We start from the raw sequence: 41,269 nt of genomic DNA, 5'->3' as shown, positions 1-41,269 counted from the left end.
ATGCGCATCTGGTTGATGTAGTCACCCGAACCTTCGCCGTACAGCGATTGGAACAGCATGCCTTGCTGCATGGGTGACAATGGGTACAGGTCTTCGACCTCAGCCACGTTCAGTGCCAAGCCATCCAACTGGTCCTGGGACAACCGCGCCAAGGGGAAGTCCGACGGCGTCACGCCCTGATGCGCCGACTCGCAACAATGATCAATCAGAGCCTTGAGTTCCAAGGCATAGTCGTCGGCCAAGCACTTGACGGTTGCTTCACCGAACATCGCCTGGCTGAAACTCCAGTTCAACTTCAGCTCACCACCATAGACCTGACCATTGATTTCCAGCCAGTTGCCCAAAGGTGCCTGCGGGCTTTGCTCGGCACCGCTGGCATCAGCGGTCGGCGTGAACAGTCCTGGCTGTTCGCCGCTGTCGAAGCTGGCATCGAACTGCCCCAGATAGTTGAAGGTGATACGTGGCTGCGGCAAGGCCGCCAACGCCTGTTGCGTTGCGGCATTACTCAGGTAACGCAGGGCACCGAACCCCAGGCCCTTGTCGGGCACGGCTCGCAACTGCTCCTTGATGCGCTTCAGGGAGGCAGCCAGGGAATCGGCCGGGGCCAGTTGCACGGGGTAAAGGCTGGTGAACCAACCGACAGTGCGAGTCAGATCGATGTCATCGAACAGATCTTCGCGGCCATGACCTTCAAGCCGGATCAACATAGAAGCCTCGCCGCTCCAGCGCGTAATAACTCGCGCCAGAGCAGTCAACAGCAGGTCATTGATTTGGGTGCGATAGGCACTCGGCGCATCGTGCAGCAAGCGCCGAGTATAGGTGGCATCCAGGTGTGTGCTCACACTCAGCGCCAGTTGGTTGCTCAGACTCGCCTGTGGATCGGCGCCCGGCAAACCGACCGGGCTGCCCTGCAATTGCGTCTGCCACCAAACCAGTTCCTGTTGCAACGCCGGGCTGTGGGCGTAAGTCTGCAGGCGAGCAGCCCAGGCGCGGGTGGCGCTGGTCTTGGCTGGCAGTGTCACAGGTGCGCCTTGGGCCAGTTGCTGATACGTGCTTTGCAAGTCTTCAAGCAGAATGCGCCACGACACACCGTCCACCACCAAGTGATGGATCACCAGCAACAAGCGCTGTGAACCGTCGGCCAACTGCGCCAACACCGCACGCAATAACGGGCCTGCGCCCAGATCGAGACTGCGCTGGGCCTCTTCGCCCAAGGCCTCAAGTTCTTCGACGCTGTTCAATGTGGTTTGCCATAGCACCTGTTCAGCCTGGTGCTGATCCGGCCCACGGTAGGCCGCGCTCCAGCCCTGTGCGCCCTCGATAAAGGTGCTGCGCAAGGCATCATGATGCACGATCAATGCCTGCAGTGCGGCCAACAAAAGCGGTACCTGCAACGGCTGGTGCGGTTGCAGCACCGCAGATTGGTTCCAGTGATGACGCTGGGGAATGTCATCGGCAAAAAAACTGTGTTGCACCGGCAACAACAGCAAATCGCCAGTCAGCGGCGACTGGTCCATCTGCACCACACCGTCGCCTTCCCTCGCGACCGTCGCCAGGCTCTGCACGGTCTGATGCTGGAACAACTCTTTGGGCGTGAAACGCACACCGGCCTGGCGGGCGCGGCTGACCAGCTGAATCGAAATGATCGAATCGCCGCCCAGTTCGAAGAAATTATCATGCAAGCCCACCTGCGGCAGGCGTAGCACATCGGACCAGATCGCGGCGATCTTCTGCTCCAACTCGCTCTGAGGTGCCACATAAGCCTGCTGCATCTGACTTACATCCGGCAGCGGCAAGCCCTTGCGGTCGAGCTTGCCGTTAGGGGTCAGTGGCATACGCTCAAGGAACATCAAGTGCGTCGGCACCATGTAGTCCGGCAAGCGGGTTTTCAAGGCACGGCGCAAGGTTTCGCGACCGGTGGATTGAGCGACAACATCATCCAGGAGCGTCGGGTCCAGTGGTACGACATAGGCCACCAGTTGTTTGCCTGTCGGCCCCTCCTGGGCGACCACCACGGTTTCACCGACACTGGCTTGCTCACGCAAGCGCGCTTCGATTTCCCCCAGTTCGATACGAAAACCGCGGATCTTCACTTGATGGTCCACACGCCCCAGGTAATCCACCACGCCATCCGGACGCCCGCGGGTCAGGTCGCCGCTTCGGTACACGCGACTGCCGGGCTTGCCGAACGGGTCCGGCACGAAGCGTTCTGCGGTTAACGCCGGACGCTCTAGATAACCACGGGCCACGCCCTCGCCGCCCAGGTACAACTCGCCGGCCACGCCGATGGGTTGCAGATTCAGTTGCGCATCCAGCACGTAGCCACTGCGGTTGCCCAGCAAGGTGCCGATGGGCGCATAGACAGCGCCGCAGGGATCGCCTTTGCGGGCCTTCCACAACAACGGTGTAACCACGGTTTCCGTCGGGCCATAGCCGTTGAACAGGTACTTGGGTTTCAGCGCGCGCCAGGCCAGGTCATAGCTGGCTTGAGCAACGGCATCACCGCCGAAGCAATACACCCGCACCGCCGGCGGGTTGCCGTCGCGCTCGGCATGTTCGGCCAACTGTTGCAAGTACACCGGTGGGAACACCGCCATGGTCACGTTGTGGCGGTGCATCTGCTCGTAGGTGTATTCCGGCAGCCACAGGCTGTCGTCACGGATCAACACGCTGGCGCCGTTGATCAGCGGGTGCATCCAGCCTTCGTGGGAACCGTCGAAGGCGAAGGACATGAAGTGCAGTTCGCAATCGGCCGGTGAGGTTTCATAGCGCTCGCCGGTAGCGATGATATGCGCCACCAGCGGCCCGTGTGACACCGCCACGCCCTTGGGCAAACCGGTGGAGCCGGAGGTATAGATCACGTAGGCAAGGTTGTCGCCGTCCAGCGCCACATCCGGTGCCGTATCGCTGTAACCGGCCCACTCTTCGGTGCGATCAATCGCCAGGGTCTCCAGGCCCTCGGGGACTGGCAGTTGCTGCAGCGCCCGGCTGTGAGTCAGCAGCAGTTGCGCACGGCTGTCTTGCATCATGTACAGCAGGCGATCACGTGGGTATTCGATATCCAGCGGCACATACACACCGCCGGCTTTCATCACCGCCAGAAATGCCACCATGCTCTCGGCACTGCGCGGCATGGCGATGGCCACCCGCACTTCCCTGCCGACGCCACGGGCGACCAAGGCATGGGCCAGGCGGTTGGCCTGACGATCCAGCTCGCCGTAACTCAGGGTTTGAGCATCGAATTTCACCGCCACCGCGTCCGGGGTTTCCCGGGCGCGATCACCGACCAATTCGTGCACCAGGCGCTCGGCTGAAAAACCGGCGTCGGTCTGGTTCCACAATTCAAGAATCTGCGGTTGCTCATCCTCGCCCAGCAGGCTCAATTGGCTAATGGGCTGCTGTGGGTCGACCACCATTGCCCGCAACAGGTTCTGCCAATGCCCGGCCATGCGCTCGATGGTCGCCACGGCGAACAGGTCGGTGGCATAACTCAGGGAGGCACGCAGGGCCGTCGGGCTTTCTTCCACATCCAGCGCCAGGTCGAACTGGGCCACGCCCTCGTCCAAATCCAGGACTTCGACGTGCAGGTCGGCCAGGCGATGCAGGTGGCTGTCGGCAGCGCTCACACGGTGGTTGAACAACACTTGGAACAACGGGCTCAGGCTCAGGCTGCGCTCCGGTTGCAATGCCTGCACAAGCTGTTCGAACGGCAGGTCCTGGTGAGCCTGGGCCTCGAGGGAACGCTGACGCACCTGGTGCAGCAATTGCTCGGTGCTCATTTGCCCGTGGATATCGGCCTTGAGCACTTGGGTGTTGACGAAGAAGCCGATCAACCCCTCGGTTTCCAGGCGATTACGGTTGGCAATCGGCACGCCCACGCGCACATCTTCCTGGCCGCTGTAGCGATGCAGCAATGCCTGGTAAGACGCCAGCAGCAGCATCGGCAGCGTGACGCCAGCGTGCTGCGCCAGCGCGCGCAAACTGCCCAACAACTCCGGATGCAACTCGATACCCAAGCGTGCGCCGCGATGGCTTGGCTGTGCCGGGCGCGGGTGGTCGAACGGCAACTCCAGCACCGGTTGCTCGCCGCTCAATTGCTCACGCCAGTAGGCCAATTGACGCGCCTGCTCTCCGGCCTCCATCCAATCGCGCTGCCACACGGCATAATCGGCGTACTGGATCGGCAGCGCCGGCAATTGCACGTCTTGGCCTTGGCTGTTAGCGGCATACGCCTGCACCAACTCCTCGACCATCAACTGCATCGACCAGCCGTCAGAGACGATGTGATGCTGCACCAGCACCAGCACGTGGTCGTCCTCGGCCAGGCGCAGCAAGGTGACCCGCAGCAGCGGCCCACGCAGCAGATCGAAAGGCTGGGCGACCACCTGCGCAACCCGCGCCTTGAGGCCGGCATAGTCGCTGTCGACCTGCTCGATATCGACCCGGCTCTGGGCGTCAATGACTTGAACCGCGCCGGTGGCGTCCTGACGGAAATACGTGCGCAGGCTTTCATGGCGAGCCATCAAGCTATCGAAGCTCTCTTGCAGCGCGGTCAGGTCCAACGGACCCTGCAAACGCAAGGCGCTGGGGATGTGATACGCGGCGCCGGCCGGGTCCAGTTGCCAAAGGAACCATTGGCGCTCCTGGGCATAAGACAGCGGCAGAGGTTGCGTGCGGTCGGCCTTGATCAGCGCAGGCGCGGTGACGCCCTCCTCGCCCAAGGCCCGCACGAAATCACCCAGCAGCGGCTGTTCGAACAAGGCCTTGAGTGGGACTTCCAGCCCCAGGGCTTGACGCACCCGTGACACCACCCGCGTGGCCAGCAATGAATGCCCACCCAACTCGAAGAAATGATCGTCGAGGCCCACCTGGGGTAATTCCAGTACCTCGGCCCAGATCGCCGCCACCTGCTGCTCGCGCGGGGTGACGGGCGCCACATGGCCTTTGAGCGACAGGCTGGCATCCGGTTTGGGCAGTGCCTTGCGGTCGAGCTTACCGTTGGGGGTCAGCGGCAGGCTGTCGAGGAACAGCCACTGCGCTGGCACCATGTAGTCCGGCAGACGCGCGCGCAGCGCGGCTTTATACTCCTGCGGCGCCTGCGGCGCGGTGCTGACCAGGTAAGCGATCAGTCGGTCGTTATCGGCCAGCACCACGGCTTCGCGTACGCCGTCGAACTCACGCAGGCAGGCTTCGATTTCACCCAGCTCGATACGGAAACCCCGCACCTTGACCTGATGGTCGACACGGCCGATGTATTCCACCACGCCGTCGGCCCGATAGCGTGCCAGGTCGCCGGTACGGTACAGGCGTTCGCCCGGAGCCCCAAACGGGTTGGGCACGAAGCGTTCGGCGGTCAGCGCCGGCTGCCCGTGGTAACCGCGCGCCAGGCCGACACCACCGATCAGCAGCTCACCGGACACACCTTGGGGGCATGGCGTGAGACCGGCATTAAGGATGAACAAGCCGGTATTGGCGATGGGCCGTCCAACGAACGGCAATGCCTGGTGCAAACGATGAGCCGCCGACCAGATGGTGGTTTCCGTCGGACCATAGAGGTTCCACAACGGGCCTTGCAGATCGAGCATGCGCTGGGCCAAATCGACGGGCAGCGCTTCGCCACCGCACAGGCAGACGATGCCACGCAGTGAATGAGCCCGTGGGCTGTCGAGCAACATGCGCCAGGTCGAGGGCGTGGCTTGCAGCACATTCGCCGCCTGGCGCTGGGCCAGATCGAGGATCGCCTCCGGGTCGAGGGCCAATGCCTGGTCGCTCAGCAACACGGTACCGCCGACACTCAGCGGCACATACAGCTCCAGAGCGAAGATGTCGAACGAGAAGGTGGTCAGCGACAACAGCCGCGCATCTTGGCCGATACTCAACGTGCCAGCCATGCCGCTGGTGAAGCTGCACAGCGCCTTGTGGCGCACCATCACCCCTTTGGGCTTGCCGGTGGAGCCAGAGGTGTAGATCACGTAGGCCAGATGCTCCGGTGTCACAGCAACCTGGGGGTCGTGCTGCGCTGTGCCGGCATCCTCCACCATCAGCACCTGCACGCCGTGCGGCTGAGCCAGGTGCCCCAGCAGGTGCGGTTGCGTCAGCAATACCCGGGCGCCGCTGTCTTCAAGCATGTAGGCCAGGCGCTCTGCCGGGAATTGCGGGTCGAGCGGCACATAGGCGCCACCGGCCTTGAGGGTCGCGAGCAAGCCAACCACCATGTCCAGGGAACGCTCCACGTGCACCGCCACCAGCACGTCCGGGCCGACGCCCATGTCGATCAGACGATGGGCCAGCCGATTGGCGCGGCGGTTGAGTTCGCCGTAGCTCAGGCGCTCGTCATTGAAGTGCAGCGCAATGGCGTCGGGTTGCGCCGCGGCCTGGGCCTCAAACAACTGGTGTACGCAGCGTTCGCGCGGGTAGTCAGTGTCGCTGCGGTTCCAGTCGTGCACCATTTGCTGCGATTGCGACGGGCTGAGCATCGCCAGGTCGTCCAAGGCCACCGAGGCATCCTGCAGGACCGCGCGCAGCAGGTTTTGCCAATGCTCGGCCAGGCGTTCCGCGGTCGCCGCGTCAAACAGATCCGTGGCGTAAGTCAGCGAGGCCCAGAGACCGTCCACCGATTCCTCGGTTTCCAGGTTCAGGTCGAACTGCGTGCTGTGACCGGCCCAATCCACTGGCTGCAAAGCCAGGCCGGGCAATTGCACCGGGGCTGAACGCAGGCTGTCCTGATGGTTGAACATCACTTGGAACAGCGGGTTATGGCTCAGGCTGCGCTCGGGCTGCAACACTTGCACAAGCTGCTCGAACGGCAGGTCCTGATGGGCCTGCGCCTCCAGAGCACGCAGCTTGACCTGGGCCAGCAACTGGTCGAACGGCATCTGTCCGTGCACGTCAGCTTGCAGCACCTGGGTGTTGACGAAAAAGCCCAGCAGTCGTTCGGTTTCGAAGCGATTACGGTTGGCGACCGGCACGCCGACACGCACCTGCGACTGGCCGCTGTAGCGGTGCAGCAAGGTCTGGAACGAGGCCAGCAACAGCATGAACAGCGTCACGTCCTGACGCTGGGCCAGGGCCTTGAGTTCAGTCAGCAGCGCACGCTCCAGATGAATCTTACGGCGCGCACCACGATGGCTCTGCACTGCGGGGCGCGGATGGTCGAGGGGCAGGTCCAGCAGCGAATGTTCGTGACCCAGACGAGCGCACCAGTAATCGAGCTGGCGTTGTTGTTCCCCTGCCGCCATCCAGTCGCGCTGCCACTGGGCATAGTCGGCGTACTGGATCGGCAAGGCCGGCAAGCCAGCGTCGCCTTGGTACAGCGCCACCCACTCGTCGATCATCACTTGCATCGACCAGCCGTCAGAGATGATGTGGTGCTGGGTGATGACCAGCACATGGTGATCAGGCGCGACGATCAGCAACTTGACGCGCATCAGCGGGCCGTTGCGCAGGTCGAACGGGCGCTGGATCTCTTCGGTGACTGCCTGCTCAATAACGCCGGCGTCGACCTTTTGTTGTTCAACCGGCACTGCCAGGCTTGGGTGGATGACTTGCACAGTGTGCTCGCCCGACTCCACAAAGGTGGTGCGCAGCGGTTCATGGCGCTGCACCAGGGCCTCGACGGCGCGCTCCAGCGCCGCGATGTCGAATTCACCGCGCAGGTGCAAAGCGGTGGGCACATGATAGGCCGCGCTGGTGGGATCCAATTGCCAGAGAAACCACTGCCGTTCCTGAGCAAATGACAACGCCAGTGGCTGGTCACGGCCAACTGCCTGGATCACGGGCGCCGTATCGACCTGCACGCCTGCGCACGCCGCAGCAAAGGCTGCCAGCGTCGGCTGTTCGAACAGCGCCCGCAACGGCACTTCCAGCTTGAGGTCGTGGCGCACCCGGGAGATCACTTGGGTAGCCAACAAAGAGTGGCCGCCGCGTTCGAAGAAGTGATCTTCCAGGCCAACCTGCTCGACCTGCAACACTGCTTGCCAGATCGCCGCCAACTGGATTTGCAATGGACTCTGCGGCGCCACGTAGGTGGTGCTAGCCTGGTTCAGGTCGGGTGTGGGCAGTGCACGGCGGTCGAGCTTGCCGTTGTGGTTCAACGGCAAGGCATCAAGGGCCACCCAATGGCCCGGCACCATGTAGTCCGGCAATGTCTGGCGCAAGCGCGCTGCCAGTGCCTGGGTCGCCAGCGCTTGGCCTTCGGCTGGCACCACGTACGCCACCAACTGCACGCCGGTCGCGCTCGGCTGCGCAAGCACGGCGGCTTCGCGCACATTGGGCAAGGCTTGCAGGCTGGCTTCGATTTCGCCCATTTCGATACGCAGGCCACGAATCTTCACTTGATGGTCGATACGCCCGACGTACTCCAGCGCACCCGCCGGGTTGTACCGGGCCAGGTCGCCACTGCGATAAAGCCGCGCACCGGGCGTGGCGGAAAACGGGTCCGGCAAGAAGCGCTCGGCGGTCAGCGCCGGGCGGTCGAAGTAGCGTTGCGCCAAGCCAACCTCGGCGCCAATGCACAGCTCGCCCACGCCATCGGTGGCCAACAGTTCGAAACCGTTGTCGAGTACATACAGCGCGCGCCCGGCAATCGCCTGCCCGATTGGCACGCCGTAGGCGTCGTTGGCATCGGCCAATTGGCACTCATGCACACTGGACACAACCGTGGCTTCGGTGGGCCCGTAGGTGTTGACCAGGCGCACATTGCCCAAGCCCGCGGCGTACCACGCACGCACGCCTTCCACTGACATGGCTTCACCACCCACATGCACCTGGCGCAGCTTGCCCAGGGAGCGACGGTGCTCGGCGCATTCCTGCGCCAACAGGTACCAGTAGGCGGCGGGCAAATCGGCCAGAGTCACGCCCTGCTCAACGATTTCTCGCGCCAGTTGCCCGGCGTCCCAGAGTTCATCGCCACGCATGATCAACGCCGCACCCGCACACAGGGGCGGGAAGCACTGTTCGACAAAACCATCGAAACTGAAGGTCGCAAACTGCAACACGCGGTCCTCGGCGCTCAGTCGGCTGTACAGCGTGGCGCTGTCGCAGAACTGGCCGAGGGCGGCATGGTCGATGGCCACACCCTTGGGCTGGCCGGTGGAGCCAGAGGTGTAGATCACGTAGGCCAGGTCAGCCGCCGCTGCGTGATTAGGCGGATTGGTCGTCGGGTAGCCGGTGAGCTCCTCGCCAAAGGCGCTGAAATCCACGCGGGTCAGGCCGCGGGGCAAAGGCAAGTCGGCGAGCAAGCCGGTTTCGCTGAGCAGCAGGTCCAGGCGGCTGTCGGCGAGCATGTAGGCCAAACGCTCCGCCGGGTATTTAGGGTCCAGCGGTACGTAGGCCGCCCCGCTTTTGAGCACTGCCAGCAGGCTGACGATCAACTGCGGGCCACGCCGCGAAGCCAGGCCCACCCGTTGGCCGGGGCCGACACCCAGCGCCAACAGGCGATGGGCCAGGCGGTTGGCGCGCTGGTTCAACTGGGCGTAGCTCACGCTGGCGTCACCGGCCTGCACAGCCAGGGCGTCCGGCGTCGCCTCGGCCTGGGCGGCTATACGCTGATGCACGCGCTCGTTGGCCTGTGGCGCTGCGGCTGAGCGGCTCAGCGCGAGCATCTGCTGTTGCGCAGGGGCGTCGAGAAGGCGCAGGTTGCCCAGCGGCATGTGAGCGTCTGCGAGCAATTGCGCCAGCACGTGTTGCAGGTTGGCGCTCAACTGCGCCACTTGCGCCTCGCTGAACTGGGCACGGTCATAGCTGAACTCCAGGCGCAGGCTGGCGCCCAGTTCGATGCCCAGGGTTAATGGATAGTGCGTGCGCTCATGGTTGTGCAGGCGACCGAAGGTCAGGCCGGCCGGCGCGCCTTGCTTGAGCGCCTCGGCGACCGGGAAGTTCTCGAACACCAGCAAGGTGTCGAACAGCGCGCCTTGCTGGCCGGCCCAGCCCTGGATGTCGTAGAGCGGCACATGTTCATGGTCGCGCAGGCTGAGGTTGAGCACTTGCAGTTCGCTGAGCCAAGTCGCAGCCGACTGGGCTGGCGAGGCTGCGCTGATGATCGGCAACGTGTTGATGAACAGGCCCAGTTGCTGCTCGATCCCCGGCAGCGGCGCGGAACGCCCGGCCACCGTGGCACCGAAGGCGACGCAGTCCTGGCCGGTGTAGCGTTGCAGCAACAGGCTCCAAGCCCCTTGCAACAGGGTATTGAGGGTGACTTTGTGCTGGCGTGCGAACTCGCCGAGGCGGCGGGTAAAGTTGCTCTCCAGTGCCACGTGATGGTCAGCCATGCCCACCCCGTCGACCGGCGTGCGCAGCGCTTGCGCCAGCAGAGTCGGCGCCGGCAATGCCGCCAGGGCGGTTTTCCAGAACGCCTCGCCCGAGGACTGTTGTTGCAGCCAGGCGAGGTAATCGCGGAACTGCCCGAGCGGCGCCGGTACTGCCTGCCCCGCATAATGCGCGATGACCTCGGCGAGCAACTGCGCGTTACTCCAGCCGTCCATGAGGATGTGGTGGCTGGTGAAGATAAAGTGCCAGGCCGCACCGGCACCACGCACCAGCGTCAGGCGAAACAGCGGCGCGGCATTCAGGGCAAAACCACGTTCGCGTTCGGCGTGGGCCAGGGTGTCGAAGTCGGCGTTTGGGTCTTCGATCACTTGCAGTTGCAGGTCGACCTGGCGCTGGATCAGCTGATGAGCACTGTCCAGGCCCAGCCAATGGAAGCTGCTGCGCAGGATGTCATGGCGATCCAGTGCAGCCTGCCAGGCACGCCCGAAAGCGAGCACATCGAGGCCCTCGATGTCGAGGCGCAACTGGTTGATGTAGGCCTGGGCCTCGGGTTCCAACAGGGTGTGGAACAGCATGCCTTGCTGCATCGGCGACAGCGGATAAAGGTCGGCAATCGCCGGCCCGGCCACGGGCAACGCATCCAGTTGCTGCTGGGTGAGGCGTGCCAGCGGGAAATCCGACGGGCTCACCTGGCCTGCCGGCGTGGCACAGCAATGCTCGATCAGCGCATTGAGTTCGGCTGCGTACTCATCCGCCAGACGCTGCACAGTTGCCGCCTCGAACATCTCTCGACTGAAGCCCCATTGAAGCGACAGCTCACCGCCATACACCTGCCCTTCCACCGTCAACCAGTTGGCCAGCGGTGCCTCTGCATCCTGAGCCTGCCCACTGCCCTGGCGGGCCGGCACGAACAGTGCCGAGTCATTGAACTGGCGGTCGAACTGGCCCAGGTAGTTGAACGTGATGCGCGGCGCGGCCAGGGTCGACAACGCTTCGCGGGTGTCAGGCGTGCCGAGGTAACGCAACAGGCCGTAGCCAATGCCTTTGTTCGGCACGGCGCGCAGTTGCTCCTTCACCGACTTGATCGCCGCCGACAGTTCCCCTTCGGCGTGCAGGCGCACCGGGTACAGGCTGGTGAACCAGCCGACGGTGCGGCTCAGGTCGATGTCGTCAAACAGGTCTTCCCGACCATGACCTTCCAATTGAATGAGCGCAGCAGGTTGCTCGCTCCAACGGCTGATCACCCGCGCCAGGGCGGTCAACAGCAGGTCGTTGACCTGGGTGCGATAGGCCGCTGGCGCGTCTTGCAGCAGTCGGCGGGTGTGCTCGACGTCGAGGCGTGTTTCCAGCTTGGCACCCAGGCGGTTTTGCAGGCCGCCTTCGGGGTGATCACACGGCAGCTCGGCGTCGATGGATTGGGCTTGCCAGTACGGCAGTTGCTGGTCGAGGGACTGCGCGTGGCGGTGCAACTGTTGCGCCCAGCGCTGGTAGGCACTGGTTTTCGCCGGCAGCGCCTGGTCGCGGTAGGCCTGTTGCAGGTCTTCAAGCAGGATGCGCCAGGACACGCCATCCACCACCAGGTGGTGGATCACCAGCAGCACACGTTGGCTGCCATCGGCCAAATTCACCAACGCGGCGCGCAGCAGCGGGCCTTGGGCAAGGTCAAGGCTGCGCTGGGCTTCATCACACAGCGCCGCCAGTTCGGCGTCGGTGCTGGCCTGGCATTGCCACAACAGCGGTTCGCTGACGTAGGCGGCATGGCTCTGCTGCCAGCCGTCAGCCTGCTGCACAAAACGCAGGCGCAAGGCGTCGTGATGCTGGATCAACCGCGCCAGCGCTGCCTCCAACCGTGCAGGCTCAAGCACCTCGCCGGGCACCAGCAACAAGGATTGATTCCAGTGATGCCGCGCCGGGATCGGCTGGTCGAAAAAGCTGTGTTGCACGGGCGTCAGCATGACCTCGCCGCTGACCGGGCCCTGGTCGATCAGGCTGACCTGCTCAAAGCGCGCCACCAGGGCCAGGCTGCGGATGCTCTGGTACTGGAACAGGTCACGCGGGCTCAGGCGAATGCCGGCCTGACGGGCGCGGCTGACTACTTGGATGGAGATGATCGAATCGCCGCCCAGCTCGAAGAAGTTATCGTCCTGGCCGACCTCCTCAACGCCCAGTACGTCGCTCCAGATGGCAGCCAGGGCTGTTTGCAGGTCGCCTTGGGGGGCGACAAACGCCTGTTGCAGTGCCGCGTCTGGCACTGGCAACGCCTTGCGATCGAGCTTGCCATTGGCGGTCACCGGCAGCTTGGGCAGCGCAATGAAATGCGTCGGCACCATGTATTCCGGCAAGCTGCTGAGCAACCAGGCCTTGAGGTCCGTTGGCGCCTCGCCTGGGTGCACCAGATAGGCGACCAACTGCTTGCCGCCATGTACCAGTACCACGGCTTCGCGCACGTGTGGATGCTGCATCAGGCGTGCTTCGATTTCGCCCAGCTCGATACGCAAGCCGCGCAACTTGACCTGATGATCGAGACGGCCGAGGTATTCGATCACCCCATCGGCACGTTGGCGCACGCGGTCACCGGTGCGATACAGGCGCTCGCCCATCACGAACGGGCTGGGCACAAAACGTTCGGCGGTCAGCGCCGGGCGTCGGTGGTAACTGCGCGCCAGGCCAACGCCGCCGAGATAGAGTTCGCCGCTGACGCCAGCCGGCACCGGGTTGAGTTGTGCGTCCAGCACGTAGGTGCCGAGGTTGGCGATGGGGCGGCCGATGGGCACGCTGTCGACGCCTTCGTCAATGCAGGTCCAGTGCGTGACGTCGATGGCCGCCTCGGTCGGGCCATAGAGGTTGTACAGCGCCGCAGCGGGCAACTTGGCGAACACTTGCTGTTGCGCATCCAGGGGCAAGGCTTCGCCGCTGCACACAATGCGCGCGAGGCTCGCGCACGCCTGTACGCCCGGCTCATGGATAAACGCCTGCAACATCGACGGCACGAAGTGCAAGGTGGTGATGGCGTGCCGGCCAATGGTGTCAATCAGGCGCGCCGGTTCACGGTGCTCGCCAGGCGCCGCGACCACCAGGCGTGCGCCGCTCATCAGCGGCCAGAAGAACTCCCACACCGACACATCAAAGCTGAATGGGGTTTTCTGCAAGACCGCGTCATTGGCACCCAGGCCATACGCCTGTTGCATCCAGCTCAAGCGGTTGACCAACGCGCGATGGCTGTTGCCAGCGCCTTTGGGCTTGCCGGTGGAGCCCGAGGTGTAGATCACATAGGCCAGGTTCAGGGCATGCAGGGCCACGTTCGGCGATTCGCTGCTGTATCCGTCGAGCCATAGCGCCGGCTGGTCCAGGGCAATCACCTGGATACCGGCGACGGGCAGCGACGCCAGCAGGCTCTGCTGGCTGAGTAACAACTGAATGCCACTGTCTTCGATCATGTAGGCCAGGCGTTCCTGGGGGTACTCAGGGTCGAGGGGCACGTAGGCGCCACCGGCCTTGAGAATCGCCAGCAGGCCAACCACCATTTCGATGGAGCGCTCGATGCAGATACCCACCAATACGTCGGGCCCTACGCCCTGCTCGCCCAGGGCATGGGCCAATTGGTTGGCGCGCGCATCCAGTTGGGCGTAGGTCAAGGTGGTGGTACCGAACACCAGTGCCGGAGCATCGGGGCTGCGCCGTGCCTGGTCTTCGATCAGGTGATGAATGCCGCGCTCGGTCGGGTACGCCTCGGCGGTCTGGTTCCAGGTGTGGAGCAACCGTTGCTGTTCAGCCGCGTCAAGCATGGGCAATTCGCCAATGCGCTGTTCGCCATCGAGCACCATGGCTTGCAACAGGCTGATCCAATGCCGGGCCATGCGCTCGATGGTGGGCGTATCGAACAAGTCATTGGCGTAGGTCAGCGCGGCATGCAGGGTGCCGGACTTTTCATAGGTGTCCAGGGTCAGGTCGAACTGGGTGGTGCGGCCTTGCCATTCCACCAGGGCCAATTCCAGACCCGATGCGGTACTGACCGAGGCGATGTCGGCGACTACCGGCTGATGGTTATACATCACCTGAAACAGCGGCGTGTGGCTCAGGCTGCGCTCGATTTTCAGCGCTTCCACCAGACGTTCAAAGGGCAATTCCTGATGAGCCTGGGCGCCCAGGGCATGCTCCTTGATACCTTGCAGCAACTCGGCAACCCGCGTTTGCCCAGTCAGTTCGGTGCGCAACACCTGGGTGTTGACGAAGAAACCGATCAGGCCCTCGACTTCGGTGCGATTGCGATTGGCAATCGGCACACCGACGCGAATGTCGCTTTGGCCGGTATAGCGGTGCAACAGCACATTGAAGGCACCGAGCAGCAGCATGAACAGGGTGACGTTGTGTTTTTGCGCGCAACTGCGCAGTTGCGCGGCCAGTGCCGGCTCAATCGCGAAGTTATGCCGTGTGCCCTGGTAGCTGGGCATCGCGGGGCGTGGGTGATCAGTGGGCAGTTCCAGCACCGGATGCTCATCACCCAGGCGGGCCTGCCAATATTCCAATTGGCGCGCCTGCTCGCCCGCTTCCAGCCAGCGGCGCTGCCACAGGGCGTAGTCGCTGTATTGGATGGGCAGCGCCGGCAGTTGGGGCGCTTCGTCGCGCTCGTGGGCGTCATAGCAACGGATGAATTCGTCGATCAGCACATTCATCGACCAACCGTCGGAGACGATGTGGTGCAGGGTCAGCAGCAGCACGTGTTCCTGCTCGGCAAGCTTGAGCAGTTGCACGCGCAGCAGTGGCCCATGTTCCAGGTCGAACGGCAACAGCGATTGACGGGTGGCGGCGGCGTTGACGGCCTGCTCCCGCGCATCAAAGGCCAAGGCGGTGAAGTCCAGGTGCTCGACGGCCACCGACGGCTCCACCGCCACCTGCGCCAGCCGCTCATCGGCCTGACGCTGGAACACTGTGCGCAGGGTTTCGTGACGCGCCACCAGGCTGGCGAACGCTTGCTCCAGCGCTGGCAGGCTCAACACGCCACTTAAACGCACCGCGCCGGGCAAATTGTAGGCGCCACTGGCCGGGTCCAACTGCCATAGAAACCACATGCGCTGCTGTGCGTAGGACAGCGCCTGGCGGTCCTCCACCTCCACCCCTGCCGGAATCGGAAACCTTGAAAAATCCACGCCTTCTTTCTGCAAGGCTTGCAGGAACAATTGGCGTTTTTCCAGGGGCAGCCCGATAAACCGGCGAGCAAGTTTCAAGGAGTCTTCAGCATTCATTTCTTGGAATCCGGGGCAATAGGCGGGAAGCACAAAGGCACGTCGTCCCTATAAAACGAACCGGGCGGAGAAAAATTAGCGGGGGGATGGGGGCGTCGAGTGAGCTGTCATCGGGGGTTACATCAATCCCCGGGAAGCGACGCGAACCTGGGCTAGCATTGACGAACACCACTTTTTGCAACTACATTTAGTTACACGCAGGGAACGCCGTGTCCAAAAATGAAAAGCTGCTCGCCAAACTGCTCAATGAGCACATGGCATTTACTTGGTCTGAGCTCGTCACGTTATTACGCCGATTGGGATACACACAGATTGAAGGGGCCGGAAGCCGGGTCAAGTTCGACATGGGCGACCCCAGTGCAATGATCACCCTGCACAAGCCTCACCCCGGCAACGAACTGAAACACTACATTCGGCGCCAGATCATCGAACAATTGAAATCAGGAGAACTGATTCCATGAATAACCAACTGAAACACAAAGGCTACATCGGCTCCATCGAAGCCAGCCTCGAAGACAACTGCCTGTTCGGCAAGATCCTCTTCATCAAGGCGCTGGTGAGCTACGAAGGCAAGACCGTCGCTGAACTGGACACGGCTTTCCGTGAAGCCGTGGATGATTATCTAGCCACTTGCCAGAGCCTGGGCCAAACGCCGGAGAAACCGTGCAAAGGTTCATTCAACGTACGCGTCGGGCATGACTTGCATCTGGCCGCAGCCCTGGCGGCAACCCGTAAGAAAGTGACGTTGAATGATCTCACGCGTCAAGCGCTGAACGAATTTCTGCAGCATCACTACCCAGAGCCATGCCCGACGATTGGCTGACTATCCTAATCGCCGGTAACCCAATACCGCCGAGCCCGCTACCACCGCCCCCGCCGCCAGCGCCACCCAGAACCCGCTGGTGGCACCAAAATGGTCGATCATCCACCCCGAACTGGCAGCGCCAATGGCCACGCCGATGCTCAGGCCGGTGATCAGCCAGGTCATGCCTTCGGTCAGGCGGCTGGCCGGGACGATCTGCTCCACCATGGCCATCGACACAATCAAGGTGGGCGCGAAGAACAACCCGGAGATAAAGATGGCAGCGGCCAAGCCGGGAATATTGCTCACCAGCAGCAAGGGCAAGGTGGTCAACGCCGTGGCTACGCCGCAGTACAGGAACTGACGTGGCAACGGTGCCTTGAGCTTGAGGGCACCGAAGGCCAACCCGGCCAGGCACGAACCAATGGCATACACCGACAGCACGATACTCGCCGCCGCCGGCTGGCCCTGATGCTGGGCGAAGGCCACGCTGACCACATCCACCACGCCGACAATCACGCCCATGGCCAGCAGCAAAATCATCAGGATCAATACCGATGGCGAAGCAATCAGCCAGCGACCGTGCGCGCCTTGATGCGCGTGTATCGGTGGTTCGGTTTGCCGTTGCAGCACAAAGGTGGTGACGCCCACCGCCAGCAACAGCGCCGCCACCAAGGGCCCGGCTTCTGGGAACACCGCCACGCTCAACCCCACCGAAATAGGCGGGCCGATGATGAAGCACACCTCATCGAGTACCGACTCCAGGGCAAACGCGGTTTGCAGCCTGGGCTGGCCACGGTACAACTCGGTCCAGCGCGCCCGCACCATAGCGGACATATTGGGCATGCAGCCCGCCAGCGCGGCGAACAGAAACAGCGTCCAATTCGGCGCCTGCAACCGCGTACACAGCAGCAACATCAATAGCGCCCCGCCGCCGATCAGCGCCGCAACCGGCAGCACCCTGCCCTGGCCGTAGCGGTCTACCCAACGTGACACTTGCGGCGCGCAAATCGCCGTGGCCAGGGCAAACACCGCCGCCACCGAACCGGCCAGGCCATAGCCTCCATGTACCTGGGACAGCATGGTAATCAGGCCGATGCCGGTCATGGATATCGGCATGCGTGCCAGCATGCCGGCGAGTACAAAGGCCCTGGCACCGGGGACCTGGAATAATTCAGCGTAGGGGTTTGCCATCCTGCTTGACCTCTTGCTCGACGCCCTGGGCTTGCTATCTGAAACCATCAGGGCAGAATACATACGGTGCGTATGTGGCAGATCATGCTTCGCATACGCAGCGTATGTCAATCACTTAGCCAAGAGACGCCCATGAGCCGAGCCCGAGCTGAAATGATCGAAGACACCCGCGCCCGCCTGATAGCGAGCGCACGCCGGGCCTTCGCCACCCAAGGCTATGCCAATACCTCGATGGATGACTTTACTGCCCGTGCCGGCCTGACGCGCGGTGCGCTGTATCACCACTTTGGTGACAAGAAAGGGCTGCTGGCGGCGGTGGTCGCTCAACTGGACAGCGAGATGGACGCGCGCTTGCAACGCATCTCGGAGCAGGCCGTAGAGCCTTGGAGTGGTTTTTGCGAGCGCTGCCGGGCTTATCTGCGCATGGCCCAGGACCCGGAAATCCAGCGCATTGTATTGCAGGATGCCCCGGCGGTACTGGGCGACACCGGCTCCCAGCAACACTGCGTGGAGTCCTTGCGCCAATTGCTGGAGGCCCTGATGCAAGCGGACCTGATGCCTACGGCCCCCAGCCACGCACTGGCGCAGTTGATCAACGGCAGCCTGGTCAATACCGCGTTGTGGATTGCCCGCGATGAACACCCGAGCACACGGCTGGAGGAAGGCTTGCAAGGCCTGGAGCTGCTCTTGCAGGGGTTGAGCCTCACACCAACCGCTTGATCTGCTTATGCCGCCACACCAAGCGGTAATAGGCGATCTGCAATACCAGCATCGCCAGGTAGGTCACCGGAAATGCCATCCACACCCCTTCCAATCCAAAGTGGGCGTTGAACAGATAGGCCATCGGCAGTTCCACGCCAAGCACGCAGAAGATCGAGATCGCCACCGGCATCAGCACCACGCCGCTGGCGCGCATGATGCCGCCAATCACCGCCTGGAAGCCAAATACGAGGATGCTCCAGAGCATGATGTGCAGCAGGTGTTCGGCCCGCACCCGTGCGCTGTCGTCGGTGATGAACAGGCCCAGCAACCAGTGGGACAGCCCATAGCCGAGCACGATCAAGCCACCGGTAAGGCACAGGTTGATCACCAGCCCCGTGCGCAGGATCGGCCCGATACGCTCCAGGCGCCCGGCGCCAATCGCCTGGGCGCCGAGGATCGAGGCGGTAATGGCAATCGACAGCGCCGGGAACTGCACATAGTTGACGATCTGCGTCACCGCGCCATAGGCCGCCGTGGCCTGGGAACCGTGGCCGTTGACCAAGGCCAGGATGACCAGTTCCGACAGCGACAACACCACCATCTGCAAGCCCGTCGGCAGGCCGATACGCAGGACTTTGCCGAGGATGACGCGGTCCAGGCGCAAGGCCGCAAGCAGCTCGCGGTCTGGCGCCATCACGTGGTTTTTGTGGCGCAGGCGCAGGACCAAAAACAGCATTGCCAAGGCGTTGCCCACCAGCCCGGCATACACCGCACTCTGGATGCCCATGGGTGGCAGGCCGATCCAGCCGCGAATCAGCGCAGGCGTCAGCAGCAAGCCCACCAGGGTCGAGACCATCAATGCCAGCAACGGCGAAATCGTGTCGCTGACCCCACGCAACAGTTGGGTATAGAGGATGAACACCAGCAGCAACGGCATGATCAACATCATCATCTGGGCGTAGCCCACCGCATCGTCGAGCACATCGACCGGCGTGCCCAACGCCTGCAATGCCGGGCGCGCAAACAGGCTGCCCAGCACAGCGGCCACCAGGCCCACCAACGCGCCCAAGGTCAGGGTGGCACCGGTAATCACCTTGACCATTCCGGTCTCCTGGGCGCCCCATGCCTGGCCGATCAACACCGAGGCGCCCGCCCCCAGGCCGATCACCAGGGCGATAAAGAAAAACACGATGGGAAACATCCCCGACACCGCGGCCAAGGCCTGGGTGCCCAGCATCTGGCCGACGTAAATGCCGTTGAGGGTGCCGGAAAAGCTCTGCAGGAAATTGGACAGCACCATCGGTGCCAGGAACAACAGATAGATTTGCCACAGCGGACGTTGCAAAGGGTTTTGCATGAAAAATGGGGCCTCGAATCACGAAAGCGTCTCAGGGTTATACCGTAACTGGATCCAATATGCTGTTGTGAGGGCTTGACTTAACCACCAAAGGTTTGCGACGGCCTGTGCAATGTCGGATCAAACGGATTGAGCCGCGGCCCGATGGCCGCCGCCTCGCGCTTGAGCAACTCCACCACCATCGGCAAGCGGCTCGGTCCCAGACGGTCGCTGATGGTCGCCACGCTCAATGCCGCGACCGCGTACCCGTCTCGGTTGAGAATCGGCACCGCCAGCCCCGCCATGCCTTCCAGCACACCGGTGTTGCGTGCCGCATAACCCAGGTTGCGCACACTCTCCACTTCGGAGCGCAGCAGCACTTCGTCATACAGGTGGAAATCCTTGAGCCGTGGCAGGTTGTAGCGGATCACAGTCTCGCGCTCCTCTTCCGGCAAAAACGCCAGGATCGCCAGGCTGCCCTGCCCCACGCCCAGGGCCACGCGCCCGCCTATATCACCGGTGAAGGTACGGATCGGGTACGGGCCCTCGCTGCGGTCCAGGCAAATGGCGTCGAAGCCTGAGCGCGCCAGCAAGAAGAGCGAGTCGCCCAGCGAAGCGCTCAGGCGCAACAGGCTGGGGCGCACCAGGTCGCGCAGGTTACCGGTCTTGCCTGCGTTGGCCGCCAACGCGAAGAACTCCAGGCTCAGGCGATAGCGTTTGCTGCGCACATCCTGCTCAACCATGCCTTCCTCCATAAGGCTGCGCAGCAGGCGATGAGTGGTGGGTTGGGACAAGCCCACCTGTTGGGCGAGCTGGGTAACCCGCTCGCCCCCCTCCGGCACCTCCCCCAAGGCTCGCAGCACGGCAAACAATCGGGACACGCTGCCCGCACCGATATCCTTGCCGCCGTTATTCCGCTCAATGGAATCCATAACACCTAATCTCGCTAATAATTCTGCTCAATGAATAAATATTAAAATAGTAGTCCGCTGAGTGAAATTCTATCTTCCACCCATCCTAGTCTTCGTCCTAATCTGCGTCCACAGGGGCGAAATGAACAACAACCGGCAGCCGACTTGAGATCGAGCGCCAACGCACCGGCACCGCACTTTTCGCATCTGCCCAAAACAAGAAAGCGCGTATTTGACGCGACTGAATAAAGGTGGAAAGCAGACATGGCATTTCTCCAACTCAAGGCCTTGAGCAAACGCTATGGCGCCGTCGACGCGGTGGTCGCCACTGATCTGGCGGTGGAACAAGGCGAATTCGTTTCCCTGCTCGGCCCTTCAGGCTGTGGCAAGACCACCACCCTGCAAATGATCGCCGGTTTCGTCGACGTCAGCGGTGGCCAGATCCTGCTCGACGGTCGCGACATTACCCACGCCAAACCGGCCAGCCGTGGCCTGGGCGTGGTGTTTCAGAGCTACGCGCTGTTCCCGCATATGAGCGTGCGCGACAACGTCGCCTTCGGCCTGAAGATGCGCAAGGTGCCAGCGGCCGACATCGCCACCCGCGTCAACAGCGTGCTGGAGCTGGTGCGCCTGGCCCAACATGCCGAGCGCTACCCCCGTGAGCTGTCCGGTGGCCAGCGTCAGCGCGTGGCCCTGGCCCGTGCGCTGGTGATCGAACCGCCGGTGTTGTTGCTCGATGAGCCGCTGTCCAACCTCGACGCCAACCTGCGCGAAGAGATGCAATTTGAAATCCGACGTATCCAGTGCGCGGTAGGTATTACCACCCTGATGGTCACCCATGACCAGGCCGAAGCCCTGTCCATCAGCGACCGTGTGGTGGTGATGCAGGCCGGGCGTGTGACCCAGATCGACGCGCCTTACAAGCTCTATGAGCACCCGCGCACGCGTTTTATCTCAGACTTCGTGGGCAAGGCCAATCTGCTGGCCGGCGATTACGACGCGCTCGGCATCCCTCAAGTGCGCCATGACGGTGGCAAAGGCGAACTGACCCTGAGCCTGCGCCCGGAAAAAATCCAACTGGTGGACGCGGGCACTGGGCGAATGCCAGGCACAGTGCTGGACCGCTACTTTTTCGGCAGCCAATGGCTGTACCGCGTCCACACCGCCCTTGGCGAAATCACCGTTGTGCGCAGTAACGACGGCAGCGCGCCCTTGGCTAACGGCGCGGCGGTGGGCCTGCAATGGCAGGCCGATTTGCTGCGCGTACTGGCGACCGATGAGGTGCACCCATGAGTCGTGGTTACCTGCTCTCGCTGCCTGCACTGGTGCTGTTTGCCGGGCTTTTGATCATGCCGCTGGGCCTGACCCTGGTGCTGTCGTTCAATGTGTTCGACTACCAAGTGGGCGTGAAGGCCGATGAGTGGACCCTGGCCCATTACGGGGCGCTGTTGAGCGACGCCTACTTCTACGAGATTTTCTGGCGCACGTTCTGGATCAGTGCCCTGGTAACGCTGCTGTGCGTGGTGATCGGCGTACCGGAGGCCTACATTCTCAGCCGCATGGGCACGCCGTGGCGCTCGATCTTCCTGATCGTGATCCTCACGCCGCTGCTGATTTCGGTGGTGGTGCGTGCGTTTGGCTGGAGCCTGTTGCTCGGCGCCGACGGCCTGGTCAACCAGGTGATCCAGGCCCTCGGCGGGCGCCCGATGAAGCTTCTGTATACGCCGTTCGCCGTGATCATTGCGTTGGTGCACGTGATGCTGCCGTTCATGATTATCCCGGTGTGGACCTCGCTGCAAAAACTCGACCCCTCGGCCGAACAGGCGGCGTTGTCCCTGGGCGCCAGCCAAGCCACGGTGATGCGCAAGATCGTGCTGCCCCAAGTGATGCCCGGTGTGCTGTCCGGCACCCTGATCGTGTTCGGTTTGGCTGCCAGCTCCTTTGCGATCCCCGGTCTGCTGGGTGGGCGACGCCTGAAGATGGTCGCCACCGTGGTGTACGACCAATACCTCTCGGAACTCAACTGGCCCATGGGCGCGACCCTCGCGGTGGCGCTGCTGTTGGTCAATCTGCTGATCATGCTGAGCTGGAACCGCATGGTCGAAGGCCGCTACAAAAAGTCCCTGGGAGTTTAAGCGCATGTCCAGAAATGGTCCTTTGGCCCTCGGTTTCCATGCCGTGGTGGTGCTGTTCATGATGGCGCCACTGGTGGTGGTGTGCCTGGTGGCATTCACACCAGAGAACACCTTGAGCCTGCCCACGTCGGGCTTCTCCCTGCGCTGGTTTCGCGCGGTGTTCGAACGCGCCGACTTTATCCAGGCGTTCTACAACAGCCTGATCCTGGCCTTCACTGCCGCCACCCTGGCGACCCTGATCGCGGTGCCGGCGGCCCTGGCGATCAGTCGCTATTCGTTCCCGGGGCGCAACTTCTTCAGTGCGCTGTTCCTGTCGCCCATCATCATTCCGCACCTGGTGCTGGGGGTGGCGATGCTGCGCCTGTTTGCGCTGATGGGCGTGAACGGCAGCTTTACCTGGCTGATGCTCGCACACGTAGTGATCATCACCCCCTATGTGTTGCGCCTGGTATTGGCGGCGGCCATCGGCATTGATCGCAGTGCCGAGCAGGCCGCCGAATCCCTCGGCGCCGGGCGCTTTACGCTGTTCCGGCAGATCACCCTGCCGATGATTTTGCCCGGTGTGGCCGGTGGGTGGTTGCTGGCGTTCATCAACAGTTTCGATGAAGTGACCCTGTCGATTTTCGTCAGCTCACCGGCCACGCAAACCCTGCCGGTGCGCATGTACGTGTACGCCACCGAGTCCATCGACCCGATGATGGCGGCCGTGTCGGCGCTGGTCATCGCACTGACGGCAGCGACCATGATTGTGCTCGACCGGGTCTACGGCCTGGACCGCGTGCTGGTGGGGAAACACTGATGGCCTTGTTCAAGCGACTGAGCGAAACCCAACGCCCTGCCCTGGCCTTCACCCTTGACGGCCAGCCCGCCACAGGGTTGCTCGGCGATACCCTGCTGACCGCCATACTGACCTGCGCCGAGCACCTGCGCAGCAGCGATTTCAGTGCCGAGCGCCGCGCCGGGTTTTGCCTGATGGGCGCGTGCCAGGATTGTTGGGTGCGCCTGGCCGATGGGCGGCGGGTGCGCGCCTGTTCGACCCTGCTGGAAGAAGGCCAGGCGATCAGCCGTGATCCGGGGCGCCAGCCATGAAGCCGGTAGTGATAGTGGGAGCAGGCCCGGCGGGAATCAGCGCGGCGCGCACCTTGCTCGACCATGGCATCACACCGTGCCTGGTGGATGAGAGCCCGCGCGGTGGCGGGCAGATTTATCGGCGCCAACCTCCAGGGTTTCAACGCACCGCCAGGCAGGTCTACGGGTTTGAAGCGCGCAAGGCCCAAGCCGTGCACCGCACCATGGATGAACTGGCAGCCTTGATCGACTATCGGCCCGATACCTTGGTGTGGAACGCCGAGGACGGTCGCCTGGACATGCTCAATAACGGGCGCGCCGACAGCCTCGAATACGCGCAGGTGATAGTCGCCACCGGCGCCACCGACCGCATCCTGCCTGTGCCGGGCTGGACATTGCCCGGTGTCTACAGCCTGGGCGCGGCACAAATCGCCTTGAAGTACCAAGGTTGCGCTATTGGCGAACGCGTGGTGTTTTGTGGCTCCGGGCCGCTGCTCTATTTAGTCGCGTACCAATACGCAAAGGCCGGTGCCAAGGTGCTGGCGGTGCTTGACAGTGCGCCGCTGAGCGCTCAATGCCGGGCCTTGCCAGCGCTGCTCAGGCAACCGGCGACCCTGGCCAAAGGCATGTATTACCGCGCCTGGCTGACCGCCCACGGGATTGCCGTGCATCAGGGCGCAATGCTCAAGCAGATCGACGGCGACCAACGGGTGCGTGGCATTCGCTTCGGCGAACAGACCCTGCCATGCGATGCGGTAGCCTTCGCCCATGCCCTGCGCAGCGAAACGCAATTGGCCGATCTGCTCGGCTGTGAGTTTGCCTGGAACCCGCTCAATCGCGCCTGGCTGCCGCAACGTGACAGCGCCGGGCGCAGCAGTGTCGAAGGGGTGTACCTGGCGGGCGACGGCGCCGGCATCATGGGCGCCGATGCCGCGCACATGGCCGGCGAATGCGCCGCGCTAGCGCTGCTGAAGGATACCGGTGTCGTGGTCGACCAACACCGCCGGGCCACACTGGAGCGGCAGTTGGCGCGTATCCAGCACTTTCGCCAGGGCCTGGAAACCGCGTTCCCCTTCCCTGAGCACTGGGCCGCGCAAGCGCCAGACGAACTGATCCTGTGCCGCTGCGAAGAGGTCAGCGTCGGCGAGGTGCGCGCCGTGGTGGATGAAGGCCACTGGGAAATCAACCGGGTCAAAGCCCATTGCCGCGTCGGCATGGGCCGCTGCCAGGGGCGGATGTGCGGGCTGGCGGCGGCGGAAATCGTCGCCGAGCGCAGCGGCCGCGACCTCCCCCAGATCGGGCGCTTGCGGGGCCAGGCGCCGATCAAGCCGCTGCCGTTTGGCGTGCGGGTGCAGCCATGATCGACGCAATCGTCTTGGGGGGCGGCATCGTCGGGGCTTCGGCGGCCTTGATTCTCGCGCAAAAAGGCCAGCGGGTGGCACTGGTAGAACGGGATTTTTGTGGCTCGCATTCCAGCGGCGTCAATTACGGCGGCGTGCGGCGCCAGGGGCGGCCCTTGCATCAGTTGCCGCTGTCGCAGCGCGCCCATCAACTGTGGGCCGACCTGCCCGGGTTGATTGGTATCGAGGGTGAATACGTGCGCTCCGGGCATTTGAAGCTGGCGCGCAGCCTTGGGGATTTTGCCGCACTGCAAGCCTACGCCGAGCAGACCCGTGGCTTCGACCTGGGCCTGCAACTGCTGGACCGCAGCGAGTTACGCAGGCGTTTCCCCTGGGTGGGCGACGTGGCAGTGGGCGCCTCGTTGTGCCCCGATGACGGGCATGCCAACCCGCGCCTGGTGGCCCCGGCCTTTGCCCGTGCCGCCCAGCGCCATGGCGCTGCGGTGTACGAGCAAGCCGAGGTAATCGGCATCGAGCACGACAGCCGGCTATTCCAGGTGCACTGCGCCAACGGCCTGCACTTGCAAGCGCCGTGGCTGCTCAACTGCGCGGGCGCCTGGGCCGGCAAGGTCGCAGCGCAATTGGGCGAGCCGGTGCCGATCATCTCGGCGCACCCGGCGATGCTGGTCACCGAGCCGCTGCCGGGGGTGATGACCGTCAGCACCGGCGTCGAGGGTGGCGGCATCTATGCGCGGCAAGTCGCCCGCGGCAATTGCATTCTCGGTGGCGGGCGCGGCTTTGCCCTGGGCCCGCAGCAGGCCAGGCCGGGCCAGGCAGCGGTGCTGGAGATTCTGCGTAATGCCGGCGAACTCTACCCGTTTCTCCAGGGTGCCCAGGCCATTCGCACCTGGAGTGGCACCGAAGGTTACCTGCCCGACCACGAACCGGTGATCGGCCCCAGTAGTACCCAACCCGGCCTGCTCCACGGTTTCGGCTTTGCCGGCGCCGGGTTCCAGCTCGGCCCCGCCGTCGGTGAAGCCTTGGCAGAGATCGTCTGCGACGGCACCAGCCGCCAACCCATCGAAGCGTTTTCCATCCGTCGTTTCCAAGCCTGAGAGGAAAAACTCCATGCAATCACGTCTCGCGTTGTCCTGCTTGTCCCTCGCCTTGCTGACCGGCACGGCCCATGCCGCCCCCACGCTGTACCTGGGCATGAACGGCGGCACCATGGAACGGGTGTACGCCGACAAGGTGCTGCCCGCCTTCGAAAAGGCCAATAACGTCAAGGTCGTGATCGTACCCGGCACCTCCTCGGACATCCTCGCCAAGGTCCAGGCCAACAAGGCCAACCCACAGATGCATGTGATGTTCCTCGACGACGGCATCATGTACCGCGCCATCTCCATGGGCCTGTGCGACAAGCTCGCGCCGAGCCCGCCGCTGGAACAGATCCCGGCCAAGGCCCGAATCAAGGACGAGGCCGTGGCCGTGACCCTGGGCGTCACTGGCCTTGGCTACAACGCCAAGATGTTCAAGGACAAAGGCTGGGCCGCGCCCACCTCATGGATGGACCTGGCCGACCCGCGCTTCAAGGACAAAGTAGTGTTCCAGTCCCTGGCCTCCTCCACCTTCGGCCTGCATGGCTTCCTGATGTTCAACCGCATCCAGGGTGGCGACGAAACCAATGTGGAACCGGGCTTCAAGGCCTGGCCTAAGACCGTTGGCCCCAATGTGCTGGAATACATCGCCAGCTCCGCGAAAATCTCCGAGATGGTGCAGACCGATGAGGCCGCGATCTTCCCCCTGACCCCGACCCAGGTCGCCACACAAAAGCTGCTCGGCATACCGATGGAGTACTCGCAGCCCAAAGAAGGTGCGGTGGTGCTCAACGTGGCCGAATGCGTGATAGCGCGCAATGACCAGCCGGAACTGGCGCAGAAGCTCGCAGCGTTTTTGCTGACCGCCGAGGCCCAGGCGCCGGCGTTGGAAGAAGGTGACCAGATCCCGTCGAACCCGACCACACCCACCACCGACAAAACCCGGGCGCGGGTGGAGGCCATGCAGGGTTATCTGCAGACCGCCATTTCGATTGATTGGGACCAGGTCAACCAGGCACGGCCGCAGTGGAATGCGCGGTGGAGTCGGTCGATTGAGCGTTGAGGCTTAGCCCTGCGCAATCAGGGCCAGTTCTTCGCGGGTGCGACTGACGTGTGCACCGGCCTTGAGCAATTCGTCGACAGCCTGTACACCGCCCTCCTCGCTGATGCCTCGGCACGCCGGCAAATGCAGAACAACGTGCAAGCCGGCCTTGAGCAATTGCAACGCGGTGGTCTTGACGCAGTAATCCAGCGCCAGGCCGCCGACGATCACGCGGGCCACGCCGTGGGCCTTGAGGTACTCGATGACGCCGGTGGACAGTTTGTCGTGCAGGTCGTGGTAACAGGCGCCGTAGGGGTGCAGGTCGGGCTCGACCCCTTTCCAGATGAAGTAGTCGTAGTCATAGGGCGTGGGCAACTCATCGAGCAAGGTGAACCCCTCGGTGCCCGGCACGCAGTGGCTGACCCAGGTCACGTCGGCATGGACCAGGCCGGTGGGTTGCAGCATCTCGCTGTGTTGCGCGACCACCCAGGGCGCGTGGGGGGTGTGGGCATCCTTGCTGCCGATGCGGTGGCCGGCGAGGCTGGCCATGTAGTTGAGTTCGGCACCAATGTGGTCGCCACCGGCCACTGGCAACTCGTCGGGGCATAAAGGCGTGAAGCTCTTCTGGGCGTCGACGTCGAATGAAGCGATGGCAGCTTTCGAAAGGCTCATGGTCGTTCTCGGGTGGTCTGCACGTACGAGCGCCTGAGGGCGAGCGTAGAAATCTTGAAGTATGGGACAGTTTACTGCGGGGATCGATGCTTTGCTGACTCACCTATTCTCAAGAACGCTGAAGTTCAAAGGTGGGAGCTGGCTTGCCTGCGATGATTGGAGTGAATCCACCAGCGCTATCGCAGGCAAGCCAGCTCCCACAGTTGGGTCAGCGTCAAACACTAGTTCATCCAATTGCCGCCATCAACGTTATAGGTCTGGGCCACCACATAATCGGCGTCCTTCGACGCCAGGAAGATCGCCATGCCGGTCAGGTCTTGCGCCGTGCCCATCCGCCCAAACGGCACCTCATCCCCTACGCGCTTTTTCTTCTCGCCAGGCGCCAGCCCTTCATGCCTGGCGAACAGCGCATCCACCCCATCCCAATGCTCACCGTCCACCACACCGGGGGCGATGGCATTCACATTGATGCCTTGCTTGATCAGGTTCAACCCCGACGATTGCGTCAGGCTGATCACCGCCGCCTTGGTCGCGCAATAGACCGCTACCAACGGCTCGCCGCGCCGCCCGGCCTGGCTGGCCATGTTGATGATCTTGCCGCCATGCCCTTGGCTGATCATCTGCCGGGCTGCGGCCTGCAGGGTGAACAGGGTGCCGGCGACGTTGATCGAGAACAGCCGTTCAAAGCTGTCGCGGGTGATGTCGACGATGGGGGCCAGGTCGAACAGGGCGGCGTTGTTGATCAGGATATCGAGCTTGCCCGCATGGCTCACCACCGTGGCGACGGCCGCGTCGATGGAGGCTTGGTCGGTGACGTCCATCGCCACGGCGTAAGCCTGCGGCCCCAGTTCGGCGGCGGTGGCTTGGGCCTGTTGCAGGTTGATGTCGGCAATGGCTACCGTGGCGCCTTCAGCGATGTAGGCCTGGGCAAACGCACGGCCAATGCCACGCGCCGATCCGGTGATCAGCGCGCTTTTACCTTCGAGTCGTTTCATGGGGTCTCCTGAAAAAGTTATTGCCGGTAGCCGGTGAGCGTCGCCGAGAACAGCTTGCCGCCCCTTGTTGTTGAGCCTCGATTACAGCAGCTTGGCCTGCCGCGTCACAAACGGCTGGCGAATGCGAGGCTGATACTTTTTTAACCTGAGGCACAGGATCAAAAAAGTATCAGTCTCAGGCGAAACCGGGGCTAGCGCACCGATTGCCAGTGAGGGTATTTTGGGAAAATTGCACCATCACAAGAGGCAGCACCATGCCCATCAGCCCCGCCACCCTGTTCGAGCACCGCCCTGCGGAGCTTGAGGTGATCCTGCCCGAACCGGAACACGGCTTTCGCTGGTTCGAACATGACTATCCCTATGAATTGGCGCGCTGGAACCATCATCCTGAATTCGAAATCCACCTGATCCGCCAAGGCAGCGGCAAGCTGGTGGCGGGCGACTATATCGGTGCGTTCAGCGCCGGGCATGTCGCGCTGATCGGCCCTGGCCTGCCCCACGACTGGATCGGTGACCTGGCCCCCGGCGAATACCAGCACGGACGCGATGTGGTACTGCAATTCGACGGCGCCGCCCTGCTCGCCCTGCGCACCACCCTGCCTGAGCTCGGTGATTTACAGTCACTGTTTGCACGGGCGCGACGGGGCATAGAATTCACCGGCGAGACCGCAACGAGCGCGGCAGGGCTGATGGAGGCCATCGGCAGCGCCCATGGGTTGCAACGCCTGACCCTGTTCCTGCAACTGCTCGACACCCTGAAGAACGCACCGCCTGCACAGGCCAATACCCTGGCCAGCCCGTGCTACGCACCGACCCTGGATGCGCGCAGCGCCGAACGTATCAACAAGGCGTTTGACTACCTGATGCGGGAGTTGACCGGCGATGTACGCCTGTCGGATATCGCCCGGCAATTGGACATGAGCGAACCGGGCTTTTCGCGGTTTTTCAAGCGCAACACCGGCCATGGCTTTATCGACCTGATGCGCAAGTTCCGGGTGCAGCGTGCCTGCCGCTTGCTGTTGCACAGCCAGATGTCAGTGGCGGACATCTGCTTTGAGGTGGGCTACGCCAACCTGTCGAATTTCAACCGCCACTTTCGTATCGAAATGCACCAGACGCCGAGTGAATACCGGCGGCAGGCCGCACTTCAATTATTCAACTGAGCCAGTTCCCGTTGTGCCAGGCGAGCAACCTGCAACTCATTCATGGCACGGTCGCGCTCCTGGTCTTCCAGAAACCAGGCGGCGGACAACCCGGCATGAGCCACCACCCATTGCAACAAGCGTGGACGCGAGAGACCCGCCGCCAAGGCGATAACCCCGACCTGGCGGCTGAAACGCAGCGGGTCGCTACTGGTCGGCAAATCCGGGTTGCAGATCAAATTAGCGTAATCGTAACCGCGCTCGCCCATCACCCGCTTTGGATCAATCGCCAGCCAGCCCCGAGAGCCAAAGTCGAGGATATTGTCGTGATGGCAATCACCATGCAGTACCACCACCTCCTGTTGCGCAGCCAGCAATGTGCGGGCCATTACCGCGCAGTCGCGTAAGGCGCCACCCTCCTGCTCGGCGGCGTGCCACAAGGAACTGAACCACTCGTCCAGCCCCACCAACCCTTCGGGCGGCGACGCACGAGGCGAATGCAGCCGGGCCAGGGTGGCGCAGGCTATCTGGCTGGCTTCGTCGTCCTGGCCATTGAGGGCCATGCGCATCAAGGAACCTGGCCCCGTGGCGCGTTCCATCAACACGGCGTTGTGGTCATGGGCGAATACGCGTGCCGCGCCGTCACCTGCCCACCAGCTCAACAGGCGGCCGCCGAGTTTTTCCTCAGGCGTATGGGCAATTTTCAGCATCGCCGGCACGCCTTTCCAGCGCACCGGCAAGAGGTGGCTGCCCGGTGTGACGATAGGCTCTCCATCGACACTCAGGTTCCAGGCACGCAGGTAGTGTTCGAACATCGGGTTCCTCCAAAGGGTTGGCGCGTCAGGATGACAGAAATCCCACTGTTTTCCTGACCAAAGCGTCGGCAAATTCGACTTTTTTCTAAACAGTTCAAGCCATTGACCCAAGTTGGTACAGCCTGTGCAAACGTTTGCGGAACGAACTTGACCGCTAAGTTCACTCCTCCCCGTCGAATCGGGTTTAAACCGCGTAAGAATAAGGACTTTCAATGCACCCCACCTCAAAGCCTCGTGCTGGTCTCGGCGTTTCGTTGCTACTGGCCGCCGTTACGGGAGTACTCAGTGCACCCATTTTGGCGCAGGAAAAGCCCATCGATGACTCAGCACAGGGCGAAACCCTCAGCCCTGAAGCCAACCCGCCGACGAAAAAAGGCGTCTATTTGTCCGAGTGGTTCAACCAGGACCTCACGCTGATCGGCAGCAAAGACATCAGTTTCGGTCCCAAGCCACAGGATGACGTCTATCTGGAATACGAGTACTTCGGGCGCAAGGGCCCCTTTGAGTTGTACGGCTATATCGATGTGCCGAAGATTCTCACCATCGGCAACAGTAATGACAAAGGCGTGTGGGACCATGGCTCGCCGGTGTTCATGGAGCATGAACCGCGGATCTCCATCGACTACCTCGCAGGACGCAGCCTGGCAATTGGCCCATTCAAGGAATGGTATGTGGCCTTTGACTGGATCTACGACCACGGCAGCCGCAAGGAAAACCGCGCCAACACTCTGTACAGCGGCCTGGGCACCGATATCGACACCCACTCGCGGGTCAACCTGTCGGCCAACTTCTATGGGCGCTACCAGTGGGAAAACTACGGCGCCAGTAATGAGTATTCCTGGGACGGCTACCGAGCGCAGATGAAGTACATCGTGCCCATCGGCAAGTTCGACAACGGCGCCTCGCTGACCTACATCGGTTTCACCAACTACGATTTCGGCTCGGACCTGCACAAGGACAACCCGGCGCGCACCGCCAATTCCCTGGTGGCCACCAACGTGTTGCTGTACTCGTTTACCCATCTGCGCTTTACCCTGGTCGGCCGTTACTTTCACAACGGCGGCAACTGGGAGGACGGCAGCGAGTTGAATTTCGGCGAAGGCAACTTCCGCGCACGCTCAGACGGCTGGGGTTACTACGCCGGCGTGGGCTATCAATTCTGATCAAGGAGCTGTAGATGAACGCATTGACCCGTGTCTCGCTGGCCGTCGGCCTGGCCCTATTGCCCCACATGGTGCTGGCGGATAGCCCAGCACCGATCAAACCCAAGGTGATGCTGATCACCATGTTTGCCCCCGAGGCGCAAACCTGGATCGACCGCCTCGAACTTAAACAAGAGGTACGCGTTCCAGGCTTGTCCGCCGAATATCCAGTGATTCGCTGCAACAACCAGGACGTGTGCCTGCTGGTGACCGGCATGGGCCAGACCAACGCTGCCGCATCTACCCTGGCCCTGGCCTTGTCGCCCAAGTTCGACCTGCGCCAGAGCTACTTCCTGATCGCCGGGATCGCCGGCATCAACCCCAAGCACGGCACCATCGGTACCGCCGCCTGGGCCCATTACCTGGTGGAGTTCGGCACGCAGTGGGAGCTGGATTCACGGGATGCGCCCAAGGACTGGCCGACGGGCTATATCGGGATCAACACCAAGGGGCCCAACGAAAAACCTCCGCTGGACTACAAGACCGAAGTGTTTGAGCTCAACCAAAAGCTGCAAGCCAAGGCGTTTGCCTTGTCGCACAAGGTGGAGCTGACAGAAAGCACAGAGTCCGCCGCCTGGCGCAAACACTACCCCGCCGCCCCGGCCAACCAGCCGCCGCAAGTCACCCGCTGCGACACCCTGGCGGGCAACACTTGGTTTTCCGGCACGCGGTTGAGCGAACGTGCCGAAGTCTGGACCCAGTTGCTCACCGACAACAAAGGCGAATACTGCACCACCCAACAGGAGGACAACTCCACCTACGAAGCGCTGCTACGCGCCAGCCGCGAAGGCTTGGTGGATATCCAGCGTCTGGCCGTGGTGCGCGCAGGCTCTGACTTTGACCGGCCTTACCCTGGCTACAGCGAAGTGGACAACCTGCTCAAGTATGCCGATCAGGGTGGGTTTGTACCGGCGCTGGAAAACCTGTACCGCACGGGCAACCCGTTGGTCCAAGCGATTGTGAAGAACTGGTCGGCGTGGGAAAAAGGCGTTCCCGAAACCGAATAAAGATCAACATTGTGGGAGCGGGCTTGCTCGCGAATGCAGAGTGTCAGTCGATATATAGGTGACTGATGCACCGCATTCGCGAGCAAGCCCGCTCCCACATTTCTATCCCATCAGGGCAGGAAAATGATTTTGTCTGGGCTGCCGTTGTTCACTTCTGCATAGCACTGAACACCCTCCACCAACGCCACTTCACGCAACCCCGTAGGCAGCGGCAACAGGCCTTCATCAAAGAAGCGCCCAAACGCCTCCAGCATCACCGCGCATTGTTCGCAGCTATAGAGCAAAGAGTTGATCCCCACCACCGACCCGCCCTTACGGTACAGCGCCAGGGCCGGTAACTGCACGAGGCCGTCAACCGGGGCGGCGATGATCGCAATGCGGCCGAACGGTGCCAGCCCCGCCACCGCGGCAGGCAGCCAGAAACCGGTGGTGTCAAAGATCACGTCGGCGCCGCCCTTGAACACGGCCTGCACTTGCGCGCCCAGCGCCTCTGGCTTGCCCAAGGCAATCGCGTCCAACCCTTGAGCCTGCAACAACTCGAGCTGATCGGCCTTGCGCACAGCCGCCAGCACCTGCGCGCCGCGTATCTTCGCCAGCGCCAGCGCCGCACTGCCGACCGCACCGTTGGCGCCAATCACCAGCAAGCGCGTGCCCTGGCCAACGCCGCTGCGCTCCAGGGCATCCCAGGCGGTGGTATAGGGCACGCCGAGGCTGGCCGCCTGGGCAAAGCTCAAATGCGCGGGTTTGTGCGCCACGCCCTTGGCGGATACGCGCAGGTATTGGGCATGGGAACCGTCAGCGAAAAAACCCAGGTCGCGACCGGTGCCCCAGACTGCCTGGCCGAGCAATGCTTGCGGCCCCTCCACCACCACGCCGGCAAAATCACGCCCTGGGATGCGTGGCAGCGTGGTGTAGGGGAAGCGGCCAAGCACGTTTTTCACGTCGCTGGGGTTCAGGCCCGCAGCGTTAATCTGCACCAGCACTTCGCCGGCAGACGGCACCGGCACGGGCACCTCCACCAGGCTCAGGTGGGCGAGGTCGCCGGTGGCGGTAAATTGCAGTGCGTTCATCGAGGGCATCCGTCGAAGGGAAAAGGGATCAGGACAACCAACCACTGACCAACTGTCGCGTCATGGGCCAGAGCTTTTCGCCGAGCAGCATGCCCATCAGGCCGACCAGTGCGATAGCAGGCGGTGCCGGTGAACGGAAGTCCAGCGCGCCGTAGATCACGCCGACAAACAGGCCGATGGCCAAGGAAATCAAATAGCTCATGAAGGCTGCGCCCGGTGGATTGATAGGCTCAGTCTAGGGCGCGCCTACCGTGGGTATCGGCCAAGTGCTTCAGGATTTCGGCCAACCCCGGTACTGGGACGGCGACACGCCCAGTTCACGTCGGAACATGTCGCTGAAGCTGCTGGGCGAATAGCCCAGGGTGTGCGCTATGCCGCTCACCGACTGGCCCTGGATCAACTCCGCCGCCGCCGTAGCCAACTGCACCTGACGGCGCCACTGGGCAAACCCCATGCCCAGGTGCTGCTGGAACAGCCGCGCTAAAGTGCGCACGCTGGCGCCCGCGGCCTCGGCGTGCTGCTCGAACGGAATGTCCAGGGAGGGCGACGCCATGACCGCCTGGCACGCATTGATCAGCCGACGATCCGCCGCCACCGGCATGGCGATGCGAATAGGCGAGCGCCGTGCGCGTTGCAACTCCAACAGGGCCAGGCCCACCACAGCGTCATAGTAAACCGCATCACCGTGATCACCCTGCTCGACCAAGGTCACGATCAACTCCCGCAACAAGCGGCCCACTTCGATCACCTGCACCTGGCTGTCCAGCGTCGCCGCCAACGCCGGGCGCAGGTAGATATTGCGCATCTGCAAATCGGAGACCACGCGGATGCCGTGCTCCACCCCCGGCGGCAACCACACTGCACGCTGGGGCGGCACTACCAGGGCTTCGCGGGGCGTCTCGACCCACATCACCCCGCTCATGGCGTAGAGCAGTTGGCCCCAATCGTGGCTGTGCGGCTCTACGTATAATCCACGCGGGTAGGTACGCGCCAACGGTTGCACGGGAACGGCGTGATCAGTGAGGTCGGGAGGCGCGGCCAGGGCCATGGCGGGTACACATCAATCAAGGATGGGCCGCCATGGTAAAGACTGGCCGCGGGCAAGCGAACTGTTTTTACTCACCCTGCAGGCACCGGGTATCCGGGCCCGCAGGTCAATGCTGTCAACCGTGGGCCGACTTGGCGCATTCGCAACCCGTTGCGGCGGCGCAGGGTTCACCGTGAGCATGGTGCTCGGCACAGCCCTGGCAGCAATAGCCCTTGCCGTCTTTCATGATTGCGTCAGCGCCCAATACACATTTGCAGTGAGGGCAAGCACAGGTTTGATCTGGCATGGTCAGACTCCTTTTTCATGGTCGTCCGATGCAGCGAGCGCCGCACCTTAAGCAGTGACCTTGGACAGGCAGGCATGGTTCAGCGCCGTCAGTCGGCTCGGCGGCTATTGCTGCGGTACATGAACACCAACGCCAGGGCGAGCAACAGCATCGCGAGAATACGGCTGCCCGACAGCTCGATCGCCGGGTTGCCCAGCCAGCCGAAGTTGTCGATCAGCATGCCCATGCCCAGTTGCCCGACAATCACGGCCACCGTGGCGACGGCCGTACCGACCACCGGCACCGCGCCGACCATCACCATCATGTACACCACGCCAAACAGGGCACCCGTCAATTGCCACTTGGGCACCTCCAGCAGGCTGACGGCCTGGGCCGGCTCGAAGAAAAATATCAACAGCGCCGTGGTCAGCGCGCCCACCGCGAAGGTCAACAGGCTGCTGCGCAACACCCCCACAGTCTGGCCCAGACGCCCATTAATAGCGGCCTGCACACTCAGCACCGCCCCTGCTGCAATCACCACCACCAACAACATAAACAGATTCATCGCCTTAGCCTCGTGCAATCAGAACCAGAGCCGCCACAATCAACGCCAACGCGATCCAGCGCTCGCCATTGACGCGTTTGCGCGCCGTGCCGAACCAGCCGAAGTGGTCGATCAACACACTCTTGCCCACCTGGCCCGAGAGGATCGCGATCATGGTCATCGCGATGCCGATGTGCGGTGTGGCCAGGGTCAACACCACTACATACATTGGCCCCAGAAACCCGCCGATCAACTGCCAGCGCGGCAGTTGCGTGAAGGCCGGGCCCTTTTGCGGGCCGCTGAACAGCAGCAGTAAGAACAGAACCGCCGTGCCAACGCCAAAGATGCTCAACGTCGCCCACAAATGCCCGACCTGCGCGCCCAATGGCCCAAGCAACCCGGCCTCCACCGACAGGCCCATGCCCGCCAGAATCACCAACGGCAACAGCAGCAGCCGTAAAAGGTTATTGCTCGGCCTGGCCTGCGCCAGCCCCTCGGTAGAACGTGCCTGCATACATCACCCGTGTATCAAGAAAGAAAAACATGGCGCGCATTATCCGGTGGCCGTGCTGTGCGATAAATGGGATTATACGGACAACACCTTTGCGCAAAACGCACAGCCTGGAGAGATGATGCAGGGCTTGAATGAACTGAGTTTCAAGGCGCTACGCCTGTTTGTGGCCGTGCTGGACCAGGGCAGCTTTTCCGAAGTAGCCCGCCGTGAAAGCCTGGCGCCCTCCTCCATCTCGCGGCAGATTCAACTGATGGAGCAGGCCGTCGGCCAGCAATTGCTCTACCGCCATACGCGTGCCGTCAGCCCCACCGAAGCCGGCCGCCTGCTGGGCCGCCACGCACGCTTGCTACTGGAGCAATTGGAGACGGCGAACCAGGCCCTGCAGGAGCAAGACAGCGAGCCCAGCGGCCTGGTGCGCATCAACGCGCCCATGGTGTTCGGCCAGCGCCACCTTGCACCCTGGCTGGGAGCGCTGTGCCGGCGCTACCCGAAGTTGCAGCTGGATATCCAGCAAACCGACACCTTCGTCGACCCGCTGCAAGATGGCACCGACCTGCTGTTTCGTATTGGCGTGCTCAATGACTCGGGCATGCAGGCGCGCATCTTCGCGCCGCAACGCTTTCGCATCGCGGCCAGCCCTGCTTACCTGGCCCAACATGGCACGCCGCGCCACCCTGACGAACTGGCCCACCACCATTGCCTGGCCTACAAAGGCATCACCGGTCAGCAGCGCTGGTTCTTCCGCCGCGGCCAAGGCGACTGGACTGCCTACAGCGTCAGCGGCCCCATCACCGGCAACCACGCCGACACCCTCACCCACGCCGCCGAACAAGGCCTGGGCCTGGTGGTGTTTCCGTCCTGGCTGATTGGCGAAAGCCTGCGCGCCGGTACCTTGCAGGCGGTGCTGAGTGAGTACGAGGTCGCGACAACCCTGGAGCCCCAACAGATCGCCGCGTTGTGGCCGGGCAGCCGCAGACTGTCGTTGAAGGTGCGCACGGTGATCGACTATTTCGTGGAGTGTTTTGGGACGGTGCCGTATTGGGATCGGTGACGGATTTTGACGCTGCTGAACGGCGCCAGTGAAGGAATATTCCTAGTAGAAAACGTAGGCCCGTTCTGATTTTGAGGGCCAGTATTTCTGGGGACGGTGCGCTGGGGCAGACTTTAGCCAAATTTATTTGGAGAGACTTCATGGTCACTACGTACCACACACCATCCCGCGCTGAACGAGCGGCCGCCAGTGGTCGTGCCATCTTTGATAGCGGTCGTAGTTTTGGCTATATTTGGCCAAAACACGGAGAAGCCCCCATGATTACCGTTGCCCTCGGTGAGGCAAAAAACAACCTGTCCAAACTGGTCGATGAAGCCGCCGCTGGCAAAATCATCACTATCGCCAAACATGGTCGCGCAATGGCGCAGCTCGTCCCGCTTGGTAAGTCCAAGGGCCGGCGAATTGGCGCAATGAAGGGCGAGTTGACCATTCCTGAAGACTTCGACGCCCCACTCCCCAGCGATCTTTTGGATGCCTTTGAGGCCAGTCATTCATGAGGCTATTGTTGGATACCCATATCCTGCTATGGGCACTCAACGATGACTCCAAACTGTCCGGTAAAGCCCGCAAGCTGATAGAAAACGCCGCCGAAATTTACGTCAGTGCGGCGACATTTTGGGAGATGGCAATCAAGGTTAGCTTGGGAAAGCTCGCTGTGGACTTAGATAAAATTCGCGAATACTGCCTGGAAAGTGGCTTCGTCGAATTACCCATCAGCCTGGAGCATGCCATTGCCGTCAGGGATCTTGAACATCATCACAAGGATCCCTTCGATCGGCTGATCATTGCAACAGCCATGACTGAGCCGATGAAGCTATTGACTGCTGACCCAGAAGTTGCCCAATACACATCCTTGGCCATCTTGGTGTAGGCACTGCCTCGGCAATGCACCTCAGTGTCAGAACAACCACTGCCCAATCAACCACGCATTCGCCCCACTGATCACCGCGAACAGAAACCACGCCAGCAGCCGCGTGGGCAGCCGATTGACGAACGGCCCCATCAATTGCTTGTCACCGGTCATGCGGATCAACGGGTACAACGCAAAGGGCAACTGCAGGCTCAGTACCACCTGGCTGAGAATCAGCAGCTTGCCGATGGCATCATCACCCATCAGCCATACGCCTAGAAACGCCGGGATCAACGCCAGCCCACGGGTAATCAGGCGGCGCTGCCAGCAAGGTATACGTAGGTTGAGGTAACCCTCCATGATCACTTGGCCGGCAATGGTGCCGGTAAAGGTCGAACTCTGGCCCGAAGCAAGCAAGGCGATACCGAACAGGATGCTGGCGAAAGCACCGCCGACCAGGGGGTCGAGCAGGTGATAGGCGTCCTGGATTTCCACCACATCGGTATGGCCGGTCTTGTAGAAGGCCGCTGCGGCTAGCACCAGGATCGCGGCGTTGACCAACAGCGCCAAGGCCAGGGAGCCGATGGTATCGATACGCGCCAGCTTGACTGCATCCTGCTTGCTCGCCAGGTCCTTGCCGATCAGGCGGGTCTGCACGATAGAGGTGTGCAGGTAGAGGTTATGGGGCATGACCGTAGCGCCGAGGATGCCGATGGCCAGGTACAACGGCGCCGCATCGCTGATGGCCGACAGTGACGGGGTGAACCCGCTGAGCACGTCGGGCCAGTAGGGTTTGATCAGCACCAGTTCGATGAAAAAGCACACGCCGATGGTGGCGACCAGCGCCAGCATGATCGCTTCGAGGCGGCGAAAACCACGATTTTGCAGGGCCAGGATCAACAGCGTATCGAAGGCAGTGATGACAATGCCGGTGGTCAACGACACGCCCAGCAACAGGTGAAACGCCAGGGCGCAGCCGAGCACTTCGGCAAGGTCTGTGGCGATGATGGAGATTTCCGCCAACACCCACTGGGTACGAGCAGAGCGCTGGCTGTAGCGCTCACGGCACAGTTGCGCCAGGTCCTTGCCAGTGGCGATGCCCAGCCGTGAACACAGGCATTGCACCGCCATCCCCGCCAGGCTGGCCAGCAGCACCACAAACAACAGGCTATAGCCGTAGCGTGAACCGGCCTCAATGGCCGTTGCCCAGTTGCCGGGGTCCATGTAGCCAATGGAGATCAACAGGCCGGGGCCAGCGAACATCAGCACCCGTTTAAAAAACGAGGCCTTGGGATCAACAGCGACAGAGCCGGCCACTTCCGGCGGGCAAAACGGAGCGGTAGCGATTTTCGGCAGGCTGAATTTCACGCGGTATTCCAGGCAAATACACAAGACTTGGGCAGCAGCTTATCAGTCGGACGCGACCGTGCGCATCACCGTGTCTCGCGGCAGGTCAAACGCTTCCACCACTTGCACCACCAGCTCCAGTTCCTGGTTGAGCGCCTCGCGCTCCATGCGTTGGCGGATCACGCCGACCACCAGTACCGCCAAGGTGGTGATCGAATACGCCGGGCCGGAAAACGCCCGCACCCCGCTGACCAGCAACATCGCCGCAGCCAGCGCCTGGCCCACTACCGGAATCGCCGTCGCCGCACCGCGCCGCAGGATAAACCCGGTCAGCCCGGCCAACGCCGTGCCGCTCAAGGCTGCGGTAGCCGAACGGCCCACATCCAAGCGGTTGAACAACCCCTGCTCTTTTTGTGCCGCCGCCTTGAGCTCGGCCTCGAACGCCTGGCGATCAGCGCGGCTGAGTTTGTCCTTGTACTGCTCGATCAGTGTTTCTGCGACCTGCCCTTCGATCTCGGCAAGCGCCACGTGCTCAAGTGGTTGATCGAATTTGATACCCAGGCGTTGCGCCACATCTTCGGCAATCTGGCGATAGCCCACGCCATGGCCACGGGCCAGGTTCATAAAGCTATCACCGCCCATGCGCTGCAATTCAATGGCCAGTTTCAACGGCTCACGCACACTGGCATCAATCGCGGCACTGCGCTTTTGCGCCATCAGTTCGGCAAGAAACTTCAGCTCCTCCGGCCGCGCTTGCACCAACGCCGGGTACAGGTCCCCGTCCGCTTCGGCAAACCGCACGTCACTGCTGCGCGAGTCCACACGGATCATGCCGCGCCGCTCCTGCAGCAAATCGGTGTACTGCACCACCGTCTTCAACTGCGGCCAATAGGCGGCATGATCGAAGCTGGCCAGGTGCACATTGGTGACCTTGGCCTTGAGCGCGGGCGTCACGTCAATCGCATAGCGACCGATGCAACGCTCGGTATCGGGCTTCATGGCCAGCGCCCAGTCCTTGCTGGAATGGCAGTTGATGAGCCGCCCCTTGAGCGGCGCCGACACTTCGTCCCACGGGCTCGAAGTGCAGATCGCGCCGCCCATCAACAACAGGTTATTCAACGGCAATTCGCGAGCGATCTCGGGGCTGGCCAGCAGGCTCTTGACCAGAATGCGTGCGCCCAGGGAATGGCCGATCAGGTTGATGCGCCGCACCGGCAGCGCCTGGTTGCGCAGGTAGCCGGCCAGTTCGGGCAACAAGGTCTTGGCCACTTCATCCACCCGTGCCTCGACACTTTTGTAATGGTCGAGAAAATAGGCAATAGCCTTGCCCACGCCCACCGTCGCCGCGCCCAGGCCGCCACCGCCGAGCAGCGAGGCGAGCACGTCCTTGAACGGTGCAAACAGGTTTTCCAGAAAATGCCCCGCCGGCCAGAACAGCATCAAGTTGGTCGAACCTTCGATACCCGCCAACTGCTGCTTGAAGTTGCCCAGTTGCTGGCGGTTGAAGAACGCCGAGTAACCGTGAACATAGAGATTGAGCACATCCCCCTGGGGCTCGCCACACAGGACGAACGTGGGCTTGCGGGTGCGGTGCATTTCATCCCACTGGTG

Annotated in this window: 31 protein-coding genes; 16 read left to right on the top strand and 15 right to left on the bottom strand. The window is 62.5% G+C overall.

Annotation, left to right across the window (positions count from 1 at the left end; genetic code table 11):
* On the bottom strand, positions 1-15,509 hold a 15,509-nt coding region (locus tag E1K68_RS11625; protein WP_212614888.1), incomplete at its 3' end, for a non-ribosomal peptide synthase/polyketide synthase.
* Between the two features lie 209 nt (positions 15,510-15,718).
* Between E1K68_RS11625 and E1K68_RS11620 the strand changes: the two genes are divergently transcribed.
* Both E1K68_RS11620 and E1K68_RS11615 read left to right on the top strand, forming a co-directional pair.
* On the top strand, positions 15,719-15,970 hold the full coding sequence (locus tag E1K68_RS11620; RefSeq protein ID WP_003191939.1) for a type II toxin-antitoxin system HicA family toxin: 252 nt from the start codon (positions 15,719-15,721) through the stop codon (positions 15,968-15,970).
* The gene (locus E1K68_RS11615; protein WP_003191942.1) at positions 15,967-16,332 is read left to right on the top strand and encodes a type II toxin-antitoxin system HicB family antitoxin; all 366 of its coding nucleotides are present in this window, start codon (positions 15,967-15,969) and stop codon (positions 16,330-16,332) included. Before E1K68_RS11620 ends, E1K68_RS11615 begins: the two co-directional genes overlap by 4 nt.
* Here the strand turns inward: E1K68_RS11615 and E1K68_RS11610 are convergent, their stop codons facing one another.
* On the bottom strand, positions 16,333-17,505 hold the full coding sequence (locus E1K68_RS11610) for an MFS transporter (RefSeq protein WP_003191943.1): 1,173 nt from the start codon (positions 17,503-17,505) through the stop codon (positions 16,333-16,335).
* Between the two features lie 132 nt (positions 17,506-17,637).
* Here E1K68_RS11610 and E1K68_RS11605 point away from each other — a divergent pair, with 132 nt between their 5' ends.
* The gene (locus E1K68_RS11605) at positions 17,638-18,225 is read left to right on the top strand and encodes a TetR/AcrR family transcriptional regulator (protein WP_212614122.1); all 588 of its coding nucleotides are present in this window, start codon (positions 17,638-17,640) and stop codon (positions 18,223-18,225) included.
* Here the strand turns inward: E1K68_RS11605 and E1K68_RS11600 are convergent.
* Positions 18,209-19,564 (bottom strand): MATE family efflux transporter, encoded by a 1,356-nt coding sequence (locus E1K68_RS11600; protein WP_212614121.1) that lies wholly within the window; start codon positions 19,562-19,564, stop codon positions 18,209-18,211. The two genes, E1K68_RS11605 and E1K68_RS11600, sit on opposite strands and share 17 nt — an antisense overlap.
* Positions 19,565-19,644: 80 nt before the next feature.
* Entirely contained in the window at positions 19,645-20,475 is an 831-nt protein-coding gene (locus E1K68_RS11595; RefSeq protein WP_212614120.1) for an IclR family transcriptional regulator, read from the bottom strand.
* A 243-nt stretch (positions 20,476-20,718) separates the two neighbouring features.
* Between E1K68_RS11595 and E1K68_RS11590 the strand changes: the two genes are divergently transcribed.
* Genes E1K68_RS11590 through E1K68_RS11560 form a run of 7 tightly spaced genes read left to right on the top strand, consistent with a single transcriptional unit; the run spans position 20,719 to position 27,157 of the window.
* Positions 20,719-21,747 (top strand): ABC transporter ATP-binding protein, encoded by a 1,029-nt coding sequence (locus tag E1K68_RS11590; RefSeq protein ID WP_003191950.1) that lies wholly within the window; start codon positions 20,719-20,721, stop codon positions 21,745-21,747.
* Positions 21,744-22,589 (top strand): ABC transporter permease, encoded by an 846-nt coding sequence (locus E1K68_RS11585; RefSeq protein ID WP_003191951.1) that lies wholly within the window; start codon positions 21,744-21,746, stop codon positions 22,587-22,589. The genes E1K68_RS11590 and E1K68_RS11585 overlap by 4 nt, the downstream gene beginning before the upstream one ends.
* Before the next feature lie 4 nt (positions 22,590-22,593).
* A complete protein-coding gene (locus tag E1K68_RS11580) occupies positions 22,594-23,388 on the top strand; it encodes an ABC transporter permease (RefSeq protein WP_003191953.1) in 795 nt (264 codons plus the stop codon).
* Positions 23,388-23,678, top strand: a complete 291-nt coding sequence (locus E1K68_RS11575) for a (2Fe-2S)-binding protein (protein WP_003191955.1) — start codon at positions 23,388-23,390, stop codon at positions 23,676-23,678. The genes E1K68_RS11580 and E1K68_RS11575 overlap by 1 nt, the downstream gene beginning before the upstream one ends.
* Positions 23,675-25,018, top strand: a complete 1,344-nt coding sequence (locus tag E1K68_RS11570) for an FAD-dependent oxidoreductase (protein WP_212614119.1) — start codon at positions 23,675-23,677, stop codon at positions 25,016-25,018. The genes E1K68_RS11575 and E1K68_RS11570 overlap by 4 nt, the downstream gene beginning before the upstream one ends.
* Positions 25,015-26,112: an FAD-dependent oxidoreductase gene (locus E1K68_RS11565; protein WP_003191958.1), complete on the top strand. Its 1,098-nt coding sequence runs from the start codon at positions 25,015-25,017 to the stop codon at positions 26,110-26,112. The genes E1K68_RS11570 and E1K68_RS11565 overlap by 4 nt, the downstream gene beginning before the upstream one ends.
* A gap of 13 nt (positions 26,113-26,125) precedes the next feature.
* Complete coding sequence (locus E1K68_RS11560) at positions 26,126-27,157, top strand: ABC transporter substrate-binding protein (RefSeq protein ID WP_212614118.1); 1,032 nt, start codon at positions 26,126-26,128, stop codon at positions 27,155-27,157.
* A 3-nt stretch (positions 27,158-27,160) separates the two neighbouring features.
* Here E1K68_RS11560 and E1K68_RS11555 read toward each other — a convergent pair whose 3' ends face one another.
* Both E1K68_RS11555 and E1K68_RS11550 read right to left on the bottom strand, forming a co-directional pair.
* Positions 27,161-27,808, bottom strand: coding sequence for an isochorismatase family protein (locus tag E1K68_RS11555; protein ID WP_003191960.1), 648 nt, complete (start codon positions 27,806-27,808; stop codon positions 27,161-27,163).
* A 221-nt stretch (positions 27,809-28,029) separates the two neighbouring features.
* Positions 28,030-28,803 (bottom strand): L-iditol 2-dehydrogenase, encoded by a 774-nt coding sequence (locus E1K68_RS11550; protein ID WP_003191963.1) that lies wholly within the window; start codon positions 28,801-28,803, stop codon positions 28,030-28,032.
* Between the two features lie 254 nt (positions 28,804-29,057).
* Here E1K68_RS11550 and E1K68_RS11545 point away from each other — a divergent pair, with 254 nt between their 5' ends.
* The gene (locus tag E1K68_RS11545) at positions 29,058-29,966 is read left to right on the top strand and encodes an AraC family transcriptional regulator (protein WP_034134508.1); all 909 of its coding nucleotides are present in this window, start codon (positions 29,058-29,060) and stop codon (positions 29,964-29,966) included.
* Here E1K68_RS11545 and E1K68_RS11540 read toward each other — a convergent pair.
* Positions 29,951-30,760 carry an aminoglycoside phosphotransferase family protein gene (locus tag E1K68_RS11540; RefSeq protein WP_034134509.1) on the bottom strand — a complete coding sequence of 270 codons (810 nt, stop codon included), beginning with the start codon at positions 30,758-30,760 and terminating at the stop codon, positions 29,951-29,953. The two genes, E1K68_RS11545 and E1K68_RS11540, sit on opposite strands and share 16 nt — an antisense overlap.
* Positions 30,761-30,972: 212 nt before the next feature.
* Here E1K68_RS11540 and E1K68_RS11535 point away from each other — a divergent pair, with 212 nt between their 5' ends.
* Positions 30,973-31,923, top strand: a complete 951-nt coding sequence (locus E1K68_RS11535; RefSeq protein WP_003191967.1) for a nucleoside-specific channel-forming protein Tsx — start codon at positions 30,973-30,975, stop codon at positions 31,921-31,923.
* A gap of 14 nt (positions 31,924-31,937) precedes the next feature.
* Positions 31,938-32,969 carry a purine nucleoside permease gene (locus E1K68_RS11530; protein ID WP_060766981.1) on the top strand — a complete coding sequence of 344 codons (1,032 nt, stop codon included), beginning with the start codon at positions 31,938-31,940 and terminating at the stop codon, positions 32,967-32,969.
* A gap of 110 nt (positions 32,970-33,079) precedes the next feature.
* Here the strand turns inward: E1K68_RS11530 and E1K68_RS11525 are convergent, their stop codons facing one another.
* The 6 genes from E1K68_RS11525 to E1K68_RS11500 all read right to left on the bottom strand — a co-directional run bounded on the left by E1K68_RS11525 (position 33,080) and on the right by E1K68_RS11500 (position 36,410).
* Positions 33,080-34,039 (bottom strand): zinc-binding alcohol dehydrogenase family protein, encoded by a 960-nt coding sequence (locus E1K68_RS11525; protein ID WP_137204457.1) that lies wholly within the window; start codon positions 34,037-34,039, stop codon positions 33,080-33,082.
* A gap of 28 nt (positions 34,040-34,067) precedes the next feature.
* On the bottom strand, positions 34,068-34,241 hold the full coding sequence (locus E1K68_RS11520; protein ID WP_003191972.1) for a DUF1427 family protein: 174 nt from the start codon (positions 34,239-34,241) through the stop codon (positions 34,068-34,070).
* 69 nt (positions 34,242-34,310) lie between these two features.
* A complete protein-coding gene (locus tag E1K68_RS11515) occupies positions 34,311-35,087 on the bottom strand; it encodes a helix-turn-helix transcriptional regulator (protein WP_212614117.1) in 777 nt (258 codons plus the stop codon).
* A gap of 115 nt (positions 35,088-35,202) precedes the next feature.
* Complete coding sequence (locus E1K68_RS11510; protein WP_019816816.1) at positions 35,203-35,373, bottom strand: putative metallothionein; 171 nt, start codon at positions 35,371-35,373, stop codon at positions 35,203-35,205.
* An 88-nt stretch (positions 35,374-35,461) separates the two neighbouring features.
* Complete coding sequence (locus E1K68_RS11505; RefSeq protein ID WP_003191976.1) at positions 35,462-35,917, bottom strand: DMT family transporter; 456 nt, start codon at positions 35,915-35,917, stop codon at positions 35,462-35,464.
* A 4-nt stretch (positions 35,918-35,921) separates the two neighbouring features.
* On the bottom strand, positions 35,922-36,410 hold the full coding sequence (locus E1K68_RS11500; protein WP_003191978.1) for a DMT family transporter: 489 nt from the start codon (positions 36,408-36,410) through the stop codon (positions 35,922-35,924).
* Positions 36,411-36,528: 118 nt separating this feature from the next.
* Between E1K68_RS11500 and E1K68_RS11495 the strand changes: the two genes are divergently transcribed.
* From E1K68_RS11495 to E1K68_RS11485, 3 genes are all read left to right on the top strand, one after another.
* A complete protein-coding gene (locus E1K68_RS11495; protein WP_014718847.1) occupies positions 36,529-37,461 on the top strand; it encodes a LysR family transcriptional regulator in 933 nt (310 codons plus the stop codon).
* Between the two features lie 257 nt (positions 37,462-37,718).
* Positions 37,719-37,958, top strand: coding sequence for a type II toxin-antitoxin system Phd/YefM family antitoxin (locus tag E1K68_RS11490; protein WP_122300701.1), 240 nt, complete (start codon positions 37,719-37,721; stop codon positions 37,956-37,958).
* Positions 37,955-38,332 (top strand): type II toxin-antitoxin system VapC family toxin, encoded by a 378-nt coding sequence (locus E1K68_RS11485; protein WP_003191983.1) that lies wholly within the window; start codon positions 37,955-37,957, stop codon positions 38,330-38,332. Before E1K68_RS11490 ends, E1K68_RS11485 begins: the two co-directional genes overlap by 4 nt.
* Positions 38,333-38,359: 27 nt before the next feature.
* On the opposite strand, the gene E1K68_RS11480 is transcribed toward E1K68_RS11485, so the two are convergent.
* Together E1K68_RS11480 and E1K68_RS11475 are read right to left on the bottom strand one after the other, a co-directional pair.
* Positions 38,360-39,679 (bottom strand): Nramp family divalent metal transporter, encoded by a 1,320-nt coding sequence (locus E1K68_RS11480; protein WP_003191984.1) that lies wholly within the window; start codon positions 39,677-39,679, stop codon positions 38,360-38,362.
* A gap of 42 nt (positions 39,680-39,721) precedes the next feature.
* Positions 39,722-41,269 (bottom strand): DUF726 domain-containing protein (locus tag E1K68_RS11475; RefSeq protein WP_212614116.1); only part of this gene is annotated, 1,548 nt, incomplete at its 5' end.

The sequence above is a fragment of the Pseudomonas sp. B2021 genome (assembly GCF_018135665.1).
GTDB classification, from domain to species: domain Bacteria; phylum Pseudomonadota; class Gammaproteobacteria; order Pseudomonadales; family Pseudomonadaceae; genus Aquipseudomonas; species Aquipseudomonas lactis.
Note: the sequence above shows the minus strand (reverse complement) of the source record. Positions and strands in the feature narration are given on the sequence as shown.

What these genes read in the sequence shown, in the direction of transcription:
- E1K68_RS11540 (WP_034134509.1), bottom strand. Translation starts at nt 30,760, where the DNA reads ATGTTCGAACACTACCTGCGTGCCTGGAACCTGAGTGTCGATGGAGAG.
- E1K68_RS11520 (WP_003191972.1), bottom strand. Translation starts at nt 34,241, where the DNA reads ATGAGCTATTTGATTTCCTTGGCCATCGGCCTGTTTGTCGGCGTGATC.
- E1K68_RS11600 (WP_212614121.1), bottom strand. Translation starts at nt 19,564, where the DNA reads ATGCAAAACCCTTTGCAACGTCCGCTGTGGCAAATCTATCTGTTGTTC.
- E1K68_RS11610 (WP_003191943.1), bottom strand. Translation starts at nt 17,505, where the DNA reads ATGGCAAACCCCTACGCTGAATTATTCCAGGTCCCCGGTGCCAGGGCC.
- E1K68_RS11515 (WP_212614117.1), bottom strand. Translation starts at nt 35,087, where the DNA reads ATGGCCCTGGCCGCGCCTCCCGACCTCACTGATCACGCCGTTCCCGTG.
- E1K68_RS11595 (WP_212614120.1), bottom strand. Translation starts at nt 20,475, where the DNA reads ATGGATTCCATTGAGCGGAATAACGGCGGCAAGGATATCGGTGCGGGC.
- E1K68_RS11585 (WP_003191951.1), top strand. Translation starts at nt 21,744, where the DNA reads ATGAGTCGTGGTTACCTGCTCTCGCTGCCTGCACTGGTGCTGTTTGCC.
- E1K68_RS11560 (WP_212614118.1), top strand. Translation starts at nt 26,126, where the DNA reads ATGCAATCACGTCTCGCGTTGTCCTGCTTGTCCCTCGCCTTGCTGACC.
- E1K68_RS11490 (WP_122300701.1), top strand. Translation starts at nt 37,719, where the DNA reads ATGATTACCGTTGCCCTCGGTGAGGCAAAAAACAACCTGTCCAAACTG.
- E1K68_RS11510 (WP_019816816.1), bottom strand. Translation starts at nt 35,373, where the DNA reads ATGCCAGATCAAACCTGTGCTTGCCCTCACTGCAAATGTGTATTGGGC.
- E1K68_RS11545 (WP_034134508.1), top strand. Translation starts at nt 29,058, where the DNA reads ATGCCCATCAGCCCCGCCACCCTGTTCGAGCACCGCCCTGCGGAGCTT.
- E1K68_RS11555 (WP_003191960.1), bottom strand. Translation starts at nt 27,808, where the DNA reads ATGAGCCTTTCGAAAGCTGCCATCGCTTCATTCGACGTCGACGCCCAG.
- E1K68_RS11565 (WP_003191958.1), top strand. Translation starts at nt 25,015, where the DNA reads ATGATCGACGCAATCGTCTTGGGGGGCGGCATCGTCGGGGCTTCGGCG.
- E1K68_RS11485 (WP_003191983.1), top strand. Translation starts at nt 37,955, where the DNA reads ATGAGGCTATTGTTGGATACCCATATCCTGCTATGGGCACTCAACGAT.
- E1K68_RS11525 (WP_137204457.1), bottom strand. Translation starts at nt 34,039, where the DNA reads ATGAACGCACTGCAATTTACCGCCACCGGCGACCTCGCCCACCTGAGC.
- E1K68_RS11530 (WP_060766981.1), top strand. Translation starts at nt 31,938, where the DNA reads ATGAACGCATTGACCCGTGTCTCGCTGGCCGTCGGCCTGGCCCTATTG.
- E1K68_RS11570 (WP_212614119.1), top strand. Translation starts at nt 23,675, where the DNA reads ATGAAGCCGGTAGTGATAGTGGGAGCAGGCCCGGCGGGAATCAGCGCG.
- E1K68_RS11500 (WP_003191978.1), bottom strand. Translation starts at nt 36,410, where the DNA reads ATGCAGGCACGTTCTACCGAGGGGCTGGCGCAGGCCAGGCCGAGCAAT.
- E1K68_RS11615 (WP_003191942.1), top strand. Translation starts at nt 15,967, where the DNA reads ATGAATAACCAACTGAAACACAAAGGCTACATCGGCTCCATCGAAGCC.
- E1K68_RS11605 (WP_212614122.1), top strand. Translation starts at nt 17,638, where the DNA reads ATGAGCCGAGCCCGAGCTGAAATGATCGAAGACACCCGCGCCCGCCTG.
- E1K68_RS11495 (WP_014718847.1), top strand. Translation starts at nt 36,529, where the DNA reads ATGCAGGGCTTGAATGAACTGAGTTTCAAGGCGCTACGCCTGTTTGTG.
- E1K68_RS11575 (WP_003191955.1), top strand. Translation starts at nt 23,388, where the DNA reads ATGGCCTTGTTCAAGCGACTGAGCGAAACCCAACGCCCTGCCCTGGCC.
- E1K68_RS11535 (WP_003191967.1), top strand. Translation starts at nt 30,973, where the DNA reads ATGCACCCCACCTCAAAGCCTCGTGCTGGTCTCGGCGTTTCGTTGCTA.
- E1K68_RS11505 (WP_003191976.1), bottom strand. Translation starts at nt 35,917, where the DNA reads ATGAATCTGTTTATGTTGTTGGTGGTGGTGATTGCAGCAGGGGCGGTG.
- E1K68_RS11590 (WP_003191950.1), top strand. Translation starts at nt 20,719, where the DNA reads ATGGCATTTCTCCAACTCAAGGCCTTGAGCAAACGCTATGGCGCCGTC.
- E1K68_RS11580 (WP_003191953.1), top strand. Translation starts at nt 22,594, where the DNA reads ATGTCCAGAAATGGTCCTTTGGCCCTCGGTTTCCATGCCGTGGTGGTG.
- E1K68_RS11550 (WP_003191963.1), bottom strand. Translation starts at nt 28,803, where the DNA reads ATGAAACGACTCGAAGGTAAAAGCGCGCTGATCACCGGATCGGCGCGT.